46 protein-coding genes and 6 pseudogenes are annotated in these 57,671 nt (G+C 69.0%); 31 read left to right on the plus strand and 21 right to left on the minus strand.

Annotation, left to right across the window (positions count from 1 at the left end):
* The first annotated feature begins 109 nt into the window (after positions 1-109).
* Positions 110-1,087 (plus strand): IS630 family transposase, encoded by a 978-nt coding sequence (locus J5X86_RS45285; RefSeq protein WP_208522469.1) that lies wholly within the window; start codon positions 110-112, stop codon positions 1,085-1,087.
* Here J5X86_RS45285 and J5X86_RS52695 read toward each other — a convergent pair.
* Positions 1,088-1,545, minus strand: a pseudogene (locus tag J5X86_RS52695) (integrase core domain-containing protein); the annotation flags it as partial.
* Between J5X86_RS52695 and J5X86_RS45295 the strand changes: the two are divergent.
* The 5 genes and pseudogenes from J5X86_RS45295 to J5X86_RS45315 form a co-directional block, all read left to right on the plus strand.
* Positions 1,546-1,845, plus strand: a complete 300-nt coding sequence (locus J5X86_RS45295; RefSeq protein WP_208522470.1) for an ABC transporter permease — start codon at positions 1,546-1,548, stop codon at positions 1,843-1,845.
* Between the two features lie 113 nt (positions 1,846-1,958).
* A pseudogene (locus tag J5X86_RS45300) lies at positions 1,959-2,298 on the plus strand (transposase); the annotation flags it as partial.
* 223 nt (positions 2,299-2,521) lie between these two features.
* Positions 2,522-3,292: a hypothetical protein gene (locus J5X86_RS45305; protein WP_308124928.1), complete on the plus strand. Its 771-nt coding sequence runs from the start codon at positions 2,522-2,524 to the stop codon at positions 3,290-3,292.
* 84 nt (positions 3,293-3,376) lie between these two features.
* Positions 3,377-4,180: a BPL-N domain-containing protein gene (locus J5X86_RS45310; RefSeq protein WP_208522471.1), complete on the plus strand. Its 804-nt coding sequence runs from the start codon at positions 3,377-3,379 to the stop codon at positions 4,178-4,180.
* A 42-nt stretch (positions 4,181-4,222) separates the two neighbouring features.
* Positions 4,223-4,661 (plus strand): annotated as a pseudogene (locus J5X86_RS45315) (transposase); the annotation flags it as partial.
* Between the two features lie 244 nt (positions 4,662-4,905).
* Here J5X86_RS45315 and J5X86_RS45320 read toward each other — a convergent pair.
* From J5X86_RS45320 to J5X86_RS45330, 3 genes are all read right to left on the minus strand, one after another.
* Positions 4,906-6,273 carry a protein kinase gene (locus J5X86_RS45320; RefSeq protein ID WP_208522472.1) on the minus strand — a complete coding sequence of 456 codons (1,368 nt, stop codon included), beginning with the start codon at positions 6,271-6,273 and terminating at the stop codon, positions 4,906-4,908.
* 101 nt (positions 6,274-6,374) lie between these two features.
* The gene (locus tag J5X86_RS45325) at positions 6,375-9,800 is read right to left on the minus strand and encodes a WD40 repeat domain-containing serine/threonine protein kinase (protein WP_208522473.1); all 3,426 of its coding nucleotides are present in this window, start codon (positions 9,798-9,800) and stop codon (positions 6,375-6,377) included.
* A 214-nt stretch (positions 9,801-10,014) separates the two neighbouring features.
* A complete protein-coding gene (locus J5X86_RS45330) occupies positions 10,015-10,290 on the minus strand; it encodes a transposase (protein WP_243983126.1) in 276 nt (91 codons plus the stop codon).
* Between the two features lie 447 nt (positions 10,291-10,737).
* On the opposite strand from J5X86_RS45330, the gene J5X86_RS45340 reads away from it, so the two are divergent.
* On the plus strand, positions 10,738-10,980 hold the full coding sequence (locus tag J5X86_RS45340; protein ID WP_243983128.1) for a TIM barrel protein: 243 nt from the start codon (positions 10,738-10,740) through the stop codon (positions 10,978-10,980).
* Positions 10,977-11,906 carry an NAD-dependent epimerase/dehydratase family protein gene (locus J5X86_RS45345; RefSeq protein ID WP_243983129.1) on the plus strand — a complete coding sequence of 310 codons (930 nt, stop codon included), beginning with the start codon at positions 10,977-10,979 and terminating at the stop codon, positions 11,904-11,906. The genes J5X86_RS45340 and J5X86_RS45345 overlap by 4 nt, the downstream gene beginning before the upstream one ends.
* A gap of 122 nt (positions 11,907-12,028) precedes the next feature.
* Here J5X86_RS45345 and J5X86_RS45350 read toward each other — a convergent pair whose 3' ends face one another.
* Entirely contained in the window at positions 12,029-13,177 is a 1,149-nt protein-coding gene (locus tag J5X86_RS45350; RefSeq protein ID WP_208522474.1) for an FAD-binding oxidoreductase, read from the minus strand.
* A gap of 142 nt (positions 13,178-13,319) precedes the next feature.
* Positions 13,320-14,723 carry an MFS transporter gene (locus J5X86_RS45355; protein ID WP_308124929.1) on the minus strand — a complete coding sequence of 468 codons (1,404 nt, stop codon included), beginning with the start codon at positions 14,721-14,723 and terminating at the stop codon, positions 13,320-13,322.
* Between the two features lie 138 nt (positions 14,724-14,861).
* Between J5X86_RS45355 and J5X86_RS45360 the strand changes: the two genes are divergently transcribed.
* Positions 14,862-15,740 carry a LysR family transcriptional regulator gene (locus J5X86_RS45360; RefSeq protein ID WP_208522475.1) on the plus strand — a complete coding sequence of 293 codons (879 nt, stop codon included), beginning with the start codon at positions 14,862-14,864 and terminating at the stop codon, positions 15,738-15,740.
* A gap of 264 nt (positions 15,741-16,004) precedes the next feature.
* Here the strand turns inward: J5X86_RS45360 and J5X86_RS51495 are convergent, their stop codons facing one another.
* From J5X86_RS51495 to J5X86_RS45375, 3 genes are all read right to left on the minus strand, one after another.
* Positions 16,005-16,418, minus strand: coding sequence for an STAS domain-containing protein (locus J5X86_RS51495; protein ID WP_308124930.1), 414 nt, complete (start codon positions 16,416-16,418; stop codon positions 16,005-16,007).
* A gap of 403 nt (positions 16,419-16,821) precedes the next feature.
* Positions 16,822-17,754, minus strand: a complete 933-nt coding sequence (locus J5X86_RS45370; RefSeq protein WP_208522477.1) for an alpha/beta fold hydrolase — start codon at positions 17,752-17,754, stop codon at positions 16,822-16,824.
* Positions 17,747-19,015 (minus strand): MFS transporter, encoded by a 1,269-nt coding sequence (locus tag J5X86_RS45375; protein WP_208522478.1) that lies wholly within the window; start codon positions 19,013-19,015, stop codon positions 17,747-17,749. The genes J5X86_RS45370 and J5X86_RS45375 overlap by 8 nt, the downstream gene beginning before the upstream one ends.
* An 88-nt stretch (positions 19,016-19,103) precedes the next feature.
* On the opposite strand from J5X86_RS45375, the gene J5X86_RS45380 reads away from it, so the two are divergent.
* The 4 genes and pseudogenes from J5X86_RS45380 to J5X86_RS51500 all read left to right on the plus strand — a co-directional run bounded on the left by J5X86_RS45380 (position 19,104) and on the right by J5X86_RS51500 (position 22,308).
* Complete coding sequence (locus tag J5X86_RS45380) at positions 19,104-19,694, plus strand: TetR/AcrR family transcriptional regulator (RefSeq protein WP_208522479.1); 591 nt, start codon at positions 19,104-19,106, stop codon at positions 19,692-19,694.
* A 252-nt stretch (positions 19,695-19,946) separates the two neighbouring features.
* Positions 19,947-20,626, plus strand: a pseudogene (locus J5X86_RS45385) (ISAs1 family transposase); the annotation flags it as partial.
* Positions 20,627-20,772: 146 nt separating this feature from the next.
* Complete coding sequence (locus J5X86_RS45390; protein ID WP_208522480.1) at positions 20,773-20,949, plus strand: hypothetical protein; 177 nt, start codon at positions 20,773-20,775, stop codon at positions 20,947-20,949.
* A gap of 291 nt (positions 20,950-21,240) precedes the next feature.
* Positions 21,241-22,308: a tyrosine-type recombinase/integrase gene (locus J5X86_RS51500; RefSeq protein WP_308124931.1), complete on the plus strand. Its 1,068-nt coding sequence runs from the start codon at positions 21,241-21,243 to the stop codon at positions 22,306-22,308.
* Between the two features lie 107 nt (positions 22,309-22,415).
* Here J5X86_RS51500 and J5X86_RS45405 read toward each other — a convergent pair whose 3' ends face one another.
* Positions 22,416-23,405 carry an aldo/keto reductase gene (locus J5X86_RS45405; RefSeq protein WP_208522481.1) on the minus strand — a complete coding sequence of 330 codons (990 nt, stop codon included), beginning with the start codon at positions 23,403-23,405 and terminating at the stop codon, positions 22,416-22,418.
* A 51-nt stretch (positions 23,406-23,456) separates the two neighbouring features.
* Positions 23,457-24,044 carry a flavodoxin family protein gene (locus tag J5X86_RS45410; protein WP_208522482.1) on the minus strand — a complete coding sequence of 196 codons (588 nt, stop codon included), beginning with the start codon at positions 24,042-24,044 and terminating at the stop codon, positions 23,457-23,459.
* Between the two features lie 240 nt (positions 24,045-24,284).
* Between J5X86_RS45410 and J5X86_RS45415 the strand changes: the two genes are divergently transcribed.
* Positions 24,285-25,013, plus strand: a complete 729-nt coding sequence (locus J5X86_RS45415) for a TetR/AcrR family transcriptional regulator (RefSeq protein WP_208522483.1) — start codon at positions 24,285-24,287, stop codon at positions 25,011-25,013.
* 102 nt (positions 25,014-25,115) lie between these two features.
* Here the strand turns inward: J5X86_RS45415 and J5X86_RS45420 are convergent, their stop codons facing one another.
* Positions 25,116-25,673, minus strand: coding sequence for a TetR/AcrR family transcriptional regulator (locus tag J5X86_RS45420; protein WP_208522484.1), 558 nt, complete (start codon positions 25,671-25,673; stop codon positions 25,116-25,118).
* Between the two features lie 92 nt (positions 25,674-25,765).
* On the opposite strand from J5X86_RS45420, the gene J5X86_RS45425 reads away from it, so the two are divergent.
* Complete coding sequence (locus J5X86_RS45425; protein ID WP_208522485.1) at positions 25,766-26,815, plus strand: zinc-binding dehydrogenase; 1,050 nt, start codon at positions 25,766-25,768, stop codon at positions 26,813-26,815.
* 15 nt (positions 26,816-26,830) lie between these two features.
* Here the strand turns inward: J5X86_RS45425 and J5X86_RS51505 are convergent, their stop codons facing one another.
* Positions 26,831-27,259: a hypothetical protein gene (locus J5X86_RS51505; RefSeq protein ID WP_243983131.1), complete on the minus strand. Its 429-nt coding sequence runs from the start codon at positions 27,257-27,259 to the stop codon at positions 26,831-26,833.
* A 537-nt stretch (positions 27,260-27,796) separates the two neighbouring features.
* Here J5X86_RS51505 and J5X86_RS45435 point away from each other — a divergent pair.
* The gene (locus tag J5X86_RS45435; RefSeq protein ID WP_208522510.1) at positions 27,797-27,964 is read left to right on the plus strand and encodes a hypothetical protein; all 168 of its coding nucleotides are present in this window, start codon (positions 27,797-27,799) and stop codon (positions 27,962-27,964) included.
* Between the two features lie 129 nt (positions 27,965-28,093).
* Here J5X86_RS45435 and J5X86_RS45440 read toward each other — a convergent pair whose 3' ends face one another.
* On the minus strand, positions 28,094-28,591 hold the full coding sequence (locus J5X86_RS45440) for a GbsR/MarR family transcriptional regulator (protein WP_208522486.1): 498 nt from the start codon (positions 28,589-28,591) through the stop codon (positions 28,094-28,096).
* Positions 28,592-28,723: 132 nt separating this feature from the next.
* Here J5X86_RS45440 and J5X86_RS45445 point away from each other — a divergent pair, with 132 nt between their 5' ends.
* From J5X86_RS45445 to J5X86_RS45455, 3 genes are all read left to right on the plus strand, one after another.
* Positions 28,724-30,286 (plus strand): GMC family oxidoreductase, encoded by a 1,563-nt coding sequence (locus tag J5X86_RS45445; RefSeq protein WP_208522487.1) that lies wholly within the window; start codon positions 28,724-28,726, stop codon positions 30,284-30,286.
* A gap of 84 nt (positions 30,287-30,370) precedes the next feature.
* Entirely contained in the window at positions 30,371-31,810 is a 1,440-nt protein-coding gene (locus J5X86_RS45450) for an aldehyde dehydrogenase (protein ID WP_208522488.1), read from the plus strand.
* The gene (locus tag J5X86_RS45455) at positions 31,807-32,964 is read left to right on the plus strand and encodes a M20 family metallopeptidase (protein ID WP_208522489.1); all 1,158 of its coding nucleotides are present in this window, start codon (positions 31,807-31,809) and stop codon (positions 32,962-32,964) included. The genes J5X86_RS45450 and J5X86_RS45455 overlap by 4 nt, the downstream gene beginning before the upstream one ends.
* An 11-nt stretch (positions 32,965-32,975) precedes the next feature.
* On the opposite strand, the gene J5X86_RS52260 is transcribed toward J5X86_RS45455, so the two are convergent.
* The 6 genes from J5X86_RS52260 to J5X86_RS45485 all read right to left on the minus strand — a co-directional run bounded on the left by J5X86_RS52260 (position 32,976) and on the right by J5X86_RS45485 (position 39,622).
* On the minus strand, positions 32,976-33,176 hold the full coding sequence (locus tag J5X86_RS52260) for a hypothetical protein (protein ID WP_279595776.1): 201 nt from the start codon (positions 33,174-33,176) through the stop codon (positions 32,976-32,978).
* A 22-nt stretch (positions 33,177-33,198) separates the two neighbouring features.
* Entirely contained in the window at positions 33,199-34,074 is an 876-nt protein-coding gene (locus J5X86_RS45465) for a carbohydrate ABC transporter permease (RefSeq protein WP_208522490.1), read from the minus strand.
* On the minus strand, positions 34,074-35,060 hold the full coding sequence (locus tag J5X86_RS45470; RefSeq protein ID WP_208522491.1) for a carbohydrate ABC transporter permease: 987 nt from the start codon (positions 35,058-35,060) through the stop codon (positions 34,074-34,076). The genes J5X86_RS45465 and J5X86_RS45470 overlap by 1 nt, the downstream gene beginning before the upstream one ends.
* A gap of 6 nt (positions 35,061-35,066) precedes the next feature.
* Positions 35,067-36,377, minus strand: coding sequence for an ABC transporter substrate-binding protein (locus tag J5X86_RS45475; RefSeq protein ID WP_208522492.1), 1,311 nt, complete (start codon positions 36,375-36,377; stop codon positions 35,067-35,069).
* Between the two features lie 43 nt (positions 36,378-36,420).
* Positions 36,421-37,749, minus strand: a complete 1,329-nt coding sequence (gene hisD, locus J5X86_RS45480) for a histidinol dehydrogenase (RefSeq protein WP_208522493.1) — start codon at positions 37,747-37,749, stop codon at positions 36,421-36,423.
* Positions 37,750-38,008: 259 nt separating this feature from the next.
* Complete coding sequence (locus J5X86_RS45485; RefSeq protein WP_208522494.1) at positions 38,009-39,622, minus strand: PucR family transcriptional regulator; 1,614 nt, start codon at positions 39,620-39,622, stop codon at positions 38,009-38,011.
* 187 nt (positions 39,623-39,809) lie between these two features.
* Between J5X86_RS45485 and J5X86_RS45490 the strand changes: the two genes are divergently transcribed.
* The 5 genes and pseudogenes from J5X86_RS45490 (at position 39,810) to hisD (J5X86_RS45510) (ending at position 45,691) form a co-directional block, all read left to right on the plus strand.
* Positions 39,810-40,916, plus strand: a complete 1,107-nt coding sequence (locus J5X86_RS45490; protein ID WP_208522495.1) for a zinc-binding dehydrogenase — start codon at positions 39,810-39,812, stop codon at positions 40,914-40,916.
* 36 nt (positions 40,917-40,952) lie between these two features.
* A pseudogene (locus J5X86_RS45495) lies at positions 40,953-41,578 on the plus strand (aldehyde dehydrogenase family protein); the annotation flags it as partial.
* Positions 41,579-41,622: 44 nt separating this feature from the next.
* Positions 41,623-41,967, plus strand: a complete 345-nt coding sequence (locus tag J5X86_RS45500) for a hypothetical protein (RefSeq protein WP_208522496.1) — start codon at positions 41,623-41,625, stop codon at positions 41,965-41,967.
* A complete protein-coding gene (gene treS, locus J5X86_RS45505) occupies positions 41,964-44,186 on the plus strand; it encodes a maltose alpha-D-glucosyltransferase (RefSeq protein ID WP_208522497.1) in 2,223 nt (740 codons plus the stop codon). Before J5X86_RS45500 ends, treS begins: the two co-directional genes overlap by 4 nt.
* Before the next feature lie 176 nt (positions 44,187-44,362).
* A complete protein-coding gene (gene hisD, locus J5X86_RS45510; RefSeq protein WP_208522498.1) occupies positions 44,363-45,691 on the plus strand; it encodes a histidinol dehydrogenase in 1,329 nt (442 codons plus the stop codon).
* Between the two features lie 18 nt (positions 45,692-45,709).
* On the opposite strand, the gene J5X86_RS45515 is transcribed toward hisD (J5X86_RS45510), so the two are convergent.
* Entirely contained in the window at positions 45,710-46,798 is a 1,089-nt protein-coding gene (locus tag J5X86_RS45515; RefSeq protein WP_208522499.1) for a LacI family DNA-binding transcriptional regulator, read from the minus strand.
* Between the two features lie 139 nt (positions 46,799-46,937).
* Here J5X86_RS45515 and J5X86_RS52705 point away from each other — a divergent pair, with 139 nt between their 5' ends.
* The 7 genes and pseudogenes from J5X86_RS52705 (at position 46,938) to J5X86_RS45550 (ending at position 57,351) form a co-directional block, all read left to right on the plus strand.
* On the plus strand, positions 46,938-48,515 hold the full coding sequence (locus J5X86_RS52705; RefSeq protein ID WP_208522500.1) for a GMC family oxidoreductase: 1,578 nt from the start codon (positions 46,938-46,940) through the stop codon (positions 48,513-48,515).
* A 2-nt stretch (positions 48,516-48,517) separates the two neighbouring features.
* Complete coding sequence (locus tag J5X86_RS45525) at positions 48,518-50,314, plus strand: thiamine pyrophosphate-binding protein (RefSeq protein WP_208522501.1); 1,797 nt, start codon at positions 48,518-48,520, stop codon at positions 50,312-50,314.
* A 19-nt stretch (positions 50,315-50,333) separates the two neighbouring features.
* Positions 50,334-51,170: a sugar phosphate isomerase/epimerase gene (locus tag J5X86_RS45530; RefSeq protein ID WP_208522502.1), complete on the plus strand. Its 837-nt coding sequence runs from the start codon at positions 50,334-50,336 to the stop codon at positions 51,168-51,170.
* A complete protein-coding gene (locus tag J5X86_RS45535) occupies positions 51,167-53,611 on the plus strand; it encodes a glycoside hydrolase family 3 C-terminal domain-containing protein (protein WP_208522503.1) in 2,445 nt (814 codons plus the stop codon). The genes J5X86_RS45530 and J5X86_RS45535 overlap by 4 nt, the downstream gene beginning before the upstream one ends.
* A 73-nt stretch (positions 53,612-53,684) precedes the next feature.
* Positions 53,685-55,363, plus strand: a pseudogene (locus tag J5X86_RS45540) (glycoside hydrolase family 13 protein).
* 58 nt (positions 55,364-55,421) lie between these two features.
* Positions 55,422-56,762 (plus strand): MFS transporter, encoded by a 1,341-nt coding sequence (locus J5X86_RS45545; protein ID WP_208522504.1) that lies wholly within the window; start codon positions 55,422-55,424, stop codon positions 56,760-56,762.
* Between the two features lie 25 nt (positions 56,763-56,787).
* The gene (locus tag J5X86_RS45550; protein WP_243983132.1) at positions 56,788-57,351 is read left to right on the plus strand and encodes an integrase core domain-containing protein; all 564 of its coding nucleotides are present in this window, start codon (positions 56,788-56,790) and stop codon (positions 57,349-57,351) included.
* Positions 57,352-57,671 lie beyond the last annotated feature (320 nt).

A 57,671-nucleotide genomic window follows, 5' to 3' on the forward strand; every position in this document is an offset into this window, starting at 1 on the left:
AGTTGTCGTCGCGTCCACACCTGCGGACGACCCGGCTTGATGCCCCGCGGCAGCAGCGGCTCAAGCCGGGCCCACTGGCCGCTCGTCAGATCCCCACGTCCCACAAGACATGATCATCAACGAACAAGATCAACTTTCGCAACAGACCCTAGCCGACCGCAAGCGCTCCGGCCGTCCGCCCCGCTTCACCGCCTTGCAGGTCGCCCAGGTCAAGGCCCTGGCCTGTCGGCTTCCCTCCGACGCCGGCGCGCCACTGTCGCGTTGGTCGTGCCCGGAGCTGGCCCGCGAGGCCATGGCGCGAGACATCGCCACGTTCGTGTCGGCCTCCACCGTGCGTCGCTGGCTCGCCCAGGACACCCTCAAGCCCTGGCAGCACCGATCCTGGATCTTCATCACCGACCCTGACTTCCGGCCCAAGGCCGAGCGCGTGCTGGACCTCTACGCCCGCACCTTCAACGGCAGGCCGCTCGGTGCGGACGAGTACGTCATAAGCGCGGATGAGAAGACCTCCATCCAGGCCCGCTGCCGCTGTCACCCCACCCTCGCAGCAGGGCAGGCGAGGGCGATGCGAGTGAACCACACCTACGGCCGCGGCGGAGCGCTGACCTACTTGGCCGCCTACGACGTCCACCACGCCCGCGTGTTCGGCCGCACCGAAGCACGCACCGGCATCGACCCGTTCATGGCTCTCGTCGCTCAGGTCATGAGCCAGGAACCGTACACGAGCGCAAAACGCGTGTTCTGGGTCGTCGACAATGGCTCCTCCCACCGCGGCAAGAAGGCCGCAGACCGGCTGACCGCGGCGTTCCCGAACACGGTGCTGGTCCACACCCCGGTGCACGCCTCCTGGCTGAACCAGGTGGAGATCTTCTTCTCCGTCGTGCAGCGCAAGGTCGTGGCGCCCAATGACTTCACCGACCTTGCCCAAGTCGGGAACCGGCTCCGAGCTTTCGAAGACCGCTACAACGCCACGGCACAGCCGTTCCAGTGGAAGTTCACCCACTCCGACCTGGACGATCTGCTGGCTAGACTCGACCGGCACACCGCCGATCACCCAGAAGAATCCTCCGTCGCGCCGACAGCTTGATCAACCCCCGAAGGACTTCCGGAGCCGACCACTTAGCTTGTCCGGATCGTCGATTGGTGTCGGCAGTGGGTGTAGCGGTCAGGCGTTCGCGATGCCCTGGTGCGGTCGGTGGAGGTTGTAGAACTGCTCGAACTCTCGCAGGGCGTGCAGGAGATGGCGCTGGTTCCAGATCAAGGCCCGGTCCAGGAGCTCGTGTCTGCAGGTCTGCACCCACCTTTCCATGATCGAGTTCAGATCCGGATGCGGCGGCCGCTGTGCTCGATCACCACGAGTACGTATATCCGCGCGCCGGACAGGGTGACCGTCTCAAAGAGGTCACAGGCCAGGAGGGCGTCGGCTTGGGAGCGCAGGAAGCCGGCCCACGTGCTGGAGCTCCGGCCGGGCGCCGGATCGACGCCGGATTCCTTGAGGATCTTCCAGACGGTCGACGCGGCCACCTTCACTCCCAGCACGAGCAGATGGAACGCCAGGGGGAAGTCGGCCTGCGCCGCGCTCTCGGCGCACGCCAAGGACAGATCGCCGCCCAGTTCCTCGTCGAAGCCGTACTCCTCAACCTACTCGGCGGCCTGGTCGGCGCCGCCCTCGGCTCCCTCACCGTCTACGGCTACGCCACCGCGCAGGACTGGCCACCTGTCATTCCCGCCACCTGGGCAGCCGCAGGACCCGCCATGGCCGTCATCGTCGGCACAACAGCCGGCCTCTACCTCGCCCTGCGCGCCGGGCGCATGCCTCCCACCACCGCCCTCCGCGCGGCGTGACGGACCGACACGTTCGACTCTGTCCCATAATCGGTGGTTGCGCTGCGTGGTGGTCAGTACAGGAGGACCGGCTGTTCCACCCGCGCCGCGACACTTGCTGTGTCTTCGGCAAGATCAACGGAGACCTGAAGTGCCTGTGGCGGGTCGTTGACCAGGACGGCAACGTCCTCGGCATCCTTGTCCAGAACCGGCAGGACAAGGCCGCGGCCAGGCGCTTCCCGCGGCGCCTGGTGAAGAAGACCCGGGCGGTGCCGAGGGTGATGGACCGACAAGCTCCACTCCTGCGGCGCCGCCTACCGCGAGGTCATGCCCTCAGTCGAGCACCGCTCGCACAAGGGGCTGAACAACCGGGCCGAGAACTCCCACCAGCCCACCCGGCAGCACGAACGCGCGATGAAGGGCTTCCGCTCGATCGGCGCGGCCCAAAGGTTCCTGTCCGCGTTCAGTGGCATCCCACCCCGCCTTCGACCCCGCCGTCACCTGATGACCGCCACTGAACACCGCCTCGAGACGACCGTCCGCCTCACCATCTGGGACCACACCACCGAGACCATCGGCCTGCCCGCCACAAACCGCCCCGGGGCCCACCCGGCTCCCGCCGCACCCCGACACACCATCGGACGACCACACACCCAACAACGTGACAGTGCTCCAGAAAAGGAAACGAGGAGTTCGCGTGCGCAAGACCTCCAGCATGACCATGCCCCGTGCCGGTATGCGTCGTTCGGCGATGGTGGCCGGTACCGCGGTCGCGGCGACGGCCCTGCTCGCCACCGGGCTGACCACCAGCGCCGCGGGTGCCGCCCCGGCCTCCGAGACCGGGGCCCAGCCCGCGGCCCTCACCGCCTCGGCCCGCGCCGAAATGCTGCGCGAGGCCAACGCGACCAAGGCGAACATCGCCACATCGCTCGGCCTCGGCGCCAAGGAGAAGCTGGTCGTCACGGACGTCATCAAGGACGTCGACGGCACTACCCACACCCGCTACGACCGCACCTACGACGGGCTGCCCGTCCTCGGCGGCGACCTGATCGTCCACCAGGCCAAGAGCGGTGACATCAAGAGCGTCACCAAGGCCACCAACGCCACCGTCAAGGTCGCCTCCACCACCGCCGGAGTCGCCCCGAGCACCGCCGCCAAGGCCGCCATCAAGCTGGCCAAAGCCGACCACACCACCGGAGCCTCGGCCGACCAGGCCCCCCGCAAGGTGATCTGGGCCGCCACCGGCAAGCCCGTCCTCGCTTACGAAACCGTCATCGGTGGAACGCAGAAGGACGGCACCCCCAGCAAGCTGCACGTCATCACCGATGCCGCCACCAGCAAGAAGCTCTACCAGTACCAGGACGTCAAGACCTTCACCGGCACTGGCCAGCACAACGGCAAGGTCACCCCCGGCACCGGCACCGGCACCGGTCCTGGCGCTGTCACGTTGGCTGAGCGGGTGGGATGATTTTCGGGTTGATCATGCTGGGAGGGGCACGTACGCCATCGGCCCCCGGTCCGCGTTCGGGCCGGGAGACACAGGAGAGACACCATGCACCCCAGTACACTCCCGAACGTCGGTCAGCCTCCGGCCACTGTGGGTCGGCGCCGGCTGCTCCTCGGAGTTCTCCCGGCCGCCGCTGCGCTGGCCGGCTGTGGCTGGTCGAGTGCCGACGAGCGAAGCGACCAGTCGCCCCTCGCGCTGGTCTACCGCGGTCCCCAGGGCTGCCCCGACTGCGCGCCGACGATCGCCGCCCTGCTGCGCCAGGCGCCGCAGCCCTTCCGGGTCACGTACGTGGGCCCCGGCACCAGGGTCCCCCTGACCGTCGACGCTCTGGCCGACGCGCAGTTGTACGTCCAGCCCGGCGGCGGCTCCGACCTCGACGGAGCCTGGCGGGACCTGCGTGGCTCGGCGAAGATGATGCGCGACTGGGTCCGGGAGGGCGGCAGCTACCTGGGCTTGTGCTTCGGTGCCTATCTCGCCGGACGTAACCCCGGCTTCGACCTGCTGCCCGGCGACACCGACGGATATATCGACCTCCGGGACACCACGGTCCACGACCAGCGAGACACCGTGGTGCCGGTGAAGTGGCGCGGCAAGCAGCGGCACATGTACTTCCAGGATGGACCCGCCTTCCTCCTCGACAACGGCGCCGACGCCGACGTCCTGGCGACCTACCCCAACGGAGCCGCCGCCGTCGTCGTTGCCCCGTACGGCAAGGGCCGGGTCGGGGTCAGTGGCCCGCACCCGGAAGCCGACCGCTCCTGGTACGAGGACGCAGGGCTGAAGAACCCCGACGGCGTCCGCCCCGACCTGGCCCACGAACTGATCGACAGGACCGTCGGACGACACTGAGAGGGCATTTTTTCTCATTTGGCGTGTTCGGTAGTCTGCGGCGTGGACCTTGTGGGGCGTCTGGTGCCGGATGAACTGTGGGCGCTGTTCGAGCGGGTGGTGCCGCCCGCTCCGTCACGGCCGCAAGGCGGTGGCCGGAGGCGGCATGGGGACCGGGAGGTCCTGGCGGCGATCATCTTCGTGGCCACTTCGGGTTGTACGTGGAAGTAGTTGCCTCCCTCGTTCGGGCCTTCGGGGCAGACAGCTCACCGCCGCTTCGGCGAGTGGTCCAAAGCCCGGGTCTGGGCGAAGCTGCACCGCTTGGTGCTGGACGAGCTGGGCTCTCGCGCAGAGCTTGACTGGTCGGTGCGCGATCGACTCGGTGAACATGCGGGCCAGCCAGGGCTTGGAACCGTTCGTGAGGGGTATCCCGCCGATCCGCTCACGACGCGGGCCGCGCCGCCGCAAGCCCGGCAAGCTGCACGGTGACAAGGGGTACGACTTACCGCCTGTAGGATTCCAAAAGCCTCGTAACCACACTGACCTGGCTGTTCATCAACTATATGAACTACGTCAGGCGACGTTGTGATATTCGTGGATGAGCTCAGGCAGCGGCGTCGTGACCTGACGGGGGGGCGAACCCCGGAGTGCGAAGCGATGAAGGGGCGAACAGGTAGCGCAGGCTGTCCTTTGTTACCGTCACGGTCGCTGGCCGGTATTTCCCGCGTAACTGCCGCAGTCAGGGCTCACCGCGCCGCCCGCTCCAGCGCCCCGCGCAGCTCCGCCGCGCTCGCGCAGCCGATCTCGGGGTGCTCCCGCAGCGCCGTGTCGATGACCTCCGCGAGGCGTCGTGGGATGGCCGGGTCGCGGCGGCGGATCGGGATCGCCGGCTCCTGCAGGACGACCTGCCAGGGGTCCTTGGCGCGCGGGAACTCGCGCGGGGTCCTTCCGGTCAGCGTGTGGTAGATGCAGGCGGCAAATGCCCAGACGTCCGCGGCGGGGGTGGCCTTGCGGAAGTCGATGACCTGTTGGCGCGGCATGAACATCGGTTTGCCCGCTGTGGTGCCGGTGCGTGTCAGCCCGCTCAGGCCCGCCTGGTCAAAGGCCTTTCCGATGCCGAAGTCCGCGATCTTCGCCGTCGTCGAGCCGTCGGTCTCCCTGTGCAGCAGGATGTTGGACGGGCTCAGGTCGCGGTGGACGACGCCCTGCCCGTGCGCGTGTTCCAGGCCCTTGAGCGCCTGCACCGCGATGGGCACCGCTTCCTCGACCGGGAGTCGCCCGCCGCGTTCGGCGACGAGCCGGTCCAGGCTGCCGCCGGTGCAGAACTCGGTTGTCAGATAGAAGGTTCCGTTCGCGAAGCCCGCGTCGTGCAGCGCGACGACGTGGGGATGCTTCATTGCCCGGGTGAGCGCCACCTCGCGCAGGAACCGGGCGCGCGCCGTCTCGCTCGCCGCCACCTTCGGCAGCATCACCTTCAGCGCCACCTCGACGCCGGTGGCCTCGTGCCGGGCCAGGTACACCGCGCCCATGCCGCCACGGCCGAGCTCCCGGATCACCGAGTAGCCGCGGATGGCCTTGAGGTCGGCGCGGCCGCCGTGCGCCAGTTCGAGCAGCAGCTTGAGCACGGCGTCGGGCCGGGCCTGACAGGCGGCGCACAACAACTCGCCGGGGCGGCCGCCCGCCTCGTCGCCCAGCTCGCGCTCGCACTTGGCGCAGCGCGCGAGCCTCACCGTGGCGACCTGCGGCCGCGTGATGTCGACGCGGAACACAGTGTCACCGAGGCGGATCCGGTCGCCGTCCTTGAGGTCGTGCTCGGGGTAGGAATCCGCGACGGCCTCCTCGGGGGTGAGGCCGCGGCGCCGCTGGCCGATCTTCTCGCCGTTGACGTACGTGCCGTTGAGGCTGCCGAAGTCGCGGATCCGGATGTCCGGCGGGTTGATGTCGAGCAGGCAGTGGTGGCGGGAGACGGTCTTGTGGTCGGGGTCGTCGGGCAGTTGTGGCGAACAGTCGGTGGAGCGGCCGAGGACGCGGGTGGTGCGCTCCTCGAAGACGTACACGCCGGGCTTGACCCGGCCCTCGACGAGGGTGAGCGTGATGGTGGCCGAGGGCGTCACAGAGGATCGTCTCCTTGTGTGTGAGGGGAGGGCTTCGGGGGACGAGACGGTGAACGTGAGCGTGCCGTCTGCGGCGTCGGACAGTACGCATCCCGCTCCGCTCAGTCGGCCACCAGCTCCCAGTCGAGGTCCCAGAGCCGGATGCCGTCGTCCCCCGCCGAGACCAAGTTGCGCAGGTCGGGGGTGAGTTCGAGGTGCCGGATGCGTTGTTGGTGCCCTTCGAGCACGTGCAGGCATCGGCCGGTGGCGACCTCCCACATCCGTACGGATCTGTCGTGGCCGGCCGAGAAGGCGAACCGGGCGTCGGGTGTGAACCGCACGGCGGAGACCCAGCCCTCGTGCCCCGCGAACTCGCGTACGGACCGCCCGGCACCGGCGTCCCACAGCCGGATCGGTTCGTCCTTGGCGCCCGAGGACATGACCTGGTGTGTGGACATGGCCAGGCGGCCGTCGGCGCTCAGGCACGCCGACAGGATCGGTTCCCCGGGGCCGGTCCAGGTCCGCAGGCAGGCTCCGGTGTCGAGATCCCGCAGCCGGACCACGCCGCCTGAGTCGCCGACCGCCGCGAGCCGTCCGTCCGCGGACGTGGAGATCACGTTGACCGGGCCGTTCTGGGTGATCGTCGCGACGCAGCGGTCGTCGTCCAGGTCCCATCGGCGCAGGACACCGTCGCCGCCGCCGAGCCAGGCGTACCTTCCGTCGCCGGTGAACCTGATGGTCCGCCTCATGTCCCAGTCCGGAGTCAGCCGACGGCACTCGCCGTCTGCCAGTCGCCGCCGAATGATCGCGAGTGGCTTGGTGCCCTCGCACAGGACGTGCCGGCCGTCGTCGCTCAACGCCACCCCGCCCACCCTGCCCGGGTGATCGTCGAGGACGTGCGTGCACGCGCCGCTGTCCAGATCCCAGATCCGTACGGTGCCGTCGCTCTGCCCGCTGACGGCGAGCCGGACACCCGCGGCGACACCGATCGCCGTGATGGCGCCGAAGGAGAGGTGGCCGGCGTCCAGCGGCCGCGACCAGGCGGAGCGCAGCCGTACGTGGCGGGCCGAGCGGCCCAGTTCGTGCCAGGCGGCCAGGACCTGGGGCGCGCGCTCGTATCCCGGTATCTCCCGCGCGCGGGTCAACAGGCCGAAGGCTGACCGGTGTCGGCCGTTCGACATCGCCTGGCGTGCTTCGGCGAGCAGTTCCTCGGCCAGTCCGCCGAGCCGGCTGACCTCCGCGTACTCGCGCGGCTTGATCACGTGCGACTCGGCGGCGTATTGGGTATCGGGCAACCGCCAGCGATGCATGGGCAGTTCGGGATGTCCGCCGACGGAGTAGCCGAACCGGTCGTCGCTGTCCGGGAATCCGACGTGGTGCATTCCGTACGCGTCGGTGGTGAAGGTCCGCAGACACCGACCGCTGCTCAGCTCCCAGATCTGAACGGTGTGGTCGCCGGTCGTTCCGGACAGCAGCAGCCGCCCACTGTCGCCGAAGGCCAGGTGACTGGCCGCGGCGGTCAGCCCCGTGAACGTACGCAACCTACGGACCTGCCGGCCGTCCCCCACATCCCACAACCGGATCACCCGGTCCTCGCCGGCCACCGCGACCATCCGCCCGTCGGGACTGAAGCACAGCGCATGCGCCGCCGAGCCGGCGGCCAGCACCCGGCACCGGCCATCGGCCACGCTCCACAGCCGCGCCCCGTCCTCCTCGGCGGTGAGCACATGGCGCCCGTCGGCGCTCACCTCGTACTGCGAGCCGTCCAGGTAGTTGCCCTTGAATGCTTCCCCGAGCAACCACCGGCAGGTCCCGGTCCACGGTTCCCAGACCTGGACGCGCCCGTCCGCACCCTGCCACACACCGATGCGCCCGTCGGCGCTCAACCTGACCGGGCACCCCGTGGCGCGTGCGGCGGAGCGGATGACGCGGGTACACCTGCCCGCCCTGAGATCCCAGAACTGCACCGTGCCATCGCGGCTCGTGGACAGTGCGTACGAGCCGTCAGGGGTGAGGTCGACGCCGAGCACCTGCGTGCGGTGGCCCTTGACCGCCAACCGCTGTGCGCAGGTCACCGTGGACCACAGCCGGAGCACGCCGTCCCAGTGGCCGCTCAGCGCGAGGCGTCCGTCGGGAGCGAACCGGATCGGCAGGTAGCCCATCACCTCGTGCCGGGCGAGCAGTTTCACCGGCGCGAACGGCAGCGCGAACGGCTCGCGGAATTCGCGGGTGCCGGTGTGGCGGGCATCGGCCACGGTTCCGGAGGCCGCCACCCGCAGCGCCGCCCGTACGTCGGTGTCGTCGGGCCGTTCGCGCGCGAGGGCGTCGAGCAGGTCGCGTGCCGCCGCGAGGTCGCCGCGTTCGAGGTGGACCCGGGCCAGAAACAGCCGCACCTGCCAGGAGGACGCGCCGGAGCCGCGCGGGATCGCCTCCAACCGGGCGACGAGTTCCCCATCGGTGATCGCCCCCGTACGCCACCGGAACAGGCCACCGTTGTACACGGCCCCGACGTGGTGCGGGTCGACCGCGAGCGCCTGGTCGAAGGCCTGCTCGGCGTCGGCGGCCCGGTCCAGGTCGAGGAGCGAGAGGCCACGGTTGTTGAGCTCGTCGGCGCGCAGATCGGCGGCCTCCGGCGTGGGACGCGGATACGCCGAGCCGGTCGCCTGCTCGTAGATCCCGGTCAGTACGTCCGCGACGTCCTCCATCGAGGCCGGTCGGCGGGCCGGGTGCTGCCGCAGGCAGCGCCGGAGCAGGTGGGCGACTTCCGGCGGCGCCGCGACCGGATTCGAGGGGTCGGCCAGGTAATCCTCCAGCGCGAGACCCGCGACCGAACCAGCCGCCCAATGCACACCGCCGGTGAACATCTCCAGGACCGAGACCGCGAAGCTGTACACATCGCTGCGCCGCCCGACGGGCTCGCCCGCGAGCTGCTCCGGGGACGCGTAGCCGACCGTCATGCCGCCGGACGGCACCAACACGCTGACGCCCGGCGCCACTTGGAGGTCAGCCGGGGCCGTGGTGGCCTTGGACCGGGCGAGACCGAAGTCGGTGATCTTCGCGGCGCCCGTGCCGTCGAGCAGAATGTTGGCCGGCTTCACGTCCTGGTGCACCAGGTCCCTGCGATGGGCGTGCTCGAGCCCGCGGGCCGCTTGGACTGCCGTGTCGAGAACACGGGCGAGGGCCTGCCGCGCATCCCCGGCGTGGAGCCGCCCGTCGCCGATCCACTCGGCCAGGCTGCCGCCGTCGACGTACTCGGCGAACACGCGGGGGACACCGTCGATCACCCGCACGTAATGGCAGGCGCAGACGTTCGGATGGAGCCCGAGGGACACCCACGCCTCGGCCTCCCTGACGAACAGCTCCTGATCGCCAGGGCTCCGGAACAGCTCGGGCCGCGAACTCTTCACCGCCATGTCGATGCCCCAGGCGAGATGCCGTACCCGGTGCACGACGCCCATCCCGCCCCGGCCAAGCTCGCCGATCACCCGGTACCGGCCGTCGACGGTCTCGCCGGTCACCCAAACGGTCGGCGACGTAGGTGCGTTCACTGCGATTCCTCATCGTGATTGCGGCAGAAGTCGCTGTCCTGGAAGGCCCGGACGCAGAAGGCCCCGTTGTCAGATTTCGACGAGGGTCAGTATGTGACGTCGTCGATCCTGGTGTCGATGTTTCAGGCTCACCGCGGGGGTGCGGGAGCGCGCCGTTCAGTCCTTCGCCGAGATGCCCACCTGCGGGGAGGCCTGAAGGGTGTCATTATTCCGATCAGGTTGCTGAGCTGGGCGTTCTCCGTCGTTGGTGAGGCAATCGGAGAGACATGGTGTGGTACTCGTTGAGCAGCCCACCGAGCACCTGCCGGCGCCTGACCGTGGCAGCGGGCAGGGGGATGACGTTCGGGTCGTCGTCGGGTGCTCGTAGGTCCAGGCTGCGGTGGGCCCGTCCCGCGTTGTAGTGCTCGGCATACGTGGTGAGGACCGTGCGCAGGTGGCGTTCGCCGGTGATGAGGAGGCGGTCGGCGCATTCGGTGCGGGCTGTGCGCATCCATCGGTCGTCACTGAATGAACACCCGCCGCGAATCCTCGCACACACGTCCCGCATTCCCTGTGAGTCCACGCCTGCGTGGGCGCGCGGGGTTGCCACTTGACGACTGCAGCGTATGACCTCGTATGGAGCTTGACGGCGCGACAGGTCTACGAGGGCCTTAGTGCGCCACAAGCTCCCCGCGTGAACGCACCCTGCGAACGCATCATCGGCAGCATCCGACGCGAAGCCCTCGACCATGTCCTGATCATGACCGAGGCCCATGCCCGCCACGCCCTTGCGGCCTACGAGCGGCACTAAGCCAGCACCGACCTCACCAAGCCCGGAACCAGCTCTCACCCGACGCTCACGAACAACCCGCCGCAGCGCATGACCTCCACACCCACAAAGACGAGCGCACCCGGACCCTCGGCGACCTCATCAACGAGTACAGATATGCGGCCTGACGTGCAGCGACGACTTTTCGAGCGGCACAGCCGCGACGTACCGACCGGCCGGGTCGGCCATCTGCAGATCGCGGGCGTGCCCGACCACCATGCGTCCGACTGGGGCGAACTCGACATCCGCCACCTCTTCGGCTTCGTCGATGACCTGGGCTTCGACGGGTGGATCGGTTGTGAGTACGTCCCCGCGGCCGGTACGAGCGAGGGGTTCGGCCGGCTCGACGACTACCGAGAAGACAACGCATGAGGATCGTCATCACGGGTGGCTTCGGCTTTCTGGGACGCCAGGTCGCCGGCGCACTGCTCACGACACGGATGTTCCGTGGCGCACCCATCGACCGGCTGGTGCTCGCCGACCGCGTCGTGCCGTCCGATCCGTCAGTGGCCGACCCTCTCGTGGACGTCGTGCGGGGCGATCTGACCGACCGGCTCGATGAGGTGTTCGCGGAGCCGGTGGATGTGCTGATCCACCTCGCCTCCGCGGTCTCGGCCGAGTGCGAGGCCGACTTCGACCTCGGCATGAGCGCCAATGTGGACACGACCCGTGCGCTGCTCGAAGCCGCGCGGGCCCAGTCGGCCGCCGGGGGGCCGACGCCGCGGGTGGTGTTCTCCAGCAGCGTCGCCGTCTACGGCTCCGACCCCGCGCTGCCGCTGCCCTCGGTGGTCAGCGAGTCGACCCTGCCCACGCCGCGGTCGAGCTACGGGATCCAGAAACTCGTCTGCGAGCAGCTGATCGCGGACTACACCCGCCGCGGTTTCATCGACGGGCGCGTCGCCCGCCTGATGACCGTGTCGGTACGGCCGGGCAAGCCCAACGCGGCCGCCTCCGGCTTCCTGTCCGGCATCATCCGCGAACCGCTCGCGGGCCTCCTCGACGGCGGGGTGCCGGTCAACCTACCGGCGCTCACGGTCTCGGTCGCCGACATGCTGACCACACTGCGTCACCAGGTCGGCGACGCCGTCGCCGCCCTGGTGACGACCGCACCCGATCCCGGCGTGGGCTTGGTCGAGCCGCGCCAGGGGCGCGGCGTATTCGTCATGCCCCGGCGCATACGGCCGCTCGACCTCGAGGCTGAGACCGCCCAGCACACCGAGTCCAAGGTGCGGCTGATCGTGGAGGTACGCCGCCCCATCGAGTGCGAGGCGGCGTACCTCGTGGCCAGCGCCGGTTGACCGACGTGGCGCGGCGGCGGTCGGTGAGGGAGCGTGCGGTAGTCGAGGGGGAAGTGGCGACGAACTCGTCGGGGACCTCGCGTTCCGCACGCTCGTGCCGTCCCGGTGGCGTACGAAGTTGGTCAGACGTCGCGGCGGAACCGGCTCGCCCGGTAGGGGTCCAGCACGTCCACGCGAACGTCGTCCAGGATCTCCGTCGTCAGTAGCTGTGCGAGGCAGGGTCCGAGGGTGATGCCGGCGTTCGTGGTGACGCTGTGCACGTTGCGGCATGTGGGGCTGTGACCGATGACAGGCAGGCCGTCGGCCGGCACGATGCGGCGGCCGACCGTGACCCTCTCGATCTCCGCTCCCCGCAGCGGCGGCAGCATGTGTGCGGCCTCGGCGAGCAGCTGCTGGCCATCCAGCCCGTCCGGGTCTGAGGTTGGGGTGCCTGAGTAGTGCCGGGCGATGACGACCCGGCCGTCGGCGCGCTGGATGGCGTGGAGGTCGGAGGAGAGCAGAACCCGCTCGAGGAACGGCGGCAGCGGGGCCAGGTGGACGATGGATCCGTGGGAGTCGATCAGCGGCACGGTGATGCCCAACGGCGTCAGGAGCGTATGCGAGTCGGCACCGCACGCCACGACCACGTGATCGCAGTCGATCCGTCCGGCGGAGGTGACGACGGCGGTGGCCCGGCCGCCGGTTTCCTCGACGGAGACGGCCTCGGTGCCGTAGCGGAAGTCGACCCCGAGCTCCGTCGCGGCGTGTATCAGCGCGGCGATGGCCGCGTTGGGGTCGACCGAGCCCTCGTCGGGGGTGAAGAAGCCGACTGCTGTGTCGGTGACGACGGCGCCGGGCACCAGCTCCCTGGCCTCGGCGGCGGTGATCGGGCGGGAGGGGCTGCCCCAGGCGAGGCGTCGGCGCAGGTCGCTGAGGAGTAGGTCGTGGTCCGGGCCGTGGGCGGGAGCGAGCTGGACTGCGCCGCCCCAGCGGACCGACAGGGCGTCGCCCAGGTCGTGGTGCAGCCGCCGCCAGGCGCCGAGGGCGAGGCGGTGCAGAGCGAAGTAGTGCCGGGAGGAGCCGTCGGACAGCGACTGGCCGTTGCGGAAGTACGTCTGGTTGGTCAGCCAGGCGAAGGCGACGGAGGTCGCTCCTGCCCCTGGGCTCTCGCGCTCCACGACGGTGACTCGGGCGCCGCGCAGGGCGAGCTCCCGGGCCAGCGCGATGCCGAGGATGCCGGCGCCGACGACAACAACGCGAGGAACGGGGTGAACGGAAGGCACGGGTGTCATGGGACTCCTTGGTCTTTCGGGTCTCTTGGCGGTTCTGCCGGGGGCGGTGCGGGGCCTGAGGTGCGGGTCGTGCCGGTGGGCGGTCGCCGGGTTGCGGCGGGCTGTGCCATTGGGGGTGGGTGTCGGCCGGTGCTTCGCGGGGTTACTGCGCCTGGTGGCGGGGTTGTGGGGCGGCGGCCGGGTCAGGCGCCGGCTGTGTCCGTGGCCGGGCCGCGCTCGCCTTGGCCAGGCTGAGCCGCCGGGTCTCCGGGGCCATACGCCAGGAGACGGCGAACCCTAGTGCGCCGATGCCGGCAGCGATGTAGAGGGCGGTGCTGGTGCCCCAGTGATCGGTGGTGACGGGCAGCAGGAAGGTGCCCGCGGCGGAGCCGAGCCGGCTCAGGGCCGTGGCGATGCCCATGCCGGTGCCCCGCAGGTCGGTGGGGAACAGCTCGTTCGGGTAGACGAACTGCAGCCCTGAGCCGGCGGCCTCGGCCAGGTTGAAGACGACGAACAGTGTGACCACCAGCCCGCTCGCCGCCCACGGGTTGAGGCCGAGCACCAGCAGCGCCCCGGTGAAGACGGCGGTAGAGATGAGCAGCAGCGTCCTTCGGCCGAGCGAGTTGATGACGAGCATGCCCAGGACGGTGCCCACGATGGCGAAGGACTGCACCAGCACGCTGGCGGCCAGCGCGTGGCCCACGTTCAGGGACTCCAGCAGTTGCGGCTGGAAGGTTTTCACGGCGAAGGACGGCGCCACCTGGCAGGCCCAGAAGATCGAGCAGAACGCCAGTACGGGCCCGTACCCGCGGCGGAACAGCTCGACGACGCTGCCCAGCGCCACTCCCTTGCGCGCCGGGCCGGCGGCGCGCGCCTCAGCGACCAGCGCGTCGAAGTCGGCCTGCGGGCCCAGATGTTTCGCCACCACCGCCCGCGCCTCCTCCGTCCTGCCCACGCTCAGCAGCCAGCGCGGGGACTCCGGGGTGCCCAGCCGCAGCAGCAGGAAAACGAGCGAGGGCACAGCCGCGCTGGCCAGCATCCAGCGCCAGGCTCCGTCGCTGAGGTCCGAGAGCACGTAGCCGACGACGTAGCTGAGCGTGTAGCCCACCCACAGCACCACTACCAGCGAGGTCAGCACCGGTCCGCGCAGTCGCCGGGGCAGGAACTCCGTGGCGAGCGCCGTGGCGATGGGGTAGTCGGCGCCGAGCGCCACGCCCATGACGAAGCGCACGGCGAACAGGGTCACGACGTCCACCGCGAAGAACTGCAGCACCGAGCAGACCAGGAACACCGCGAGGTTCAGCGTGTACATCCCGCTGCGCCCCAGCCGGTCCGTGAGCGGGCCGAAGACCAGGCCGCCGATGAACATGCCCATGAGCGCCGCCGCGCCGACGAGCCCCGAGCCGAGCGAGCCGAAACCCAGGTCGGTGGCTGCCGTGGGCAGCGCGAACGCGACGATGCCGAGCAAGTAGCCGTCACAGAACGGTCCTCCGGCGGCGACGAACGCCAGCTTCCGGTGGAATCGGGAGGTCGGGAGTTCGTCCAGGGGGATTTTGTGCGTGTCCACAGCCTCATCTCCCACGAGGATTGAGCGGTTGGGTGTGAGGTACGTCGCCGGCGGGTGGACACAGCGTAGGACCGACTTAATATGCCGGTCACGTTCAAGTTTTCGAGACCGAATATCGATGGAGTCGATTTGTTCGTCGTGGAGGAGACAGAGACGTTCCTGGCGATCGCCCGCTCGGGGAGCCTCGCCCAGGCCGCGCGCATCGTGCACATCTCCCAGTCGACGGTCAGCTACCGGCTCGAGCGGCTGGAGAAGCGCCTGGGCCGGCGCCTCGTCCACCGGGCACGAGGCGCGAAGAGCATCGAGCTGACCGCGGCGGGACAGCGCTACCGCGAGCTCGCCGAGCAGTGGGAGCTCCTCGTCAGCAAGGCCGCCCGAATCCGCGAGGTGCCGCATGCGTCCCTGGCCATGGGCGGTACCGACGCCATCAGCATCTACCTGTTCGACACGCTCGTCGGCGAGCTGAGTGCCCGCCTCCCGCAGGTACGCCTCACACTTGAGACGGGCCGCAGCGGCGCCCTGTGTGACCGGGTCGTCGCCGGACACCTCGACGTCGCCTTCGTCTTCTACAAGCCCGTGCACACCGACCTGCGAGTGCGCACCTTGGCGCACTATCCGATGGTCGCGGCCGTCAACGACCCGGAAGAGCGCGCGGCAGCCGAGCACGACGCGGAACCGCTGCCGCTCACCGCGCTGTCCGGCCTCAACGAGGTCTACCTACCATGGGGCCCCGACTACGACCTGTGGCGCGAGCGGAACCTCCTGCGTGAACCCGCCCACAGTGTGACCATGGTGCACGCCCTGCCACCGGTGCTGCACATACCGGGCTCATGGACCGTCGTCCCGGCATTCATGGCCGACGACCTTTACGCGCGCACAGGATGCCGGATCGTGCCGCTGCGGGACGGCCCGCCGGACCGGACGGTCTACTGGGCGGAGCGCAAGCGCCGACGGGCCGGCAACGCATCAGCCCTTCAGGAGCTACTCGCCATATCGTTTCCAGGGCTTCGAAGCTGAGAAGACGCATCGTCCTGCAGCAGTGCGGGTGCCGATAAGTCATCCGCGCAGCTCAGGCGGCGTGCTGGTACTGGTGGAGGGCTCCACCGAGTCGGTCTCGTCGGCTGACTTCCAGGTGGGTGAGCTGGGCTTGTTGCGTGATGGGGGCGGATAGTGGGCGGCATGGAGCGGCTTGTGATGCCGCTGTTGCTGTAGCTGACCTGCGCAAACGAGCTCTCGGCGTCTTTCAGGGTGCTGCCGCGTGCCGATGCTCCAGGGGCAGCTCTATGACGGGCCGTGCCTCTCTTCGATGGTGAACGAACCACGGGTGCCGGACAGCCGCAGGACGCGGGCGAGGAAATGCGGGACGGCGCATAGCAGCAGCTCGACGTCACCAGCTCGGGCGGTGCGGGCGGCGGCCAGCAGTGCGCTCAGCCCCGTGCAGTCGCAGAACGTCAGCCCGCCGAGGTCGACGACCACCACCTGGTTCTCCCCGACGGCGTTCTGGAGTGCCTGACGCACGTCGTCGGCGGTCACAAGGTCAAGCTCCCCCGACACCGCGACCCGGCAGCTGTCGGGTCCGGTGACTTTCCTGTCCACCCTGATCGTCTCGTGCACCGGCCTGCCCCCTCGGCGCGAGGCAGTCTGAAGGGCCTGCGTCCAGGAAACCCCCAGAGCAGCGGCCCTGTCCACCTCCACCGGGGACGTCAGCGGTCATGCGGGTGCGGGATCGGCCCGGGCGGCAGCCCGGTGGGCCCGGCATTTTTCACGCTCCTGACGGGGCGCGGGCGAACCGGAGCGGCGATGGGGATGGGTGGCGGAACGAACACGGCCACCTTCGCGGATCTTGAAGGGTAGAGAACTCCATGATCCACAGGGGACGTGTTCGCCTGCTTCCAGGGCCCACCACCGACGTCAACCAACAAGCTGGGACGAGCCGGGCAAACACCGGGGCCCTGGGGTTGGAGCGGCCTTGCGCGACGAGTTCGGCGAGGCTTATCACCCGCAGAGCGGACCAGGCGAAGTCGCAGTACTGCGATGCCGGACAGCTGAGTCGGTTGGGGGTGCGGGTGCCGGTCCTGACACTTGCTTCCGCCCGGTCTCAATCGTCTTCGGTGATGAAGTCGGTCAGCGCGGCAGCGACGGCATCGGGCTGTTCATCGGGGATGAAGTGTCCTGCGTCCGGCACGACGATCCCGGTGGCGTGGTCGGCCCACGGCCTGATGGAAGCTGCCATGTCGGGGATGGAGCCGTGGCTGCTGGAGATCCCAAGAACCGGGACCCTCAGGCGCTGTTGTTCCAGCGCTTCGTGGTTCTTCTGCGCCGACTGGGCGGCGTCCCGGTAGTAGGCCAGGGATGCACGGAGACCGCCGCCGGCGGCCACGGACGCGGCGTATTGCTCAATTTCGGCGTCGTCGAAGGTGTCGGAGGAGAGGGTCTTGACCTTCAGGAACCAGCCGACGTACTCCCGTTCGCGGCCGGCGAGCAGTGTCTCGGGCAGGTCGGGCACGAGGTGGAAGGCGAAGTGCCAGGTCTTCCACGCCTGCTCGGGGTCGGTCGGAATGGCGTCAGGGAGTGTGATGCCCGGGATACCGGCGTCGAGCAGTGCCAGGCCACGCAGCTGGCCCTGGTACTTCAAGGCGAGGGAAAAGGCGACCCACGCGCCGATGTCGTGGGCGACCAGCCAGTATGTCGAGACTCCGAGCGCCTTGACCGCGGCGTGGACGTGCGCAGCGACCGTGTGCGTGTCGTAGCTGATGTCCGGGCGTTCGGAGTGGCCCTGGCCCGGCAGGTCGATCGCGATGACTCGGAATCGGTCGGCCAGGTTCGGCATCACCTTGCGCCATGCCCACCAGGTCTGCGGGAACCCGGCGAGCAGCACGACGGCTGGACCGTCCGGCTGACCGCCCTCAACCGCGTGAAGCCGGACGCCGCCCGCGTCGACCCAACGGTGGGTGAAACCGGCCAGGTCGGCCAGCGGCAGGTCGCGGACCGGCTTGCCGGAGTCGCGGGGGGTGCTTGCGGGGTCATTCATGGTTCTCCTCCACTGGTGTGAGGTGTGTTGACGGTCTGCTGAAGGTGTCAGGTGTGCTGGTTGATTCGGTGCCTCGGCCGAGGGCCAGGCCCACGAGCGCGGTGGACACCACGAGAGCGGCGAGCATGGTGCTGGAGACCCGTGTCCCGACGGCCTGATCGGCGAAACCGAGCAGCAGGACCGGGACGACGAGCCCGGAGTAGAGGAACAAGAAGTAGGTTGCTTTGAGCTCGGCCCGATTGCCGGGATCGCACAGTGCGTCGGTAACGCTCAGACCGTGTCGGAACAGCGTTCCGACCGCCGCGCCGGCGAAGACAGTGCCGACGATGAAAAGCGGCGCGGAGTGGGTCCACAGCGCGGCCTCAATGACGATCATCCCCACGGCCAGGAGGGCCGTCCCGATGTCGCGTCGCAAAAGGGCCGCAGGCATGACGATCTGCGCCAGCAGCGCGCTGATGAACAGCGCGCCGATGCCCACGCCGATGACGGCGAAGTTCGACACGCCCAGGTCGTCGCGCAGGAACGCAGGAGCCAGCGAGGAGAAGAACCCGTTGACGCCCGAGGAGGCCGCGACGAGCACGCCGCTGGCGACGAACGACCGCACCCGGCTTGCTCCGTTGGGAAAGACCGGGCGGCGGATACGAGGCTGCCAGCACGCCGTTCGGTCTGCGGTCTCGGGGATGACCAGCCGGGAGACGCCGGCGACGGCGCATGTCGCCAGGTAGCACCAGAACACGGTGTGAGTCGGTGCCGTGACGCATTGGGCCAGGACGCCCGCGGCGACGACGCCGAGACTTAGGCCGCCGATGTTGGCCGCGGTGCTCAGCACGGCTGCCGTCCTGCGCCCGCGCACGAGTTCCGCGATCGCCGACGTTGCCGTCGCGGTGATGAGCCCGGTCGCCACGCCGCTCAGCACACGCGAGATCAGCAGGACCGTGAGGCCGTCTGCCAGCGCAAATCCCAGAGTGCTCAGCGCCGTGAGGGCGAGCGACAGCGCGAGAACGGGACGGCGGCCAATGGCGTCGGACAGGGAACCGGCCACGAGTAGGGTGCCGACGACTCCGACGACGTAGGCGATGAACACGACAACGGTGGTGAGCGGTCCGAAGCCGAATTGCGAGGCCCACAGCACGTACAGCGGGATCGTCAGTGTTCCGCCCGCCATGACAACGGTGCAGACGAACGCGATGGCGCCGACCGCGAGCACGCGGTGCGCGTGTCGCTGCGCTGTGAGGTCTGCGGGGTATCCGGCCATGATCATGCCTTCACCCTAACCCATCTTGAACTGATTAGTTCATGATGAGATGATGGTCTCCGCTAAGAAGGCAGAACAGGAGGGAGGTGCCGGCATGGCAGGCAAGAAGCAGTTCGACATCGCCACGGCGCTCGATGCCGCGATGATCCAGTTCTGGCAGGCCGGCTACGCGGACACGTCGGTGGACGACCTGTCCCGGGCGACCGGACTCAACCGCAGCTCCATCTACTCCTCCCTCGGCGACAAGGACACGCTCTTCATGCGCTGCCTGGAGCGCTACACCACGCGCTACGGAGACAAGTACGACGCCGCGTTGTCCTGCGCCGCCGACCGGCCCCTGGCAGCCGCGCGGGCGTTCTTCGACATCACCCTGGAACGCATCGCGGACCCCGGTCTGCCCGACGGATGCCTGGTGGCCCAAACTGTCATGGCGACCCCAGTGCTGAGCGCGAGCGTCGCGGCGCGTGCACGGGAGGCGATCGGCTTCCAGCACACCCGGCTACGCGCCGCGCTGAAGGCCGGCCGACTGCACGACGAGGCGGCCGAGTCCTTCGCGACCCACCTTGCGGCCGTGAACCAGTCCCTCGCCGTCATGAGCAGAGCCGGAACGAGCACGGAGCAGCTGCGCGCCATCGTCGACGTGACCCTCGACGCACTTGCGCAGACTCTCGACGCGAGCGACTGAGATTTGTCCGGCAAAGCGGACTTCGCCGTCTGCCTGAGCAGAACCCGCCATGCGTCAGGGTGCGCGTCAGGGCCCCGGTGTTTGCCCGGCTCGTCCCAGCTTGTTGGTTGACGTCGGTGGTGGCCCTGGAGGCAGGCGAGCACGGCCCCTGTGGATCATGGAGTTCTCTACCCTTCAAGATCCGCGAAGGTGGCCGTGTTCGTTCCGCCACCCATCCCCCATCGCTGCTCCGGTTCGCCCGCGCCCCGTCAGGAGCGTGAAAAATGCCGGGCCCACCGGGCTGCCGCCCGGGCCGATCCGGTCCATCGCAGGCGCCAGGCGATCGCGGTGGACGGCAAGTGCCTGCGCGGTGCATGCCCTGACGGGGGCCGGGTTTTCCTGCTCTCCGCGGTCCGCTACGGCGACGGCATCACCATGGTCTGGCGTGAGATCGGTGCGAAGACGAATGAGATCCCCGAGTTCGTACCCCTGCTCGACCAGATGAGATCGACGATGCCGACCTCGCCGGGGCGGTCATCACCGCCGATGCTCTGCACGCCCAGCATGCCCACGCCGTCTACCTGCGTGAACGCGGCGCCCACTACCTCTTGACGATCAAGAACAACCAGCGCGGTCAGGCCCGCCAACTCCGCAGGCTGCCCTGGAAGGAGGTCCCCGTGCTCCACCGCGACGACGCCCGCGGCCGCCACGAACAGCGCCTGGTGCAGGTCGTCACCGTCGACGGCCTGCTTTTCCCACACACCCGCCAGGTCCTGCGCATCCAGCGCAGACGCCGCCTGTACGGGGCGAAGAAGTGGTCCAGCCAGACCGTCTACGCCATCACCGACCTGCCCGCCGAACAGGCCGACGCGGCCGGGATCGCCGACTGGGCCCGCGGCCACTGGACCGTGGAGAACCCCGTCCGCTGGGTCCGCGGCGTCGTCTTCGGAGAAAGGAGCGGATCGCGGAACTATCCGCGCAGCTGGAGGAGTTCCACCGCACCGAGGGGATCCGCATCACCCGCAAGACGCTGCTGGAGCTGCCCGAGCCGGCCCCGCCGCCCCTGCAACTGCCTGACTATCCAGCCTACCGGCAGATCATGGCGGTATTCGCCACGGCCGACGCCCCGCTGAGGGCCCGGCAGGTGTGCGAGGCGATGCACCTTACGGTCGCGCCCGACAACATCAACAACACCCGCCTGAAACTCGAGCGGCTCGTCGAACGCGGGATCCTGACCGAGACCGAGCAGGGCTTGTTCACCCAGCCGCGGCCGTAGGCCGCCCGGCGCCGCCGCGACCTGCCCGCTCACCCCGGACGAAGTAGCGAATCGGATATCAAGTCTCATACCGCCCTCTGAGACGCCTCTGGCACGCTCACCGCCACGAGGATGACACATAGTCACAGGCGCCAACTGCTCAGGTTGAGTGAGACAGACCAGCCATCGCCGTCTCACTCAACCGGAACCACCCCAGGTCACGGCTTCACGATGACCCACGTCTACTGAGACAGGTCACGCCGGGGTGAGGTGTACGCATTTACTGCGGCAGAGCCGGAAGGGCGGGACGGTGTGGCGATCGAACTAGTGACCGAACTCGGGAGCGGGGGCGCGCTCCGGCTACCGCGCGCCCGGGTGGTGCCTTTGTCCGCCCCGCCGTCGTCGTACACCGCGGCGGTCGAGTGGTGTCTCACCGGCGCGGGCTTCGCGAAGTCCTCCGCGCGGATCTACCGGATCTCGCTGACGACGTGGGGCTGGATGCTCGCCGGCGAACCGGCGCCCACCGGACCCGCCCGCCGGGGCGCGAAGCCGCCCGTCTTCCCCGTCGCTGCGATCGACGACCCGGCGCTGCCGGAGGTCCTGGCGGAGCTGGCGGCGGCGCGGGCGGACGAGATGGACGCCGACACCGTCAACCGGGAGCTGTCCATCGCGCGCAAGGCGATCGGCTGGCGGCAGCGCCAGGGCTGGATCGGCTCCGATCCGACGATCGGGATCGAGTGGCGGCCAGCCCCGCCGGACTGCACCAAGGCCCTGGCCGAGAACCAGATCGCCGCCCTGTGGCGGCTGGACGTGGCCCTGCGGGAGAAGACGCAGTGGAAGATGCTCTACGAGTCCGCCGCACGGGCCGACGAGGTGCTGTGCCTGAACGTGGAAGACCTGTACCCGGCGGACAAGCGCGGCAGGATCACCGCCAAGGGTGGGGCGACCGAGTGGATTCACTGGCAGTCCGGCACCGCCCAGCTCCTGCCCCGTCTGATCGCCCGCCGTACCCGCGGCCCGCTGTTCCTCACCGACCGCAAGGCGCCGGCCGGAACGCCGACGCTCGACGTGTGCCCGGAGACCGGCCGGGCCCGGCTCTCCTACCGCCGCGACGAGGAGATCTTCGAAGAGAACACCCGGCTGCTGGCCAATCCGCTCGCCTCACCCGAGGACATCGAGGACCTGGACGGCCGGACACTGCACAGGCTCCGCCACAGTGCCCTGACACATGACGCTGAGGGCGGCACATCCACCCCGATGCTGCTGGCCCGCTCCCGCCACGCCTCCGTCCGCTCCCTGGAGCGGTACGCCCGCGCCGGCGTCGACGCGGTCGCCCGGCACGTCGCCGAACGCGGCCCCGCCGCCCGCCGTCGCAGGTGAGTCCGAGCGCATCAGGGATTCAAGATCATCTCGTTGCCCCTTTGGCGCGTATCTCGGTCACACCCTCACTGGAGCCGACCTGAGTGGCATCTGTCCCGGGGTGGATCTCAGATCCAGGTGGGCACGTGCCCCTCGGTGTAGCGGGCGCCGAAGCCGCCCTGAGGCAGGATCTCGTCGATGGCCTTGAGATCGGCGTCGGTAAGGGTGAGGTCGGCGGCGCCGGTGTTTTCCTCGATGCGCTTCGGGCTGCGGGTGCCGGGGATCGGCACGATGTGCTCGCCCCGGGTCAGGAGCCAGGCCAGGGCTAGCTGGGAGACGGTGGCACCCTTGGTCGCCGCGAGCTCGGCGAGCTTGCCCACGGCTTCGACGTTCTTCTCGAAGTTGCCCGGCTGCCAGCGCGGGTCGACGGTGCGTATGTCGGTGGCTTCGTACTGGCCGGCGGGCTTGGCGGTGCCGGTGATGAACCCGCGGCCGAGGGGGGAGTAGGCGACGAAGCCGATGCCGAGTTCGTCCAGGGTGGGGAAGAGCTGCTCGACGTCCCGTTCGAACAGGGAGTACTCGGTCTGCAGGACGGAGACCGGCTGCACGGCGTGCGCCTTGCGGATCGTCTCGGGTCCGGCCTCGCTGAGGCCGAAGTACTTCACCTTGCCCGCGTGGATCAGCTCCTTGACGGTGCCCGCGACCTCCTCGATGGGCACCTCGGGGTCGACGCGGTGCTGGTAGAAGACGTCGATGTGCTCCACGCCGAGGTAGCGCAGGCTGTTGTCGGCGACCTTGCGGATGTTGTCGGGCCGGCTGTTGACAGGGCCGCCGATCTGCTCGGGAGGCACGGACATGTCGACACCGAACTTGGTGGCCAGGACCACGTCGTCGCGGAAGTCCCTGACCGCCCTGCCGACCAGGATCTCGTTGGATCCGGTGCCCCAGCCGTACATCTCGGCGGTGTCGAAGAAGGTGACGCCCAGGTCGTGGGCGCGGCGGAGGGCGGCGACGCCGGCCTCCTCGTCGGTGGGTCCGTAGGCCATCGTCAGGCCCATCGCGCCGTAGCCGATCCCCGAGACCTCAAGGCCCTGGTTTCCGAGTGTCCGGTGCTGCATGACGCACTCCTCTGAAAGAAACTGAAAGGTGTTTTTTGGCGGACCGTTGTGTCAGTGCGTTGCGGCGGTCAGTCCGGCGCGGTGGATGCGGGTGTGCTCGGCGACGCGTCGGCCGAGGTGGCGGGCGGTGTTCAGGTCTGCGTCGTGGACGGCGGGGGTGTCGTTGAAGCTTTGTGCGCCGGCGCCGAGGTAGAAGCCGAGGCGGTTGTCGTCCTGGGGGCTGGATGTGGTGGTGTTCCAGCCCGGCAGGAGGTTCAGGCTCACCCAGAGCATTCCGTGCTGGGCCGCCAGGAGCGCCAGGTACTGCAGGGTGTGCAGCTTGTCGCCGCTCATGGAGCCGGAGTTGGTGAATCCCGCCGCGAGCTTGTCGCTCCAGGCGCGGGTCATCCACCGCTTGCTGCTGGCCTCGGCGAAGGCGTGGAACGCCCCCGACGCGGTGCCCATGTAGGTGGGGGTGCCGAAGATGATGGCGTCCGCGGCGTCCATCAGTTCCCAGTCGGCGTCGCTGAGGGAGGCGACATCCACGCGGTGGACCTGCGTCCCGGCGACGGAGCGCGCGCCGTCGGCCACGGCCGTGGCGATCTGCGCGGTGTGGCCGTAGCCGGAATGCGACGCGATGACGATCGAGATATCGGACATGGGTGTTCCTCTCCTGCCGCGATGGCGGCGTGTTCGGTGGTGGTGCCGGCGGACGACGAGCCGCGCGCTGCGGCGGTCGGCCGCACTGCTCCACGCGTGGGGACCGACGGCCCCGGCCGGGGTGCGGCGCATGCCCGGGTATCGCGGGCAGCGTCGGCCACCATCAGCATGGATCGCCGTTCCGCTTTTGACCGTACCACTGATAGAGCGACGCTACGCAAAATGGGATATCGTTGTTCCATGGACGAGGGACGACGCGCCGCGCGGCGCCAGGTGCTGCAGGTGGCCGCCAAGCTTTTGGAGGAGGGCGGCAGCGAGGCGGTCTCCACACGCGCTGTCGCCGCAGCCGCGGGCATCACGGCCCCCGCGCTCTACCGGATGTTCGACGACAAGGACGGACTCCTGGCCGAGCTGGCCGCCTACGGATTCGAGATGTACCTGGCCGAGAAACGCGAGGCACTGGCGCTGACCCCCGACGACCCGGTGGCCGACCTCTACCGCGGCTGGGACCTGCACGTCGACTTCGGAGTGCAGCACCCCGCGTTCTACATGCTCATGTACGGCACTGTGCGGCCCGGGCGGCGGCCCCCGGCCGCGGACGAGGCGCACGCCCTGCTGGTGAGACTGCTGGGCCGGGCGGCCGACGCCGGGCGCCTTCGGGTTCCGGTGGAGCAGGCGACCCGCGTCATCCACGCGGCGACAACGGGTGCCACGCTGGCGCTGATCGGCGAAGAGTCCTCGGAGCGGGACCTGACCACTTCGGCACGGCTGCGGGACACCGTCATCGCCTCGGTCACCACGGACTCGCCCGCCTCGTCCGGGTCGGACCTGGCCTCGCGCGCACTCGCCCTCGATGCCGCACTTCACACCGCGCTCACCACCGGGCCCCCGGCTGCGGGCGCCGGGGTGCCTCTGCGAGACACGGAGACGGCTCTGCTGCGCGAATGGCTGCAGCAGCTGGCAGGCTGAACCCACCGCCTGCTCCGCAGGCGTTACGATCCTCCGTCTTGCGATCGCAGGCACCGGGCGCCGCCCAGCGTGGCCGAACGGCAGCACCTTGTCGAAAACGCTCTAGTGGCGGGGCGATGTGCTGGCTTGAACCAGGGCTCGTGCCAGGTCGGTGCTCTCCGGAAGGCTGTCGAGCGGGAGGGGTTGCGTGGCGACAGCGCCCTCGTGCAGCACGAGGAGTTGGGTGGCGAGGGTGGCCGGGTGCGAGCAGCCCGCTGTGGTGGCGAGTTCCTTGAACAGGTTCAGCAGCCAGAGCTTCTGGTTCGCGGCGATGCGGTGTGCGGGATGTGAGGGGTCCGGGATTTCGGCGAGTGCGTTGATGAAGGCGCATCCGCGGGTGTTGGTTTCGCTCCAGGTCCGCAGTGCCTCGAAGGGTGCGGTGACGGCCTCGGCGGGAGTGTCGCTGGCGTCGACGGCGGCACGGACGAGTGACCGCCAGCGCTGGTCGCGGCCCGTGAGATAAGTCGCCACGAGGTGGTCTTTCGAACCGAACTGGTTGTACAGGGTCCGCTTGGTTACCCCTGAGCGCTCAGCAATCAGATCCACGCCGACCGCTGTGATTCCGCGGTTGTAGAACAACTCCTCTGCGGCCGCCACGATGCGGCGGCCGGCCGGCGTCATAGGCCGCGCTTCCTGCACTGCGGGCCCCTTCACTGATCGGTGTACGGTGGGAGAGGTTCACAGATCAGTATACCTGCGAGGAGGTTCAAGCGATGAGTGCGTCCCAGTTCATGCGAGCGGTGCGAATCACAGGGCACGGAGGACCGGAGGTTCTTGAGCTGACGGAGGTCGCCGTCCCTGCCCCGCGGGCGGGAGAGGTACTGGTCCAGGTCAGCGCAGTAGCGCTGAACAACACCGACCTGTGGACTCGGGAGGGCGCCTACGGCCGTCCGGGAGACCCGAAGGCGATGTCGGGCTGGCGCGGCCCGATCGACTTCCCGCGCATCCAGGGCGCCGACGTGGCCGGCCGCGTCGTGGCCGTCGGGACCGGAGTGGAGGGGAGCCTCGTCGGACGCCGAGTGGTCGTCGACCCCGCGATCTACGACACCGAAGGGCCGGACGCCCACCCGGTGGGCCTGATGGGGAGTGAACGCGACGGGGGATACGCCGAGTACGTGACGGCGCCGGTGGAGCGTGTACATGACGTGACGGAATCGCCGCTCACGGACGACCAGCTCGCGACGTTGCCGACCGCCTACGGCACGGCGCTGGGCATGATCGAGCGAGGCCGGCTGCAGAAGGGGGAAACCGCCCTGGTCTCGGGAGCGTCCGGCGGCGTCGGCCTCGCGCTGGTGCAGATCGCCCGTGCGCGCGGCGCAAGGGTGCTCGCCATCAGTAGCGGACCCAAGATCGATGCGGTGCGCGAAGCAGGCGCGCACGAAGTCATCGACCGCGCAGGAGACCTCGCCGAGCAGATCCGCACTGCCGCCCCGGAGGGCATCGACGTCGCACTCGACGTCGTGGCCGGCGAACTGGTCAGCGAGGGGCTGCCGCTGCTGCGCGAAGGGGGCCGGTGGGTCATCGCCGGCGCACTCGGTGGCTACGACGTGACCTTTGACGTGCGCCGTCTCTACCTGCACAACGCCCAGGTCATCGGGTCCGCGATGCACACGCCCACACACTTCGACCTCCTCATGGACCTGGCTCGTAGGGCAGAGGTCCAGCCCGTCATCGCGGCGACCTTCCCACTGGACCAGGCCGCTCAGGCCCAGGAAGAACTCTCCCGCAGGGAGCACGTGGGAAAGATCGTCATGCACCCCTGAGTTCCATCCGACGGATCACGGGCAGAGCCATGCTGCCGCGGCGCCTGCGTGGACGGTGCGGCCGTAGCGGTCGCGTGTCATGCCGAGCGCAACCTCGGTCTCGCGGTCGATCACAGCCATCCGCAGCCGGAAGCCGCGTGCACCGTTCGCGAGTTCGGGTGCCTGAAGGGTGTCAATATTCCGATCAGGCTGCTGAGCTGGGTATTTCCTGTGGAAGGTGAAGCGGTCGGGGTGGCGCGGTGTGGTACTTGCTGTGCCGTTTTCGGCGAAGATGGCGTCGAAGGCGGCGGTGAACTTGCTGTCCCGGTCGCGGATGGGGAACCGGAAGCACCCGGCTCTGTCGCCCAGGTCCAAGAGCAGATTGCGGGCGAGTTGGGTGACCCCTGCGCCGGTGGGGCGGGCGGTGACACCCAGGACATGGACGCGCCGGGTGGCGATCTCCATGACGAAGAACGGTAGACCGGAGCGGCGCACAACGCGCCGGACGGTGGCGGCGTCCACCCGATGACCAAGCCGTCGCAGCTCACCTTGGATCCTGATGTATCCCCAGGTGGGATTCTCTCGCGCCAGGCGCTGGATGAGCGCCGCAATCTCTTCCGCCAGCGGTGGCCGGCCGGGGCCGGTGGGGGTCTAGCGCCATTTCCAGCGCACCAGACGGCGGTGCCAGTTCAGCAGCGTGCCCGGGGTGACCAGACGATGACGACGCAAGGCGGATGGCAGGTGCCGCGCGAGAGCGGAGAGCACGGCACGATCGACCCACGAGAGCCGCGTGCCGCAACGCCAAGACCTCCGCATCCTTGGCCGCGGTTGCGCAGCACGGCAGCGGGCACCTTGATCAGGTTCCGGACCAACGCGGTGACGATCGACCGTGGCATCGGGAGATCATCCCAGGCGCCGTGCAGGCCGCTGCCCAGAGCGGAGAAGCTGCAGGCCAGAGACGGAATCGTATTTCCGACCGGGACAGGTGCGTGACTTGCACGGATGACCTTCTCGGCAAGGGCACCGCTGCAGGCCCGCGACGTCTGCGAAACCCTCGACTCCGAACTGCTGCCCAAGAACATCGAAGGTACCCGCGCCAAGCTGAAACGCCTCGTCAAGCTCGGCATACTCACCGAGATCGACACCGGCTATTTCGCCCGGCAGCAATAGCCGACCAGCTCCGTGACCAGCAGCCTTGCCCCAACCTCACTTTGAAACGGACATCAACTCACGAACCCTCTCTGAGGACTGAAACGCCTGTGAGGCTGTCCTGAGGAGGCATCCTCGGTGGATCGGCTGTTATGGCTGTGCCCTACGAGACTCCCGCGTGGCGGTGTACTCCGACAGCAGCGACTCGAGACGGCCCACCATGAAGTGGTAGTACTCCTGCATCTCGCTGAGCCGTTGCTGCTGCACGGGCGTCATCCCAGCGCCTAGCGCCAGGGCGTGTTCGGCAAGCTCGCGCAGTTGCGTAGTCGAAGCGACGATGTGCTGAAGGCAACCGACCCAGGCGTCGTCCCTCCAGCGGTAGACGAAATGCCGCTGTCCTGCTTCCTTGGAGCGCTCCACGGTGCCGTTGGCTATGAGCAGGCGTGTCATCTCCGAGACCGACCCCTTGCTCGCATCGAGGGCGTCCTGGAGTTCGGCAAGGGTCATCGGCCTCTCGCGCAGCATCAACAGGCCGGCTGCCCGGCCGGCCATCGGTGGCCAGCCCATCGCCCGGCCGACGTGCATACCGAACTCTTCGACGAGTGCGTCGTGGGCGTCGGGGTTGATGCCCTCGGCCGCCTGGGGCACGAAGGTCCTCCCAATAGTCAGAAGAAAGTGAACGTTCAGTCTTGACTGAATCGATGAGGGGGCTGGACAGTATCAGGCAAGTTTGCGGGCCATCGAAGCCACGACCGATCACCCTACGGCGGGAGACGAGATATGACGAGCGGCGGCTGGGACGTCATCGTGGTGGGGGCCGGGTCCGCGGGGGCCGCGTTCGCGGTTCGCTCGGCGGAGAAGGGCAAGCGGGTCCTGCTGCTGGAGGCCGGCCCGGACTACCGGTCGGAGCAGATGCACGAGGCATGGCGTTCGCCCAACCCTGTGGTCGCGCTGATGGACCCCACAGCCACCGAGGGGCTGCTCTGGACGGGGCTGACATCTTCGCGCACCGACAGACAGCAGCAGGCGCCGTACTGGCGCGGTCGGGGGGTCGGTGGCAGCTCGTCGATCAACGGACAGATAGCTATCCGGCCGCCGATGGTGGACTTCGAGGACTGGACGGCCCTCGGCTGTTCGGGTTGGTCGCCGGAGGACGTCCTGCCCTACTTCGCAAAGCTGGAGGACGACGCGGAGTTCGGGGACGAGCCGCACCACGGCCGCGGTGGGCCGACGCCGATCCACCGGATGCCGCAGGACCAGTGGGGAGGTGTTGACACCGCGCTGGCCCGCTCCGCTCTCGCCGCCGGGTTCGGCTGGGCCCCGGACGTCAATGCGCCTTCGGCGACTGGCGTTTCGCCATACCCGATCAACTCGCGTGGCGGTCGGCGGGTGACGGTCAACGACGCGTACCTGCAGGCGGCCCGGGAGCTGAGCACGCTCAGCATCCGCGGAGATGTCCTGGTGGATCAGGTGGTCTTCGCCGGGGACCGGGCAGTTGGAGTCCGGCTGCTCGTCGACGGGCAGGTGCTGACCGAGCATGCCGACACGGTGGTCCTCAGTGCCGGTGTGATCCATTCCCCGGCGATCCTCCTGCGCTCGGGCGTCGGCCCCGCGGCACACCTGCGCTTTTTGGGCATCGACGTGCGCCACGACCTTCCGGTGGGGCGCGGCATGCAGGACCACCCGATGGCTCTGGTGTCGATCCCGCTGACGGATGCGGCAGCGGTCAAGACGCCGCACGACCGGCACACCAACGTCTGCGTCCGATGGACCAGCGGCTCCAGCGCACCGCGAAACGACTTGATGTTCGTCTCGCTCAACCAGAACGTGCTGGCCATGGCCAGTGCCTCGACCGGCACCAGTTCGGGAGCCTTCGGGGTCTGGCTGAACCAGAACCACTCCCGCGGTGTGCTGACGCTGGTCTCGGCCGACCCCTCCGACCAGCCGCTGGTGCGGCAGCGGATGCTGTCCGACGAGCGGGACCTCGCCCGCATGCGCCACGGTGTGCGGGCGCTGGTCGACCTGGCGCGCCGGCCCGAGGCCGCGGAGATCACGGCTGGCTCGCTCGAGAAGGAGAACGAGGCTCTGTTCAGTGTGTTGGAGAGCGACAGCGGACTCGACGACTACCTGCTGGCCATGGTGGTGGACGCGCAGCACGGCACCAGCACCTGCCGCATGGGCGCGGCCGGCGCCCCCGGCACGGTCGTGGACAGCGAGTGCCGCGTCCTCGGCGTGGATGGCCTGCACGTGGTCGACGCCTCGGTCTTTCCCTCCGTGCCCCGCGCCAATACCAACCTCGCCACGATCATGGCCGGTGAGCTCATGGCCGACCGGATCGCCTGACACGGCGACGTTTGCCCGACCGATTCCAGCGGGCTGTGCCACTGCCATGCTTCCCGGTCTGTCAGCACGGAGGAGATCGCCCCGATGAAGACCTTGCAAAACCTGATCGGCGGCATCTGGGAGGACTCCCTGGATGATGCGCTGCTTGATGTCGTCAATCCCGCGACCGAGGACGTCGTCGCCCGCGCCCCTGGCGGTTCCCGGGCCGACGTCGACCGCGCGGTGGCCGCGGCGCTGCGGGCACAGCCCGGATGGGCGGCCCTGCCCGTGGCCGATCGCGTCGCGCGTATCTCGGCATGGGCTGTCACCATCGCCGAGCACGCCGAGGAACTCGCCGAACTCGAGTGCCGGGAGATGGGCCAGCCGACCGGGGTCGGCCGCACCTTCATCGACGGTGCGGTGGCCGGCCTCAAGGTGTCGGCGGCCCAGGCGCTGTCCTACGGCTTCGAGGAGACAGTCAGCCACCCGGACGGCAGCGCGACAAGGATCCTACGTCGCCCGCTGGGGGCCACCGCGGTGATCACGCCGTGGAACTTCCCGGTCCCCATGGTCCTCGGCGCACTCGGTCCGCTGCTGGCGGCCGGAAACACCGTCGTCGTCAAGCCCTCGGAACGCTCCCCGCTGTCGACCGTACGGCTCTTCGAGCTGCTGAACCTGCCGTCGGGGGTGGTGAACCTGGTCCTCGGCGACGCGCGTGCTGGAGTACCCCTGGCCGAGCATGAGCAGATCCAGCTGGTGCACTTCACCGGATCTGTCGAGGCGGGCCGCAAGGTCGGCGCGGGTACCGGCCGGCTGCTGCACCGCGCGGTGCTCGAACTCGGCGGAAAGGACCCCGTCGTCATCGACTCGGGAGTCGACCCCGCCACGACGGCGGCGGCCGTCGCGATGGGCGCCTTCCTCAACACCGGCCAGATCTGCACGTCCATGGAACGCATCTACGTGCATCAGGACATCGCCGACGAGTTCACTGACGCCTTGGTGCAGGCGGCCCAGACGTACACCATGGGCGACGGTCACGACGAGGGAGTCATGATGGGCCCACTGGTCGACGAGCGTCAGCGAGACATCGTTCGGAGGCACGTCGCGGACGCGGTCGCGCGGGGTGCGACGATCCGCGCGGGAGGAGTCGAGCCGGACGGCAAGGGTTTCTTCTACCCGGCCACGGTCCTGGCCGACGTCGACGAGTCGATGCTGGTCATGAACGAGGAGACCTTCGGCCCGCTCGCCCCCGTTGTGGTCGTCTCCTCCTTCGAGGAGGGCCTCGAGCACGCCTCCCGGTCTCGCTTCGGCCTCGCCGCGACGGTCTACACCAACGACCCCGACCACATAGCCGCAGCCGCTCAGATCCCCGCAGGCGTCGTCTGGGTCAACCAGTGGCAGGGCGGTGGTCCCGAACGCCTCTACGAACCGGCCGGCGACAGCGGCATGGGCGCCACGGGGGCAACCGCGGCCTATGACGCCGCCACCCGCCCGGCCTCCGTGCACATCGCCGCGTGGCCCGCGTCGGGAGGACCCCACCGATGAATCCCAAAAGCATCATCGAGCGGCGGATCCGGACGGCCGAACGTGGCCTGGTGGATCTGTCCCACCGGATCCACGCCCACCCGGAACTGGCCTTCCAGGAGGTCCGTGCCAGTGACTGGGTCGCCCAGCACCTGAGCGAAGCCGGATTCGAGGTCGAACACGGCTGCTACGGCCTGCCCACCGCGGTCCGCGCCACCGTGGGCTCCGGACCGCTGCACATCGCCGTCTGCGCGGAGTACGACGCGCTGCCGGAGATCGGCCATGCCTGCGGACACAACGTGATCGCCGCCGCCGCGGTGGGTACGGGCCTCGGGTTGGCCGGCCTTGCCGACGACCTCGGAATGAAGGTCACCGTGCTGGGAACTCCGGCCGAGGAAGGCGGCGGCGGCAAGGTTCTGATGCTCGAAGCCGGAGCCTTCGATGGGCTGGACGCCGCCATGATGGTGCATCCCGCGGCCGTCGAGATGGAAGCCATGCCCGGCTCGGCCGTCTCCATGTTCGACGTGTCCTACCGCGGCACACCGGCACACGCCGGCGCCTACCCCGAACGCGGTGTCAACGCCGCCGACGCCATGACCGTCGCCCAGGTGGCCATCGGACTGATGCGCCAGCAGACGACAAGCACGGACCGCATCCAGGGCATCGTCACTGAAGCCGGCAGCGCAGCGAACATCATCCCGGGCGCCAGCCGAGGCCGATGGATCGTCCGCTCGGACACCGTGGAGGCCCTCCCGCCTCTCGCAGCACGGGTACAGCGCTGCTTCGAAGCCGGGGCACTCGCCACCGGATGCGAGCTGTCGATCGCCCCGCTCGGCCCCGACTACGCCGATATGCGCCCCGACGCCCGGCTCCTGGCGCTGTACCGGGCCAACGCCGAGGCCGTCGGCCGAACCTTCCCGGACCTGCCCGGCGGCGCGGCCGTTGGAGCCGCTACTGACATGGGCAACGTGTCCCACGTCGTGCCCACCATCCATCCCATGCTCGGACTGGACTGCGCACCTGCGGTCAACCACCAGCCCGAGTTCACCGCCGCGTGCGTCACACCGGCCGCCGACCGCGCCGTCCTCGACGGCGCCATCGCGATGGCCTGGACCGCCGCCGACCTCGCCGCGCCCCCAGGGGATCGGATCGTGACGAGCGACCGGAAGCCATAACCGCAGCACGCTCAAGGGGGCGAACCGGGAAGGCCGTCGTTTCTCCTGGGTACGGCCCGGAGATGGGCCGTAGCGAATTCCGCTCCAGTGGCGACGAAGCCGTTGAGACCGTCGCTGCGACGGCCACCACAGGCGTCCGGGTCGGTCTGCGGCACCAGCCGCTCGGCGATGCGCCGGCGCACCGGCGCCGGATCCCACGTGGACTGGTTCACGGACTGCTGCAGGTTCTGCTCGTTACTGACCGGCGAGCGATCCTCCGATCCCGCCGATGCTGAAGTACTTGTTGAGAACGGTGAAGAGCAGCACCGGCGGCGCCATCATGATGATCGCCAGCGCCATGACCTGCCCCCAGTCGACCACGTTCTGCTGGAAGAACGAGGAGAGGCCGACGGGAAGGGTGTACTTGCCCTGTGTGCGGATGAAGACCAGTGCGACCAGGTAGTCGTTCCAGGAGACGAGGAACGTGTAGATCGCCGTGGAGAGGATCCCGGGCAGCGAGTTGCGCAGCACGATGCGGACGAAGGCGCCGAAGGTGGAGCAGCCGTCGATCCAGGCCGCCTGTTCCAGCGCGACGGGGATCGAGTCCATGTATGCCGCCATCATCCAGGTGGCCACGGACACCGAAGCGCCCACGTAGATGATGCAGAGCCCGAGCAGGCCGTCGACCAGCCGGAGCTTGGCGAACAGGATGAACAGCGGGATCACCGCTGTGATGACCGGAAGTGCCTGCACCACGAAGAGAAGCAGGGAATACGCCGAGACCGCCTTGCTGCGTCCCCGGGAGAGGACGTAGCCGGCCGGGGCGCCGACCGCGACCGATACCACGACCGTCGCCAGCGTGACGACGAGACTGTTGGCCAGCCACTGCAGGGTCTGATCGGTGGTGAAGACGTGGCTGAAGTTCTCGAAGGTGAATGAGCTCGTGTTCCGGGACCGTGCCCCCGGGCGCAGAGCGAGAAAGAAGACGATACCGACAGGAACGAGGGCGACCGCCGTGAAGGCGAGCATGAAGGCGAAGCGCCACCAACGGCCGTGACACTTGGGGGAGTTCGGTGTGCGACTGCGGCCGCGACGTATGCCGTGGGTGACCGGGTCGCTGATGACGCTCATCACACATGAGCCTTTCTGACCTGCCGGTACAGGACGGTGGAGATGACGACCAAGGCGAAGCTCATCAGGAACGCGATGGCCACGCCTTGACCGACCTGGAAGTTCTGGAACACGGCCCTGTAGGCCAGTACCACCAGCGTGGTCGTCGAACTCTCGGGACCGCCGCCGGTGAGCAGATAGACCGTGGGGAAGTCATTGACGATGAAGATCGTCATGAGGATCCACGAGATGTATGTCGGGCGCGCGATCAGCGGCAGCGTGATGTGGAAGAACTGCTGGCGGCTCGACGCGCCGTCCATCCGTGCCGCCTCGTAGACGGAGTGGTCGACCGAGGCCAGCGCGCCGCTGATCATCAGCATCATGAACGGGAAGTTGAGCCACACCTCGAAGAGGATGATGGTGACCTTCGCGAGTGCGGGGTCGGCCAGGAGCAGCGGTGACCCCAGCCCGAGCAGGTCGAAGACCCGCGGAACGAGGCTCTGGGGGGTGGTGAGCAGCTGGTTCCACGACATGGCCGAGACGACGACGGGCACGACCCACGGCAGCATGAGGAGAATCTTGAACACGCCGCGTCCGGGGAAGTCCGAGCGCAGGACCAGGGCGAGAGCGAGCCCTACCGCCCAACTGCCCAGGACGGCAAGGGCGGTGAACACCGCGGTGAACCTGACCGCTTCCCAGAAGGCGGGATCGGTCAGTACCGACGTGTAGTTGTCCAGCCCGACGAAGTCGCCGGTGTTGATGAGTGTTCCGTTGCGCAGGGACTGGAAGGTGGCGTAGACCAGCGGATACGCGTTGATGAGCAGGAGCAGCAGCACAGAGGGCAGCACCAGTACCACGAGGGTCCGGCGCCTCGATTTCGCCTGCTGGTTCTGCGGGTGTCCCGATGAGTTGCGGGCGGCCTTGCGCGGTGTGCCGGTGTTCGTCGGGGGGCTGTGCGGCGCGGTGCGCGCGGGCGATGCCGCGGTTGTTGTCGTTGAAGGAGCCATGAGCGCCTACTTCAGGAGAGTCGTCAGGGCGTTCGACAGAGTCGTCAGAACCGCCGTGGCGTCGGTCTTGCCGGACAGGACGGCCTGCCCGAACTGGTACATGGCGCTGTTGCCGTCCATCTTGGCCTGTGCCGGACCGACGGTCTTGCCGCGCGCGGCGTACGAGGTGCCGATGGGCTGGTACTCCTCGACCATCTTCACGTAGTTCCGCCGCTTCTTGAACGCGGGCGACTCGGCGATGGACTTGAGCACGGGAAGACCGTTGACCAGGGACTGGCCCCAGAACTGGTGGATGTTCTGCAGCCAGTGGAGCAGCAGGGCCTCGCTGCCCTCCCGGGAAGGCGTGTTCTTGTACATCATGACGTTGTTCTCGACCACGAGCGTGGCCTTGTCGCCGTGCGGTCCGGTGAGCGGGCTCATCACCGCGAGGTCCTTCGCCACGTCTCCGCCGACGTTGTCCGCGAGGCCGCTCTGCTCGTTGCCGAGGCCGTAGCGCTTCTTCTTCCACTGGGCGTACTGGTTGTCGTTGGTGTAGCCCACCGATGCCGGGTCGACGATGCCCTCACCGACGAGCTGCTTGATGAACTCGATCGCCTCGATGTTGCGCGGATTGAGGACATCCAGGTTGCCGTCCGGGTCGAACAGGCCGCCGCCGTTGCCGATGATCATGCTCATGGGTGTCTCGTAGGCGAGGGAGTTGCCGGCGCCGGCACCGGTGGAGAAGCCGTACACGCCAATCTTCTTGAGTGCTTTCCCGGTGGTCAGGAGCCCGTCCCAGTCTGTCGGTACCTTCGCGCCGGCCTCCTCCAGCAGGGCCTTGTTGTACCACCACACATGTGCGTCGAGCTCCCAGGGAACGGCGACGTAGCCCTTGTCGGTCTTCATCCCGTCGATCGTTCCGGGCAGGAAGTCGTCGTAGAGGCCGCTCTTCTTCATCGTCTCGATGAGGTTGTCGGCGTACGCGATGGCACCCTGCTCGGCAAACTGGAACGCCTGGAAGCCGCTGCCCGTGCTCACCGCAGGGTTCGTGTCGGAGGCGATCGCCGAGACGAACGTCTGGCTGAGGTTGGCCCACTGGATGCTCTGGTAGGTGGCCGAGGGCCCCTTGGCGGGCTTGTACGAGGCAACGATCTTCTTGGACATGTCGTTATAGGTGTTGGTCCCCCAAGGCATGTCCCAGAACTTCAGTTCGTCCGAGGCGCCGGATCCGAGGAGGGATCCACAGGCGCTGATGCCCGGCACGGCAGAAGCGGCGGCTGCGAGCCCTAGAAATCTACGCCGGGAACAGCCGGGGGAGGACGCGTTGGTGTTGGTCATGGTGCGTTCCTTGTGTTGCCGGGACGGGGAGGGTGGGCGCGGGTCATGGGCATGGGGACTGGGGCCGGATCGGCATCTCGGCCCAGGGCAGTTCGGCTCCGGCGAATCGGGCCGCGCGCAGATCTCCGGAGCGGGCGTGGCCTTCGAATTGCTCCAGCCGCGACAACCGGCCGCAGATCTTGCCGAGCTGCGCGGAGCTGAGGTCCTCACGGACCTCCTGGTATGTGACCGTCTTGAGGAATTTGCCGACCCACAGGCCGCCGGTGTACCGGGCCGCGCCCCTGGTGGGCAGGACATGGTTGGTGCCGATGAGCTTGTCGCCGTAGGGGACGCAGGTGCGCTCGCCGAGGAAGAGGGCGCCGAAGTTGCTCATCGATGCCAGGGCCCGCCGCGGATTCTCGGTGAGGATCTGCACGTGCTCGGAGGCGTACGCGTCGGCGAGAGCAAACGCTTCATCGAGTGATTCGGCGACGTGCACCTCGCCGTAGCCCCGCCAAGCCGCCGCGGCGACCTTGCCCGTCGGCATGCCGGGCAGCAGCTCCTCGACGTGCCGCAGTGTGGCGCGGCCGACGGTCTCCGACGTGGTGATCAGGACGCACGGGGAGTCCGGCCCGTGTTCCGCCTGGCTGAGCAGGTCGACGGCGACCGTGAACGGGTCGGCGTGATCGTCGGCGACGATCAGCGTCTCGGTCGGGCCGGCGAACAGGTCGATGCCGACCTCGCCGAACAGCTGGCGCTTGGCCTCGGCGACGTAGGCGTTGCCCGGGCCGGTCAGGATGTTGACCGGGGCGATGGTCTCGGTACCCAGGGCGAGAGCGGCGACGGCCTGGACGCCGCCGAGCACGTAGATCTCGTCCGCGCCCGCGAGATGCATAGCGGCCACGCTGATCGGCGGCGGGGCGCCCTGACTCGGCGGAGTGGTGGCGGCGACCCTGCCCACGCCCGCGACCTTCGCGGTCAGGACCGTCATGTGGGCGGAGGCGGTGAGGGGGTAGCGCCCGCCGGGGACGTATGCGCCGGACGCATCGACCGGCAAGTTGCGCTGGCCGAGGAAGACCCCGTCGAGGGTTTCGACCTCGAAGTCCCGGATGGAGTCGCGCTGGGCCTGTGCGAAGCCCTGGACCTGCCGCTGGGCGAAGCGAAGGTCGTCCAGCACGGTGTCCGGCACGGTCGAGACGATCTTGGAGATCTCCTGCTCCGAGAGCCGGAAGGACACGGGCGACCAGTCGTCGAACTGTGCGGAGTATCGGCGCACCGCTCCGTCGCCACCCGCGCGGACGTCGCTGATGACAGCGGCGACGATGTCCGCCACGGCGGGGTCGGCGCCACCGGCGGGGACAGCGCCCTGAGCTTGCTTGAGGACACGCGACATAGGCCAGAAACTCCCTGGTTCCGCGATGACGACGGGGAAGGCACCCTGTCGAAGGGCCGGCTCCTGGTGAGCGGAGAAAGGCTCACTCTGGGTTTGACGACGGCACCAGGATGGGTTCCGCGCACCTGGGCAGGACAGACACACTCTGTGCAGAAACAGGAGCCGTCATTGCACGCATTGCTCCGGTCCTGTCGACCGGTAGGTGACGACAAGGCCAAGCGTCGGGGGAGACCATGCCTGAGCGTTCGCTGCGGACCCGCTAGATGATCGGCTTACGCGGGGCGGGGGGCGGCAGCTGTTGTGTGGACTCCATGAGTTCCAGAGCCTGGAGAGCGAGGGAGAGGCTTCCGCGAACCTCGGGATCGTCCACCGACCTGCCGAGCAGACCGTTCAGTCGTTCGATGCGGTAGTAGAGCGTGCGGCGCTGGACGAACAGGGTGTCGGCCGCACGTGACTTGTTTCCGTCTGCGGCGAGGTAGGCCCGGAGCGTTGGCAGGAGGGGATTCGTTTCGGTCGCGTCGTGGCGCAGGAGCGGTCCGAGCTCGTCGTCGATGTAGCGCGTCAGCTCCGGTCCTTCGGCCAGGGCGACGAGCAGTCGCAGGACGCCGAGCCGGTCGAAGTGCAGGGCGGTGGGCCTGTCACGGGTGGCCGCAACGGAGGCCGCCGTACGGGCCTGGCGTGCCGCGTCCGTGAGCTGTGCGGCCGGACCGCTGCGGCTGACGCCGGCCCGGGCTCCGCACTGGTCGAGGCGCTCGGTGAGCTGCGCTGCGGACAGCTGACCGGTCAGGCCGACGATGGCGAGGACGTACTCGCCGATGTCGGCCATGACGGCCGGGGTCTTGAGGGATTTCAGCGCCGACTCCAGCATCGCTTCCGCCACGTCCGAGTCGGGCTCCTTGCACAGTACGACCACGGCGAGAGGCCGGTCACGCAGGTCGCGGCCCACCCTCAGGGCCCGGTCGACGAACTGCTCACCCGTGATGTCTCCGAGCAGCAGCCGGTTGACGAGGGAGCTCTGCCGCTGGGACGCCCGTGCGCCGCTCTCCCGGTCGCCGAGCAGTGCGATGGCGATCGCGTCAGCGGCACGGTCCATGGCGTAGGCATGGACGCCGGGCAGCTCGCCCTCGCCGTGGAAGACGTGGATCCAGCCCCATGCCTCGCCGCGCAGCACGATCATGCGCCGGGTGCATCCCGGCTCGTCGTGGGACTGGACCATCGAGGACTTGTTGTGCTGTCCGCCGGGAGCGTCCGCGCGGTGGGCCATCCGCGCGTGCAGGCCCCAGTTCTTCGTCAGCAGGTCGGTCCCGGCCGTGCCGCCCGCGTACGCGACGACCCGGTGGTCGGTGTCCTCGAGCACCACGGGTGAGCCGACATGATGGGCGAGCGCCTCGGCGAAGGAGACATGACTGCGGCTGGCCAGCAGGAGCTGGATGAAGTCCGCGTTGAGGCGCTCGAACGCGACGAGATCGGAGTTCCTCTCGTCCACGATCAACTCGTGCACCTGGGCGGACACTTCGACAAAGGGCAGTTCGTCGGCCAGACCGATGAGCGGAAAGCCGAGCTGCCTGGCCTCGTCCACCAGAGCCGCGGGCATGGTGGTGAAAGCGCGACCGCTGAGTTCGATGACAAGCGCGGCGGCACCGGCTGCGCTGACCTCGCGGATGTAGCGCCGCTGCTCGCTTGAGGTGCGGCCGACGCCCAGGCCGGCCGTTAGCAGCAGCTCGCCGCCGGTCAGGAACTGGGCGATGTCGGGGATCTCCACCGGGTGGACCCAGCGGACCGTATGGCTGAGGTTCTCCTCGCCCGCGTAGACGCGCACGGTCGTGCGACTGAACACCTCCAGCTGCAGGGCGGCTGCTACTGACAGAGCCATGTCTGACCTCTTTGGTGCCGAGGGTGAGGGGAGGCGTTGCACGGATTATGCATCGTGTTGGCGCTTTCCTGCACAGATTGTGTCTGCCTCGGGTGTCTGCCGCCCACCATGCTGGTGAGTCGTCGCCCAGAGCCATCGCCCGGCCACGAGGTGCCGTGCAGCGAACCACCTTCGGAGAGGACGCAAGATGAGAGCCGCCGTTGTCCGAGCCCCCTCCGGATCCTTCGAGGTCGGGGACCTGCGTGACCCGCGGCCGGGCCCGGGGGAGATCCTCGTGCGCATCGCCGCCTGCGGTGTCTGCCACACGGACCTCCATGTGCAGGACGGTTCGGTGGCCTTCCCCTTTCCCGCGGTGCTCGGGCACGAGGTGTCCGGGACAGTCGCGGCCGTCGGAGCCGGCGTCGAGCACATCGAACAGGGCCAGAGCGTCGTCGGGGCCTTCATCATGCCCTGCGGGACGTGCACGATGTGCGCTTCGGGCCGCGAGGAACTGTGCGAGCCGTTCTTCGCGCACAACCGCCTGAACGGGACCCTCTACGACGGAACCACGCGGCTGTACGACGTCCACGGGGACCCGGTCTGGATGTACTCCATGGCCGGCCTCGCCGAGTACGCCGTGATGCCCGCGCTCGCCGCGGCCCCCATCCCCGCCGGGGCACACCTGAAGGACTCGGCGATCCTCGGCTGCGCCTTTCTCACGGCGTACGGAGCCCTCGTGCACGTCGGCGGACTCCAGCGGGGATCTTCCCTGGCCGTGGTGGGGGCGGGAGGCGTCGGCCTCAGCACGGTCGCCCTCGCCAAGGCGTTGGGCGCCGGCCGTGTCGTGGCGGTCGACGTGGCCGACGACCGGCTGCGGACCGCCCTGCGCCTCGGGGCCACCGAGGTGGTCAACGCGGCGGAAGCGGATCCGGTGGACGCCGTCCGGGACATCACCGGGGGCGGCGCCGACCTCGTGCTCGAAGCCATCGGGCAGCCCAGCACCTTCCGGCAGGCCACGGAGATGGCCGCCGACGGTGGTCGCTGCGTGATGATCGGGATCGCGCCCGTCGGCAGGACGGCGGAGATCGAGATCACCCGGCTCGTCCGTCGCAAGATCCAGGTCTGCGGTTCCTTCGGCGGCCGTCCCCGCCAGGACCTGGCGCATCTCGGGCGGCTCGTCGCCGACGGACTCCTCGACCCGGGATCACTGATCAGCCGACGCTTCCCCTTGGAGCAGGCCGACCTGGCCTACCGGCTGCTGAGCGAGGGCAAGATCGTCGGCCGCGCGCTCATCGAGGTCGGGGCCGACACCTGACACCCCCGAGAGACCACCCAGCAAAGGGGCCCCTCCATGGCAATGACGCCGCACCACTGGCGGAACGGCAGGGCCTTCGAAGGCACCGCCGACCGCTTCTCGGACGTGACCAACCCGGCGACCGGCGAGGTCACGGCACACCATGCCCTGGCCACCGAGGACGATGTGAACGCCGTCGTGGAGGCCGCGGCCGCCGCCTTCCCGAAGTGGCGGAGATCATCACCGCCGAGCACGGCAAGGTGCTGTCAGCCGCCCTCGGCGAGGTCAGCCGGGGCCAGGAGGTCGCCGAGTTCGCCTGCGGCATCCCGCACCTGCTCAAAGGGGTTTCACCGAGAACGCCTCCACCAAGGTCGACGTCCACTCGGTTCGCCGGACTGTGAAAGGAAGCGGGACTGCCCGACGGCGTCTTCAACGTCCTCAACGGCGACAAGACGGCCGTCGACGGCCTCTTGACGCATCCGGAGGTGCAGTCGATCTCGTTCGTGGGTTCCACCCCGATCGCCCAGTACGTGTACGAGACGGCCGCCGCGCACGGTACGCGGGTCCAGGCCCTCGGCGGGGCCGAGAACCACATGGTCGTCCTCCCCGACGCCGACCTTGACCTGGCCGCCGCTCAGGCGGTCAACGCCGGCTACGGCTCGGCCGGCCGGCGTTCGACGGCCCCCGTCCCGTAGCCCGCGCCGCACAGGAAAGTTCCGTGCATCACATGGCCTCCGTGCCGCCGGCACTGGCGGGCGCCCCGCTGTGGGGCGCCGGTGTCTCCCTCGGATTCCCCGTGGGACTCAGCGCCGCCGCTGACGACCCCGCCATGGCGGCGGCCCGCGTCAGCGTCTGCTGCTCCATCGCCTATACGGCCTTTCTTGCGGGGCCGTCCCTCATCGGCTTCCTCGGCCACGAGCTGACCGTGGTGCACGCCGTGGCGGCTGTCGCCGTCCTGCCGGCCGGGGCGATACGTCCGCTGCCGGTCCCTTCGTCCGCCGCCCTGCCCCCTTGTCCCCCCAGGGGAGCCGACTCACGTGAACCGAAGTACCAAGGAGAGACCCACTCATGACCGACGAGCAGACGGCGGCCGACGGACTGTACGAGAGCCGGCACGAACCGACGGAGATCACGTACTCCGAGCAGTTCTACCCGGCGCGCCCCTGTTCCCTGCGGCCCCGCGCACGACTGCGACCGCAGCGCCCGGCTCGCCCCCCTGAGCGCGGCGGAGACCCGGTCGGCACCAACCCCGAGTACGTGGCCTGGCTGAGGCGCCACTCCATGCTCCAGGACGCGCGAGACCTCTCCGTCCAGCTCACCGGACAGGGCAGCATGTGGCAGAACCCCTTCGCACGCCCCAATCCCAAGGCCGCCGTCCGTGCCGCCCCGGTGTGGTTCACGGCGTATCCCATCTCTCTCATCACCCGCCCCGGCCACAGCTTTCTCGGCACGCTGGCCGACCCGGACCTGTGGCGCACCTTCTCCGAGATCGGCATCCGGGCCGTGCACACGGGGCCGGTCAAGCGCGCCGGCGGCATCTCGGGCTGGGACACCACCCCGAGCGTCGACGGCCACTTCGACCGCATGGGCACCGCCATCGACGAGGCTTTCGGCACGGAGGACCAATTCCGGCGCATGTGCCAGGTGGCGGCCGACGAGGGCGGCACGATCATCGACGACGTCGTGCCCGGGCACACCGGCAAGGGACCCGACTTCCGCCTCGCCGAAATGAACGTCGACGACTACCCCGGCATCTACCACATGGTCCAGATCGCCCCGGAGGACTGGCATCTGCTGCCCACGGCGGCACCGGGGTGTGACTCGGCGAACCTCGGCACCGAGGCCGAAGAGGCGCTGGAGAAGGCGGGGTACATCGTCGGCCGTCTCCAGCGGGTGATCTTCCACGACCCGGGTGTCAAGGACACCAACTGGAGCGCGACCGGCGCCGTCCTCGGCCCCGACGGCGTCACCCGGCGCTGGGTCTATCTGCACTACTTCAAGGAGGGGCAGCCGTCCATCAACTGGCTCGACCCCACCCTCGCCGGCATGCGGCTCGTCATCGGCGACGCCCTGCATTCCATCGGAGACCTGGGTTCGGGCGCGCTGCGCCTGGACGCCAACGGTTTCCTGGGCGTCGAGAAGAGCGCGGAGGGTCTGCCGGCCTGGTCGGAGGGACACCCGCTGTCGGAGGCAGCGAACCAGCTCGTCGCCGGTATGGTGCGCAAGCTGGGCGGCTTCACCTTTCAGGAACTGAACCTGACCGTGGAAGATATCAAGATCACGTCGGAGGCCGGCGCGGACCTGTCGTACGACTTCGTCAACCGGCCCGCCTACCACCACGCCCTGGCCACCGCTGACACCGAGTTCCTGAGGCTCACTCTCACCATCGCCCTGGAGAGTGGCGTGGCGGCAGCCGGTCTCGTCCACGCCTTGCAGAACCACGACGAACTCACCTATGAACTGGTGCACTTCGCCACCCTGCACAAGGACGACCTCTTCACCTACCACGGCGTCGAGGTCACCGGCGCTCAGCTGGCCGAGCACATCCGCGCCGAGCTGGTGCAGACGCTGACCGGTCCCGACGCGCCGTACAACGCCATCTTCACCACGAACGGCATCGCCTCCACGACGGTCACCGTCGTCGCTGCCGCACTCGGGCACTCGACACTCGACAACTTCACCAGCCGGGACGTGCGCCAGATCAAGCGGGCGCACCTGCTGCTGGCGATGTTCAATGCCCTGCAGCCCGGCGTGTTCTCGCTCTCCGGCTGGGACCTGTGCGGCCTGCTGACCTTGCCGCGCGAACGCGTGGGATCGCTCCTGGCCACCGGCGACACCAGGTGGATCCACCGGGCCGCGTACGACCTGATGGGCTATCAGCCCGATGCCGACACATCCGGTTCAGGCATGCCCAAGGGCCACAGTCTCTATGGCAGCCTCCCGGCCCAGCTCGCGGATCCCAACTCCTTCGCCTCGCGCCTCAAACACCTGCTTCGGGCGCGTGAGGAAACCAGGATCGCCACGGCCGACCAGCTCGAAATTCCCCCGGTTCCGCATCCGGCGCTGCTCGCCATGATCCACCGCATCGACGGGACCGGGCAGATCCAGGCGACTGTCCTCAACTTCGGCTCCACACCCGTTTCGGGCGCCGTCGCCTCGGAACACTTCCAGCCCGGATGGACGGTTCATGACGCCCTGACCGGCAGAGATATCGGCGTGGTCGACGCCATGCGGGCCGTCTACGTCGAGTTGCCCGGCCATGACGGACTCTGCCTGGTCTTCCGAGTCTGATCCAGTTGTGACCGCACAGAGTGTGCAGCCCATCCGGGATTTCATTCCCACTGTGTGTCTGTGGTGCGGCGGCGCTCGACGGAGAGACTGGCTGTCGAGAGCGAAACCCGCGTCACCTGACAGCGCGGAGCGCCACCCCCATTCCCCGCCTTTTCGCCCCCGCCAGGAGCCCAGCCGTGCCTGTCGTACTCAAGCCCGCGACGTCCAAGAGCAGCGCGCGCAGCAGTCGCCCCGATACCGTCGACACGGTGGCCGAGATCATCGCGGATGTACGCGCCCACGGTGACGAGGCCGTCCGCCGGTATTCGACGAAGTTCGACGCCTGGGACCGGGCCTCGTACCGGCTCGGCCCCGACGAGATCAGGGCGATCGTCTCCGGAGTTCCCGCGAGCGTTCTCGACGATTTGCGGTTCGTGCAGCGGCAGGTGCAGAACTTCGCCCAGGCGCAGCGCGATTCCGTGCACGATTTCGAGATCGAGACGCTTCCCGGCGTCTTCCTCGGACAGCGCAATGTGCCCGTGACGGCTGCCGGGGCTTACGTCCCAGGCGGCCGCTACCCGCTGACGGCGTCGGCCCACATGACCATCGTTACGGCGAAGGTCGCCGGTGTGGAGCGGGTCGCCGCCACGACCCCGCCCAACGAAGGAGCGCCGCCGCCCATCAGCGTCGCCGCCATGCACCTGGCCGGCGCGGAGGAGATCTACGTACTCGGCGGTGTGCAGGCGGTGGCCGCCCTCGCGCTGGGCACGGAGACGATCGACCCGGTCAACATGCTGGCCGGTCCCGGCAATGCGTACGTGGCGGAGGCCAAGCGGCAGCTCTTCGGCGAGGTCGGCATCGATCTGTTCGCCGGCCCCACCGAGGTGCTGATCGTCGCCGATGAGACGGCCGACCCGTTCACCGTCGCCGTCGACCTGCTCAGCCAGGCCGAGCACGGTCCCGACTCTCCGGCGGTGCTCGTCACCACCTCCCGCGAGGTCGGCCTGCGCGCCATCGAATACGTCGAGGCGTTGCTGCCCGGCCTGCCGACCGGCGAGGTCGCCGGGGCGGCCTGGCGCGATCACGGCGAGGTGCTGCTGGTGGAGAACCAGGAGGAGGCGTTCGCCGTGGCGGACACCTACGCCAGCGAGCACGTGCAGATCTTCACCGCCCAGCCGCGCGACGCGCTCACCGGGATGCGGGACTACGGGGCGCTGTTCCTCGGCCAGGACACGTGCGTCGCGTACGGCGACAAGGTCATCGGCACCAATCACGTCCTGCCGACGCTGGGCGCCGCCCGGTACACGGGCGGCCTGTGGGTCGGCAAGTATCTCAAGACCGTCACCTACCAGGAGATTCGCGACACCGACAGCAGCGCGATGCTCGGTGAGATCTGCGGCCGGACTTCCCGGCTGGAGAGCTTCGAGGGCCATGCCCGCTCCGGAGACCTGCGCGCCGCGCGTCACGGCGGCGCGAGCCTGCCGTGGACCGACCACGACGTCCGCCTCGGCGACGCGAGGTCGTAAGCCGTGGTCGCCTACGTCTCAACTGCCCGGGGGCGGAGCGGTGGTCGCCCGCAGGACCAGGTCGGTCGGCAGGATGATCTCCCGCGGTTGCGCGCCCTCGATGACGTCCAGCAGCAGCCGTGCCGCCTCTCGGCCCTTGTCGACCAGGGGCTGCCGTACGGTGGACAGCTCGGCGGCGGCCGCGGTCGGCAGGTCGTCGAAGCCGATGACCGACAGGTCCCTCGGGATGCGCAGGCCGCGTCGGCGGGCGGCGCCGATGGTGGCGAAGGCCAGGACGTCGGTAGTCGCGAGGACAGCGGTCACCTCTTCGGAGTCGAGGAGGGATGCGGCGGCCGACTGCGAGGCCGCCTCGTGGAAACCACCCGCCTCGATGATGGTCGCCGAACTCCAGGGCACGCCCGCCGAACGGAAGGCGGCCGCGTAGCCCGCCAGCCGCTCCTTCATCACGAGGTCGCGGGCCGCCCGCCGCCTGGCCGGTGTCACGGGACCGCCGTAGCCGTCCGGCAGGAGGCGATCGACCAGGATGCCGATCGAGCGGTGCCCGAGCGAGAGCACGTGCTCGGCGGCCTCTCGCGCAGCCTCCCGGTCGCGGATGCCGACCCTGGGCAGCCCGCCCGGGTTCGGTCCGTCGATGATCACGACGGGCAGCTTCCTGCGGAGTGCGGTCTCGACGGCGGGATGCCCATGTGGCATCGCATAGGCGAGGAACCCGTCCACCAGGCCGCGCAGCAGAATTCCCGAGCCCTGTGCCATCCGGTCCGACTCGAGCGGGCAGGGCAGCAAAGTGAGCGCCACCTCGGAGAGCTCGCCGACCTCGGAGATGCCCTTGAGGAGCGCGGCAGTGGCCGGATCGTCGAAGGCGTAGGGCAGGGAATCGGTGATCATCAGACCAAGCGCGCCGACCTGCCCGGTCCGCAGGCTGCGGCCGGTGGCGTGCGGTCCGATGTAGCCGAGTTCCTCGGCAACCTGGAAGATTCGCTCACGCTGCGCCTCCGAGAGCTTGCCGGGCCGGTTGTAGGCGTACGAGACCGCCGCCTGGGACACCCCCGCCACCTGGGCGACGTCGCGCATCGTGACCACCGGTGTCTGCTCCCCTCTCCCCGTCAAGGTGCTCCACCCTAACCATTGACAGCGCAGGTCATGCTGTTAATCTCGGATTAGTTAATCGAATAACCAGAATCGATTAACCAAGATCAATTGATTACATCCTTCACAAACGCCGGATCACCAGCGAGGGACGAACCCCGTGATCGGAAAACCAATCCTTCCCGACGACGGCCCGAAGAGGTCGCACTACGACTTCGTGATCGTGGGCTCCGGCATGGGCGGCGCCACGCTGGCGTACGCCCTGAAGGACTCCGGTGCCGGCGTTCTGCTGATCGAACGCGGTGACTTCCTGCCGCAGGAGAAGCAGAACTGGGACGCCGAGGCGGTCTTCGAGAAGCACCGGTACCAGAACGCCGAGCAGTGGTACGACGCCGACGGAAAGGCCTTCACGCCGGGCAACTACTACTACGTCGGCGGCAACACCAAGCTGTACGGATCCTCCCTGGTGCGCTTCCGCCGTGAGGACTTCCGGGCGACGCAGCACGAGGCGGGCACCTCTCCCGAGTGGCCCTTCCAGTACGACGACCTGCGACCGTACTACCTGCGCGCCGAACAGCTCTACCGGGTGCACGGCGACCGGTTCGACGACCCGACCCTGGAACGCGCCGAGCCGTTCCCCTACCCGGCGATCGGCCACGAGCCCCCCGTCCAGGAGGCGGCGGACGCCCTGAAGCGGATGGGCTTCACACCCTCGAACATCCCGCTCGGCATCGACCTGCGTGAGGGCGGCGGCTGCATCCGCTGTGCGAGCTGCGACGGCTTCCCGTGCCGGGTGCTGGCCAAGTCCGACGCGGACGTCGTCGCCGTCCGTCCCGCTGTGGCGTCCGGCTCTGTGGAACTGCTGACCAACGCGTACGTCGACCGGGTGCGCACGGACGCCGACGGGACCCGCGCGACTGGCGTGGACGTCACCCGCGGCTCCACCTCGATCAGCATCGACGCCGGAACGGTCATCGTCTCCTGCGGCGCCGTCAACTCGGCAGCCCTGCTGCTGCGCTCGGCGAACGACCGGCACCCGCACGGCCTCGGCAACTCCTCCGGAACCGTCGGCCGCCACTACATGGTGCACAACAACACGGTCATGGTGGCTCTCCACCCGACCCGGAGGAACACCGCCGAATTCCAGAAGACCCTGTATTTCAACGACTTCTACGCCAAGGGCACCGCGGACCATCCCTATCCGCTGGGCCACGTCCAGCTCATCGGCAAGCTCCAGGCGGAGATGCTGGCCGGACAGCGCCCCGCCATCCCCAAGTGGGCCCTGCGCTACGCCGCGCACCGCAGCATGGACTGGTGGCTGTTCACCGAGGACCTGCCGGACCCCGAGAACCGGGTCACACGGACGCCGAAGGGTGACATCCGGATCCGCTGGGTCCCCAACAACGTCCGCGCGCACGAGATCCTCGTCCGCGAGACCCGCAAGCTCCTGCGCGGCATGGGCTATCCGCTCGTCTTCAGCCAGCGCACCGGCATTGAGGTGAACTCCCACCAGGCCGGCACCGTCCGGGCCGGCACCGATCCCGCGACCTCGGCACTGGACGCGAACTGCCGCTCCCATGAGGTCGACAACCTCTATGTCGTCGACTCGGCCTTCTTCCCGTCGCTGCCGGTGATGAACCCGGCCCTGACCATCGCCGCGAACGCCCTCCGGGTCGCCGAACACCTCACCGGCGACACCGCCACCACCGCTCCCGCTCAGCACACGACCAAGAGGTAGACATGTCCCAGTACAGCGGCGGTCAAATCGTCGTCGACTTCCTCATCCGCGAAGGCGTCGAGAAGGTCTTCGCCATCCCCGGACACGGCAACACCGCACTTCTCGACGCGTTCGTCGACCGCGCCGACGAGATCGAGGTCGTCCCGGCCGTGCACGAACAGGGCGCCGCTCACATGGCGGACGGCTACTACCGGGCCACCGGCAAGATCGCCGTGTGCTGTACGTCCATCGGCCCGGGCGCGACCAACACGCTCACCGGGCTGACCACGGCGTTCGCCGACTCCCAGCCCTTCCTGCTGCTCACCGGCGCCGTGCACACCTACATGGAGAACCGCGGCGTCCTTCAGGAGATCGACCGGCCGCACGGCAACAACTTCCCGCGTATGGCCGAACCGGTCGTCAAGCGCTGGTGGCAGCCGAAGCGGGTCGACCAGCTGCCCGCCGTCCTGGCCCAGGCGTTCAACACGATGTACGAGGGCCGGCGCGGACCGGTCCTGGTCGACATCCCGCAGGACCTCCAGGCCGAGTACGGCGAGTACGAGCCTGAAGTGACCCAGCGGCGGCGCGCGCACGGCCGTTCGGGAGGCGACCCCGAGCGGACCGCCGAGGCGGCCAGGCTGCTGGCGGCCGCCAGGCGTCCCGTCATCCTGGCGGGCGGCGGCGTGATCGCCTCCGAGGCGAGCGCGGAGCTGCTGGCCGTCGCCGAGCGGTTGGGTGCTCCGGTAACCCACTCCTTCATGGGCAAGGGCGCCTTCCCCGCCGACCACGACCTGTACGCCTGGCCCTGCGGTGACATGGGCTCGATTCCGGGCAACGGGGTCACACGCTCCGCCGACGTGATTCTCGCGGTCGGGTGCCGTTTCAGCGACCGCATCACCTCCTCGTACAAGCCCGGTGTCACCTTCGACATCCCGGACACCAAACTCGTGCAGATCGACATCGACGGCTTCGAGATCGGGCGCAACTACCCGGCCGAGGTCGGCATCGTCGGCGATGCCAAGTCCTGCCTGACCTCCCTCCTGAGCGAGCTGACGCGGCTGGGGGAGGCCCCGGACTGGCGATCCTCCGCCTACTTCGCCGAGCTCCAGGACCTCAAGGCGCAGTGGGACGAGCACCTGCGCCCGATGCGGACCACCGACTACCTGCCGATGACCAACTCCCGCGCCATGGTGGAGATCCGCAAGGCCCTCCCACGCGACGGCATCCTCGTCACCGACTCCAGCAACCCCGCCAACCAGGCCTTCAACGAGTTCCCGGTCTACGGGCCCCGCACCAACATCGTGGCCGGTGGCATGTCGGGCATCGGCTTCGGCCTGCCGGCGGCGATCGGGGCGCAGGTCGGCGCCGGCGGCAGGCCCGTCCTCGCGTTGGTCGGCGACGGCAGCTTTCTGCAGACCGGCACCGAGCTGGCCACCGCCGTCATGCTCGAACTGCCGCTCGTGGTCGTCGTGCTCAACAACGGCGGCTGGGAAGCGATCAAGGACCTCCAGATCAGTCTCTTCGGCCGCGAGCGCCAGATCGTCAGCGGCTGGACCACCAGGGACGGCAAGCCGTACTTCGCCGACATCACCGAATTTGCCCGCTCCCTCGGCTGCACCGCCGAGCGAGTTGAGGACCCGGCGGAGCTGGAGGACGCCGTTCGACGTGCCTTCGAGACCCCCGGTCCCGTGGTGATCGAGGCCATGAGCGCCCACGAGCTGCCGTGGACCGAGATGCACCCGACCGGGTGGTGGGACATCACCGTCCCCGCCTACCACGGCCCGACCCGCGACGCGTACGTCCAGCACCGCGGCTTCTAGAAGGAGAGGTGCACACGGCATGGGCAACATCAAGCTCGGGCTGAACCTGGAATTCGCCCGGTTCGAGAACGGCTCCTTCGAGTGGGCCATGGATCACGCGGCCGAGATCGGCTACAAGTACGTCGAGCCGATGGTCCACTGGGGTCGCGAACTCCTCAGCGCCGCCGGGTACTTCCACAGCATCTCGATGCTCGACGACCCGCTGCGGCTGAGGAAGGCGGCGGAGAGCCGCGGCCTCGGTGTCTCATCGCTGTCGAGCCACGCGCCGCTCGCCAAGCCGGAGGTCAGCGTCGAGTACCTGCGACAGTCGATCCGGTACGCCGCCGAGTGCGGCGCCCCGATGATCATGGTGGACGACGGTCCGCTGCCCGCCTGGACGACCGAGGCGGAGAACTACACCCTCATGCGGTACACACTCCAGGAGGCCGCCCTGGTCGCCGAGCCGCGCGGTATCGCCATCGCGATCGAGACCCACGGCGAGTACACCGCCACCCCCCAGCGGCTCGACCGGCTCATGAGCCTCATCGACAGCCCGGCGCTGACCATCAACCTCGACACGGGCAACAGCTACCTCAGCGGCAACGACCCGCACGCATGGCTGGAGTCGATCGTCGACCGTGTCACCCACCTGCACGCCAAGGACATCTCCCACGAGGACGCCGCCCGCTACCGCGGCAAGGTGCGCGGCATGCTCGGCTGCGCCTGCGGCGACGGCGTCATCGACTGGGAGCGGATCGTCCGCACGCTCACCAAGGCCGACCACGATGTCGTGCTGTCGGTGGAGTGCGGCTCCCTGAAAGCAGCCCGCAAGAGCTACGCGTACCTCAGCGAACTGATCGGAGACCACGCAGCATGACCGACGCCGAGCGCATGCGGGTCGTCGAGGCCGCCCTCGCCCGACTCGACCTCGACACCAAGGCACGACTGCTCGCCGGCCACGACGAGTGGGCCCTGCCGGACCTGCCACGGATCGGACTGCGGTCGCTGGTGTTCTCGGACGGCCCGATCGGTGTCCGCGGAGTGCGCTGGACCCCCGAGGACCCGTCGATCGCTCTTCCGAGCGGCACCGCGCTGGGCGCCTCCTGGGACCCCGAACTCGCCCGCCGCGTCGGCCGGTTGCTGGCACAGGAGGCGCGCCGCAAGGGCGTGCACGTCGTACTCGGCCCGACGATCAACCTGCACCGGTCCCCGCTGGGCGGGCGGCACTTCGAGGCGTTGAGCGAAGACCCGTACCTCACCGGAGTCCTGGCCGCCGCCTACGTCGCCGGGGTGCAGGACGGCGGGGTGGCCACCACCGCCAAGCACTTCGTCGCCAACGAGGCGGAGACGGCACGCTACTCGGTGAACAACATCGTGGGCTCGCGCGCCCTGCGCGAGCTGTACCTGGCTCCTTTCGAGACGGTCGTGGAGAAGGCCCACCCATGGGGCATTATGTCCGCGTACAACGCGGTCAACGGCCCCACCATGACCGAGCACCATCACCTGCAGAACGAGGTCCTGCGCGGTGAGTGGGGTTTCGACGGCTGCGTGGTGTCGGACTGGATGGCCGCCCGGGACACCGTCGGCGCGATCACCGGCGGCATGGACGTGGCCATGCCCGGCCCGCAGACGGTGTACGGCGAGCCGCTGGCCCGGGCCGTGCGCGCGGGCCGCGTGAAGGAGTCCCTGGTCGACGACGCCGTACGCCGTGTTCTGCTGCTCGCGGCCCGGGTCGGACTCCTGGAGGGGGCCCCTCCGGCCGTACCGGCACCACCCGCGCCGATCGACGGCAGGGCGCTGGCCCGGGAGGCCGCCCACGGAGGCTTTGTCCTGCTCCGCAACGAGAACGCGGCGCTGCCCCTCGACGCCCCGGCGCTGCGCGACATCGCACTCATCGGCAGCGCGGCACGGGACGCCCGCGTGATGGGCGGTGGCGCGGCCCAGGTGTTCCCCGAGCGCGTGGTCTCCCCGCTGGACGGGCTACGCGGGGCCCTGCCTGACAGCGTCCGTCTGACCTACTGTCCGGGCACCCGGCTCACCGACGAACTCGACCTCGCCGCCGAAGGCTTCACGCTGCGCGCCATCGTGCGGGATGCCGAGGGACACGTGATCGGCGAGAGTGCCCTGCCCACCGCCGAGGTGCAGTGGTCCGGGACCGACATGCCCGAGGGGGTGTCGTACGAGACGCTCCACAGCGTGGAGACGGTGGGGACCTTCACGCCTCGCAAGAGTGGTCCGCACACCTTCGGGTTCAAGGGGCTGGGACACCAGCGACTGGTCGTCGACGGTCACGCCCTCTACGACGGCGAGCCCGACGCACCGGAGACGGACGACCCGCTCAGTGCCTACTTCACCTCCCCGATTCCGTGCGGCACCGTCGACCTCACAGCCGGGAAGCCGGTCGAGGTGAGCCTCCTCCACATCGCTCCGAAGCCGGACGAGGCCCACAACCAGGCGGTCGTCTACTCGCTCGCGTACCACGAACCCGAGCGTGACGCCGAGGAGTTGATCGAGGAGGCCGTGACGGCTGCGGCGGCTGCCGACGTCGCCGTGGTGGTCGTGGCCACGACCGAGTCCGTCGAGAGCGAGGGTGCCGACCGCACCTCGCTCGAGCTGCCCGGCCGCCAGGACGAACTGGTCTCCCGCGTCGCCGCGGCCAATCCCCGCACCATCGTGGTCGTCAACGCCGGCGCCCCGGTTGAGCTGCCCTGGCGAGAGGAGGTGGCTGCGGTCCTGCTCAGCTGGTTCCCCGGTCAGGAAGCCGGCGCCGCTCTCGCCGACGTGCTGCTGGGCATCGAGGAACCCGGCGGGCGGCTCCCCACCACCTGGCCGGTATGCCTGGCGGACGCCCCCGTCACACAGGTGATCCCGGAGGACGGGACGTTGCACTACAGCGAGGGCGTCTTCATCGGCTACCGCGCCTGGCAGCGGACCGGGACCGCCCCCGCCTACCCCTTCGGCCACGGGCTGGGCTACACCGACTGGTCGTACGAGCGCCTGAACGTCAAGGACCGCACCGTCTCAGTGCGGTTGCGCAACACCGGCTCACGTCCAGGGCGCGAAGTGGTCCAGTTCTACGTCACTACGGCCGACCGACGGATCGAGCGGCCCGTGCGCTGGCTCGCAGGCTTCGCCACCGTGGAGGCGCCGGCCGGCGAGAGCGTCGAGGCGACGATCGAGCTGTTCGACCGCACCTTCCAGATCTGGGACGAAGCCGCCGGGCAATGGACGACCGTACCGGGCGTCTACGCCGTCGAGGCGAGCCGCAGCATCACCTCGCCGCAGATCAGCACCACTCTCACGATCACGCCCGCCTGACCCGAGCGGCGCGCTACCGACTGTCCTGCGGGCAACGCACGCTCTCCGAGCCCCACCACGCAGCAAGGACATCATGAGTCAACGCACAGTCGACCAGTCCCAGATCGCCGGCCCCGGGACCGTGAACCGGCCCGAGTGGTGGCGGGATGCGGTGATCTACCAGGTTTACCCCCGCAGCTTCGCGGACGCCAACGGCGACGGGCTGGGAGACCTCCAAGGCATCCGTGCCCGGCTGCCTCACCTCAAGGACCTCGGCGTCGACGCCGTATGGCTCAGCCCGTTCTACGCGTCGCCGCAGGCGGACGCAGGCTACGACGTCGCCGACTACCGGGCTGTCGCCCCCATGTTCGGCGACCTCCTCGACGCCGACGCCTGATCCGCGACGCCCACACCCACGGACTGCGCATCATCGTCGACATCGTCCCCAACCACGTCTCCGACCAGCACACGTGGTTCCAGAAGGCAGTCCGGGAAGGGCCGGGCTCCCCACTGCGCAACCGATTCCACTTCCAGCCCGGCAAAGGTCAGGACGGTGAACTTCCCCCCAACGACTGGGAGTCCATCTTCGGCGGCCCGGCGTGGACGCGGGTCCCGGACGGGGAGTGGTACCTGCACCTGTTCGCCCCGGAACAGCCCGACCTCAACTGGGAACATCCCGCCGTCGACGACGAGTTCCGGTCCATCCTCCGATTCTGGCTCGACATGGGCGTCGACGGCTTCCGCGTCGACGTCGCCCACGGCCTGGTGAAGGCGGCCGGGCTCCCGGACATCGGCGCGGGCGACCAGCTCAAGTTGCTCGGCAACGACACGATGCCGTTCTTCGACCAGGACGGAGTGCACGAGATCTACCGAGGCTGGCGAAGGGTCCTCGAAGAGTACGGAGACGACCGTGTGCTCGTCGCCGAGGCGTGGACGCCGACCGTGGAGCGCACCGCCCTCTACGTACGGCCCGATGAACTCCAACAAGCCTTCAACTTCCACTACCTGGGTGCCTACTGGGACGCCAGGGAGCTTCGCGACGTCATCGACAGTTCCCTGGACGCCATGCGCCCCGTCGGTGCTCCCACGACCTGGGTGCTGTCCAACCACGACGTCACCCGGCACACCACCCGCTTCGCCAATCCGCCCGGTCTCGGCACCCAGATCGGCACCGCGGGTGATGTGGAGCTCGGCCTTCGCCGGGCCCGTGCGGCGACGCTCCTGATGCTGGCGCTGCCCGGCTCCACGTACCTCTGGCAGGGCGAGGAACTCGGCCTGCCAGACGTCGTCTCGCTGCCGGACGAGGTACGCCAGGATCCGTCGTTCCACCGTGCGCATGGCCAGGACGGGTTCCGCGACGGCTGCCGGGTGCCCATTCCCTGGACTGTCAGCGGACCGTCGTACGGATTCGGCTCGGGTGGCTCCTGGCTGCCCCAACCCGCGGACTGGGGCCGGTTGAGCGTCGAGGCGCAGTCGGGCAAGCCCGACTCCACGCTTGAGCTGTATCGCATGGCTCTGATCGTCCGGCGCCAGCACCCCGCGCTCGGGGCGGGCACATCCGTTGAATGGCTTGATGCGCCGGCCGGCGTGCTTGCCTTCCGCCGGATTGCCGAGGACGGCCGACGCTTCGTGTGCACCTCGAACACGACACAGGAGCCTGTGCGTATATCCGTGTACGGCCAGATGCTGTTGGCGAGTGCCACGGCCGGGATCCAGGTGACGGAGAGCCATGTGGTGCTGCCGGGGGACAGCACTGTCTGGTGGACCGACTGACGAGGTTCCTGGGTGAGGCGGGCGCCGGAACGCCTGCGGGGAGGGCACGAGCCGGCGCATGAGCGAGCATGACGACATCGGGCGGCAGCCAGGCTCCATCGAAGACATGGTCCCGGGGGCGGTGGCGAGCGAGCCGACGGTACGGGACTCCGCGGTCCGGCTCGTCCTGGCCTCACCTCTGTACCGCGGCGCGACCATCGCCCTGTTCCTGGCGGGGCTGGGACAGTCCGCGGCCGCGCCGCAGATCGCCCTGTTCCTGACCAAGGACCTGGGCGGCTCGCTGACCGCCGCCGGCCTGTTCTACCTCACGAACCTGACCGCGCCAGTGGCCGGCTACCTGGTCGGTGCGCGGTCGGACCACACCGGGGGACGGCTGGGGCTGTTCCGCGTGTGCGCCGTCGCGGGTTTCCTGGGCTGGGCGGGCATCGCCTGCGCGACGCGGCTGTGGATGCCCTTCGCCATCGGGGCCGTCGTCCTTGGCTTCGCAGTTGCCTCCGCCTCCCAGCTCTTCGCCGCCATCCACGACGAACTGAGCGTCCGCCCCAGCGCGGTCGGCGACGGGGTGGTCTCCATCGTGCGGATGGCGCTGACCGCCGGCTGGATCGTCGGCCCGTCCGCCGGAGCCATCCTCGCGGCCCGCTTCGGGCTGCGGCCCATGCTGTTTGCCACCGCACTGTGCGCCCTGGCACAGCTCGCCCCCCTGGGCATGCTCCGGACGCCGCCAAGACCGGGGTCCGCGAGCCCGTCACGGAAGACGGCGCGGCCGGATGCCCCTCTTCGGACGCGGGTGCGGACGATGGGACCGCTGCTGCTGTTCACGGGGCTGTACGTGCTCGTGTACGCCGGCGAGCCGATCAAATACGCATACCTGCCGATCTACATGATCGACCGCCTGCACTTCCCCTCCGGGCTCGAAGGCGCGATCATCGGCATCCAGCCGCTGGTGGAACTGGTGCTGATGCCGTTCGCGGTCCTGGCCGCCCGAAGAATCGGGATGACGCGGCTCATGGTCGTTGCGGCCGGCTTCGGCGTCGCCGCCAACGTCTGCTTCGCCACCACTGGCGGCGCGCCCGGACTCTTCGCCGGGCAGATCCTCATGGGCGGGGTGTGGGGGGTCTTCGCGGCGCTGGGGATCATCATGGCCCAGCGCCTCCTCCCCAGCGCCGTGGCCACCGCTTCCGCGATTTTCATGAGCTCCACCGCGCTCAGCTCCGCGCTGGGAGGGTCCGTTGGAGGGTTGGGGGCCGCGGCGGTCGGCCTGCCCCACGTCTTCCTCGTACCGGCCATGTTCGCGCTCATCGCCGCCATCGGGCTTTCTCTCATGGACCGGTCCACCAGGAAGTCGCAGGCATCCTCTCCGGGACCGCCTGCTGAACCGAACGAAACGTCCTGGGCGTAGTTCTCGTCCATGACTGCCTCCATGGTTGATCCGGCCGCGGACGGTCACGGACGGGCAGGTCACCGAGGTGGTGCGGGCCACGCTGGAGACGCGGCCGAAGAGCGCTACGCGCTGGTCGGCGCGGTCGACGGCGGCCCATGCCGGATCGTCACAGACCACGGTCTCGAAGATCTGCCGGGCCTTCGGCCTCAAGCCGCACCGGAGTGAATCGTGGTTCACCACCGCATTCGACGCCGTCTTCGCCGACAACGGCACAGCAGCCATCCCGACGCCACCGCAAAGCCCACGAACCAACGCGTTCGCCGAACGATGGATACGCACGGCCCGTACCGAATGCACCGACCGCCTCCTCATCACCGGCGAACGACACGTGCGCACGGTCCTCACCACGTACGCCGAGCACTACAACGCCGGATGGCCCCACCGCAGCCTGGACCTACGTGCCCCAGATGACGACCCGAATGGCGTCCCCCTGCCCGCCGCTACGGTCGGGCGCAAGCAGGTACTCGGCGGACTGCTCAACGAGTACCACGCCATGTCACCCCGAGTGCCTCATCATCCACAGGAAACGTCCAGCTCAGCAGCCTGACGGGAATATTGACACCCTTCAGGCATGCGGCGTCGGCGGGTGACGCCGGGTGCCGGGTGGGGTGTCCGGTTCGAGGATGTACCCGGTACGAGGGTTCGACGGCCAGCTCCTCGAACACCATGATCCACGGGGGCGCCATGGTGCGGGGAGGCCGCGAGAACGTGTGTGGCTGGGGGAACCGGAATCAGGTAAATGGCCCACTGGAAGTGGGCGCGAGTGGCCCACACGTTTGGGCCGCTTCCCTCCTAGGGTCGGAGGCGTGACCACAACGGCGCCTGTCGGCCGTCCTTCGTCCGCCGCTGTGTGCGGTGGCGGACAGA

The sequence above is a fragment of the Streptomyces sp. NEAU-YJ-81 genome (assembly GCF_017592595.1).
GTDB classification, from domain to species: Bacteria; Actinomycetota; Actinomycetes; order Streptomycetales; family Streptomycetaceae; genus Streptomyces; species Streptomyces hygroscopicus_B.

What these genes read in the sequence shown, in the direction of transcription:
- hisD (WP_208522493.1), bottom strand. Translation starts at nt 37,749, where the DNA reads ATGTCGCGTGTCCTCAAGCAAGCTCAGGGCGCTGTCCCCGCCGGTGGC.
- J5X86_RS45420 (WP_208522484.1), bottom strand. Translation starts at nt 25,673, where the DNA reads ATGACGCCGGCCGGCCGCCGCATCGTGGCGGCCGCAGAGGAGTTGTTC.
- J5X86_RS45410 (WP_208522482.1), bottom strand. Translation starts at nt 24,044, where the DNA reads ATGTCCGATATCTCGATCGTCATCGCGTCGCATTCCGGCTACGGCCAC.
- J5X86_RS45445 (WP_208522487.1), top strand. Translation starts at nt 28,724, where the DNA reads ATGACGAGCGGCGGCTGGGACGTCATCGTGGTGGGGGCCGGGTCCGCG.
- J5X86_RS45295 (WP_208522470.1), top strand. Translation starts at nt 1,546, where the DNA reads ATGGAACGCCAGGGGGAAGTCGGCCTGCGCCGCGCTCTCGGCGCACGC.
- J5X86_RS45500 (WP_208522496.1), top strand. Translation starts at nt 41,623, where the DNA reads ATGGCCTCCGTGCCGCCGGCACTGGCGGGCGCCCCGCTGTGGGGCGCC.
- J5X86_RS45475 (WP_208522492.1), bottom strand. Translation starts at nt 36,377, where the DNA reads ATGACCAACACCAACGCGTCCTCCCCCGGCTGTTCCCGGCGTAGATTT.
- J5X86_RS45380 (WP_208522479.1), top strand. Translation starts at nt 19,104, where the DNA reads ATGGCAGGCAAGAAGCAGTTCGACATCGCCACGGCGCTCGATGCCGCG.
- J5X86_RS45530 (WP_208522502.1), top strand. Translation starts at nt 50,334, where the DNA reads ATGGGCAACATCAAGCTCGGGCTGAACCTGGAATTCGCCCGGTTCGAG.
- J5X86_RS51505 (WP_243983131.1), bottom strand. Translation starts at nt 27,259, where the DNA reads ATGGAGATCGCCACCCGGCGCGTCCATGTCCTGGGTGTCACCGCCCGC.
- J5X86_RS45435 (WP_208522510.1), top strand. Translation starts at nt 27,797, where the DNA reads ATGACCTTCTCGGCAAGGGCACCGCTGCAGGCCCGCGACGTCTGCGAA.
- J5X86_RS45490 (WP_208522495.1), top strand. Translation starts at nt 39,810, where the DNA reads ATGAGAGCCGCCGTTGTCCGAGCCCCCTCCGGATCCTTCGAGGTCGGG.
- J5X86_RS45405 (WP_208522481.1), bottom strand. Translation starts at nt 23,405, where the DNA reads ATGCAGCACCGGACACTCGGAAACCAGGGCCTTGAGGTCTCGGGGATC.
- J5X86_RS45350 (WP_208522474.1), bottom strand. Translation starts at nt 13,177, where the DNA reads ATGACACCCGTGCCTTCCGTTCACCCCGTTCCTCGCGTTGTTGTCGTC.
- J5X86_RS45465 (WP_208522490.1), bottom strand. Translation starts at nt 34,074, where the DNA reads ATGAGCGTCATCAGCGACCCGGTCACCCACGGCATACGTCGCGGCCGC.
- J5X86_RS45310 (WP_208522471.1), top strand. Translation starts at nt 3,377, where the DNA reads ATGCACCCCAGTACACTCCCGAACGTCGGTCAGCCTCCGGCCACTGTG.
- J5X86_RS45370 (WP_208522477.1), bottom strand. Translation starts at nt 17,754, where the DNA reads ATGAATGACCCCGCAAGCACCCCCCGCGACTCCGGCAAGCCGGTCCGC.
- treS (WP_208522497.1), top strand. Translation starts at nt 41,964, where the DNA reads ATGACCGACGAGCAGACGGCGGCCGACGGACTGTACGAGAGCCGGCAC.
- J5X86_RS45285 (WP_208522469.1), top strand. Translation starts at nt 110, where the DNA reads ATGATCATCAACGAACAAGATCAACTTTCGCAACAGACCCTAGCCGAC.
- J5X86_RS45455 (WP_208522489.1), top strand. Translation starts at nt 31,807, where the DNA reads ATGAATCCCAAAAGCATCATCGAGCGGCGGATCCGGACGGCCGAACGT.
- J5X86_RS45390 (WP_208522480.1), top strand. Translation starts at nt 20,773, where the DNA reads ATGGCGGTATTCGCCACGGCCGACGCCCCGCTGAGGGCCCGGCAGGTG.
- J5X86_RS45425 (WP_208522485.1), top strand. Translation starts at nt 25,766, where the DNA reads ATGAGTGCGTCCCAGTTCATGCGAGCGGTGCGAATCACAGGGCACGGA.
- J5X86_RS45415 (WP_208522483.1), top strand. Translation starts at nt 24,285, where the DNA reads ATGGACGAGGGACGACGCGCCGCGCGGCGCCAGGTGCTGCAGGTGGCC.
- J5X86_RS45525 (WP_208522501.1), top strand. Translation starts at nt 48,518, where the DNA reads ATGTCCCAGTACAGCGGCGGTCAAATCGTCGTCGACTTCCTCATCCGC.
- J5X86_RS45345 (WP_243983129.1), top strand. Translation starts at nt 10,977, where the DNA reads ATGAGGATCGTCATCACGGGTGGCTTCGGCTTTCTGGGACGCCAGGTC.
- J5X86_RS45375 (WP_208522478.1), bottom strand. Translation starts at nt 19,015, where the DNA reads ATGATCATGGCCGGATACCCCGCAGACCTCACAGCGCAGCGACACGCG.
- J5X86_RS45450 (WP_208522488.1), top strand. Translation starts at nt 30,371, where the DNA reads ATGAAGACCTTGCAAAACCTGATCGGCGGCATCTGGGAGGACTCCCTG.
- J5X86_RS45470 (WP_208522491.1), bottom strand. Translation starts at nt 35,060, where the DNA reads ATGGCTCCTTCAACGACAACAACCGCGGCATCGCCCGCGCGCACCGCG.
- J5X86_RS45485 (WP_208522494.1), bottom strand. Translation starts at nt 39,622, where the DNA reads ATGGCTCTGTCAGTAGCAGCCGCCCTGCAGCTGGAGGTGTTCAGTCGC.
- J5X86_RS45535 (WP_208522503.1), top strand. Translation starts at nt 51,167, where the DNA reads ATGACCGACGCCGAGCGCATGCGGGTCGTCGAGGCCGCCCTCGCCCGA.
- J5X86_RS45330 (WP_243983126.1), bottom strand. Translation starts at nt 10,290, where the DNA reads ATGCGCACAGCCCGCACCGAATGCGCCGACCGCCTCCTCATCACCGGC.
- J5X86_RS45545 (WP_208522504.1), top strand. Translation starts at nt 55,422, where the DNA reads ATGAGCGAGCATGACGACATCGGGCGGCAGCCAGGCTCCATCGAAGAC.